General features: G+C 36.0%; 55 protein-coding genes and 1 tRNA gene (1 of these 56 running past the window's edge). 25 read left to right on the top strand and 31 right to left on the bottom strand.

Translation table 11 applies throughout. The features are described 5' to 3' along the window. The first annotated feature begins 120 nt into the window (after positions 1 to 120). Positions 121 to 3,507: a transcription-repair coupling factor gene (gene mfd, locus ACEN25_RS09550; RefSeq protein ID WP_441802709.1), complete on the top strand. Its 3,387-nt coding sequence runs from the start codon at positions 121 to 123 to the stop codon at positions 3,505 to 3,507. Between the two features lie 62 nt (positions 3,508 to 3,569). Here mfd and ACEN25_RS09545 read toward each other — a convergent pair whose 3' ends face one another. From ACEN25_RS09545 to ACEN25_RS09530, 4 genes are read right to left on the bottom strand one after another with little or no spacing between them, the layout of a single operon-like run. Beyond that, positions 3,570 to 3,893: an HNH endonuclease gene (locus ACEN25_RS09545; RefSeq protein WP_441802708.1), complete on the bottom strand. Its 324-nt coding sequence runs from the start codon at positions 3,891 to 3,893 to the stop codon at positions 3,570 to 3,572. Between the two features lie 9 nt (positions 3,894 to 3,902). After that, positions 3,903 to 4,259: a YraN family protein gene (locus ACEN25_RS09540; protein ID WP_028377268.1), complete on the bottom strand. Its 357-nt coding sequence runs from the start codon at positions 4,257 to 4,259 to the stop codon at positions 3,903 to 3,905. 16 nt (positions 4,260 to 4,275) lie between these two features. Beyond that, positions 4,276 to 5,181 carry a S66 peptidase family protein gene (locus ACEN25_RS09535; protein ID WP_441802707.1) on the bottom strand — a complete coding sequence of 302 codons (906 nt, stop codon included), beginning with the start codon at positions 5,179 to 5,181 and terminating at the stop codon, positions 4,276 to 4,278. Between the two features lie 6 nt (positions 5,182 to 5,187). After that, positions 5,188 to 5,817, bottom strand: a complete 630-nt coding sequence (locus ACEN25_RS09530; RefSeq protein WP_441802706.1) for a hypothetical protein — start codon at positions 5,815 to 5,817, stop codon at positions 5,188 to 5,190. Between the two features lie 106 nt (positions 5,818 to 5,923). On the opposite strand from ACEN25_RS09530, the gene metG reads away from it, so the two are divergent. From metG to ACEN25_RS09480, 10 genes are all read left to right on the top strand, one after another. Beyond that, positions 5,924 to 8,005 carry a methionine--tRNA ligase gene (gene metG / locus ACEN25_RS09525; RefSeq protein ID WP_441802705.1) on the top strand — a complete coding sequence of 694 codons (2,082 nt, stop codon included), beginning with the start codon at positions 5,924 to 5,926 and terminating at the stop codon, positions 8,003 to 8,005. 127 nt (positions 8,006 to 8,132) lie between these two features. Then, positions 8,133 to 10,268: a Tex family protein gene (locus ACEN25_RS09520; RefSeq protein ID WP_441802704.1), complete on the top strand. Its 2,136-nt coding sequence runs from the start codon at positions 8,133 to 8,135 to the stop codon at positions 10,266 to 10,268. Positions 10,269 to 10,339: 71 nt separating this feature from the next. Then, the gene (locus tag ACEN25_RS09515; RefSeq protein WP_441802703.1) at positions 10,340 to 11,242 is read left to right on the top strand and encodes a histone deacetylase family protein; all 903 of its coding nucleotides are present in this window, start codon (positions 10,340 to 10,342) and stop codon (positions 11,240 to 11,242) included. Positions 11,243 to 11,368: 126 nt separating this feature from the next. Further along, positions 11,369 to 11,890 carry a hypothetical protein gene (locus tag ACEN25_RS09510; RefSeq protein ID WP_441802702.1) on the top strand — a complete coding sequence of 174 codons (522 nt, stop codon included), beginning with the start codon at positions 11,369 to 11,371 and terminating at the stop codon, positions 11,888 to 11,890. A gap of 147 nt (positions 11,891 to 12,037) precedes the next feature. Then, positions 12,038 to 12,295, top strand: coding sequence for a DUF4212 domain-containing protein (locus tag ACEN25_RS09505; RefSeq protein WP_028377261.1), 258 nt, complete (start codon positions 12,038 to 12,040; stop codon positions 12,293 to 12,295). Between the two features lie 29 nt (positions 12,296 to 12,324). Then, on the top strand, positions 12,325 to 14,097 hold the full coding sequence (locus ACEN25_RS09500) for a sodium:solute symporter family protein (protein ID WP_441802701.1): 1,773 nt from the start codon (positions 12,325 to 12,327) through the stop codon (positions 14,095 to 14,097). A gap of 94 nt (positions 14,098 to 14,191) precedes the next feature. Beyond that, positions 14,192 to 14,575, top strand: a complete 384-nt coding sequence (locus ACEN25_RS09495; protein WP_441802700.1) for a VOC family protein — start codon at positions 14,192 to 14,194, stop codon at positions 14,573 to 14,575. A gap of 197 nt (positions 14,576 to 14,772) precedes the next feature. Beyond that, positions 14,773 to 16,692 (top strand): acetate--CoA ligase, encoded by a 1,920-nt coding sequence (gene acs, locus ACEN25_RS09490; protein ID WP_441802699.1) that lies wholly within the window; start codon positions 14,773 to 14,775, stop codon positions 16,690 to 16,692. Between the two features lie 92 nt (positions 16,693 to 16,784). Beyond that, positions 16,785 to 17,054 (top strand): CD225/dispanin family protein, encoded by a 270-nt coding sequence (locus tag ACEN25_RS09485; RefSeq protein WP_441802698.1) that lies wholly within the window; start codon positions 16,785 to 16,787, stop codon positions 17,052 to 17,054. Further along, positions 17,035 to 17,427, top strand: coding sequence for a DUF2752 domain-containing protein (locus ACEN25_RS09480; RefSeq protein WP_441802697.1), 393 nt, complete (start codon positions 17,035 to 17,037; stop codon positions 17,425 to 17,427). Before ACEN25_RS09485 ends, ACEN25_RS09480 begins: the two co-directional genes overlap by 20 nt. An 89-nt stretch (positions 17,428 to 17,516) precedes the next feature. Here the strand turns inward: ACEN25_RS09480 and ACEN25_RS09475 are convergent, their stop codons facing one another. Continuing rightward, positions 17,517 to 17,849, bottom strand: coding sequence for a single-stranded DNA-binding protein (locus ACEN25_RS09475; protein WP_396512219.1), 333 nt, complete (start codon positions 17,847 to 17,849; stop codon positions 17,517 to 17,519). A gap of 352 nt (positions 17,850 to 18,201) precedes the next feature. Between ACEN25_RS09475 and ACEN25_RS09470 the strand changes: the two genes are divergently transcribed. The 6 genes from ACEN25_RS09470 (at position 18,202) to ACEN25_RS09445 (ending at position 22,510) form a co-directional block, all read left to right on the top strand. Continuing rightward, positions 18,202 to 19,581 (top strand): aminotransferase class V-fold PLP-dependent enzyme, encoded by a 1,380-nt coding sequence (locus ACEN25_RS09470; RefSeq protein WP_441802696.1) that lies wholly within the window; start codon positions 18,202 to 18,204, stop codon positions 19,579 to 19,581. A 148-nt stretch (positions 19,582 to 19,729) separates the two neighbouring features. Further along, positions 19,730 to 20,233 (top strand): hypothetical protein, encoded by a 504-nt coding sequence (locus ACEN25_RS09465; RefSeq protein WP_441802695.1) that lies wholly within the window; start codon positions 19,730 to 19,732, stop codon positions 20,231 to 20,233. Positions 20,234 to 20,259: 26 nt separating this feature from the next. Then, positions 20,260 to 20,787, top strand: a complete 528-nt coding sequence (locus tag ACEN25_RS09460) for a YfiT family bacillithiol transferase (RefSeq protein WP_441802694.1) — start codon at positions 20,260 to 20,262, stop codon at positions 20,785 to 20,787. A gap of 33 nt (positions 20,788 to 20,820) precedes the next feature. Continuing rightward, on the top strand, positions 20,821 to 21,168 hold the full coding sequence (locus ACEN25_RS09455; protein WP_396512223.1) for a hypothetical protein: 348 nt from the start codon (positions 20,821 to 20,823) through the stop codon (positions 21,166 to 21,168). 99 nt (positions 21,169 to 21,267) lie between these two features. Beyond that, positions 21,268 to 21,756, top strand: coding sequence for a DMP19 family protein (locus ACEN25_RS09450; RefSeq protein WP_441802693.1), 489 nt, complete (start codon positions 21,268 to 21,270; stop codon positions 21,754 to 21,756). After that, positions 21,749 to 22,510, top strand: a complete 762-nt coding sequence (locus ACEN25_RS09445) for a CDP-alcohol phosphatidyltransferase family protein (RefSeq protein ID WP_441802692.1) — start codon at positions 21,749 to 21,751, stop codon at positions 22,508 to 22,510. The genes ACEN25_RS09450 and ACEN25_RS09445 overlap by 8 nt, the downstream gene beginning before the upstream one ends. 1 nt (position 22,511) lies before the next feature. Here the strand turns inward: ACEN25_RS09445 and ACEN25_RS09440 are convergent, their stop codons facing one another. After that, the gene (locus ACEN25_RS09440; protein ID WP_028377250.1) at positions 22,512 to 22,973 is read right to left on the bottom strand and encodes a CBS domain-containing protein; all 462 of its coding nucleotides are present in this window, start codon (positions 22,971 to 22,973) and stop codon (positions 22,512 to 22,514) included. Between the two features lie 136 nt (positions 22,974 to 23,109). On the opposite strand from ACEN25_RS09440, the gene ACEN25_RS09435 reads away from it, so the two are divergent. Both ACEN25_RS09435 and ACEN25_RS09430 read left to right on the top strand, forming a co-directional pair. Then, the gene (locus tag ACEN25_RS09435; protein ID WP_441802691.1) at positions 23,110 to 25,416 is read left to right on the top strand and encodes a M20/M25/M40 family metallo-hydrolase; all 2,307 of its coding nucleotides are present in this window, start codon (positions 23,110 to 23,112) and stop codon (positions 25,414 to 25,416) included. A gap of 24 nt (positions 25,417 to 25,440) precedes the next feature. Further along, on the top strand, positions 25,441 to 26,241 hold the full coding sequence (locus tag ACEN25_RS09430; RefSeq protein ID WP_441802690.1) for an SDR family oxidoreductase: 801 nt from the start codon (positions 25,441 to 25,443) through the stop codon (positions 26,239 to 26,241). An 82-nt stretch (positions 26,242 to 26,323) separates the two neighbouring features. On the opposite strand, the gene ACEN25_RS09425 is transcribed toward ACEN25_RS09430, so the two are convergent. Next, positions 26,324 to 27,649: an aspartate kinase gene (locus tag ACEN25_RS09425; RefSeq protein ID WP_441802689.1), complete on the bottom strand. Its 1,326-nt coding sequence runs from the start codon at positions 27,647 to 27,649 to the stop codon at positions 26,324 to 26,326. 100 nt (positions 27,650 to 27,749) lie between these two features. Between ACEN25_RS09425 and ACEN25_RS09420 the strand changes: the two genes are divergently transcribed. Next, the gene (locus ACEN25_RS09420) at positions 27,750 to 28,391 is read left to right on the top strand and encodes a hypothetical protein (protein WP_441802688.1); all 642 of its coding nucleotides are present in this window, start codon (positions 27,750 to 27,752) and stop codon (positions 28,389 to 28,391) included. Positions 28,392 to 28,444: 53 nt separating this feature from the next. Here the strand turns inward: ACEN25_RS09420 and ACEN25_RS09415 are convergent, their stop codons facing one another. The 5 genes from ACEN25_RS09415 to ACEN25_RS09395 form a co-directional block, all read right to left on the bottom strand. After that, positions 28,445 to 30,508, bottom strand: coding sequence for a M13 family metallopeptidase (locus ACEN25_RS09415; protein WP_441802687.1), 2,064 nt, complete (start codon positions 30,506 to 30,508; stop codon positions 28,445 to 28,447). 32 nt (positions 30,509 to 30,540) lie between these two features. Further along, on the bottom strand, positions 30,541 to 31,041 hold the full coding sequence (locus tag ACEN25_RS09410) for a nuclear transport factor 2 family protein (RefSeq protein ID WP_441802686.1): 501 nt from the start codon (positions 31,039 to 31,041) through the stop codon (positions 30,541 to 30,543). A gap of 10 nt (positions 31,042 to 31,051) precedes the next feature. Continuing rightward, positions 31,052 to 31,651 carry a hypothetical protein gene (locus tag ACEN25_RS09405; RefSeq protein ID WP_441802685.1) on the bottom strand — a complete coding sequence of 200 codons (600 nt, stop codon included), beginning with the start codon at positions 31,649 to 31,651 and terminating at the stop codon, positions 31,052 to 31,054. A 72-nt stretch (positions 31,652 to 31,723) separates the two neighbouring features. Continuing rightward, positions 31,724 to 32,167, bottom strand: coding sequence for a hypothetical protein (locus ACEN25_RS09400; RefSeq protein ID WP_125411789.1), 444 nt, complete (start codon positions 32,165 to 32,167; stop codon positions 31,724 to 31,726). Between the two features lie 187 nt (positions 32,168 to 32,354). Further along, on the bottom strand, positions 32,355 to 32,966 hold the full coding sequence (locus tag ACEN25_RS09395; RefSeq protein WP_441802684.1) for a hypothetical protein: 612 nt from the start codon (positions 32,964 to 32,966) through the stop codon (positions 32,355 to 32,357). A gap of 223 nt (positions 32,967 to 33,189) precedes the next feature. Between ACEN25_RS09395 and ACEN25_RS09390 the strand changes: the two genes are divergently transcribed. Next, positions 33,190 to 33,483: a TIGR03643 family protein gene (locus ACEN25_RS09390; RefSeq protein WP_441802683.1), complete on the top strand. Its 294-nt coding sequence runs from the start codon at positions 33,190 to 33,192 to the stop codon at positions 33,481 to 33,483. A 97-nt stretch (positions 33,484 to 33,580) separates the two neighbouring features. On the opposite strand, the gene ACEN25_RS09385 is transcribed toward ACEN25_RS09390, so the two are convergent. After that, positions 33,581 to 33,943 (bottom strand): toxin-antitoxin system YwqK family antitoxin, encoded by a 363-nt coding sequence (locus ACEN25_RS09385; RefSeq protein ID WP_396512237.1) that lies wholly within the window; start codon positions 33,941 to 33,943, stop codon positions 33,581 to 33,583. A 276-nt stretch (positions 33,944 to 34,219) separates the two neighbouring features. Between ACEN25_RS09385 and ACEN25_RS09380 the strand changes: the two genes are divergently transcribed. Continuing rightward, positions 34,220 to 36,466, top strand: a complete 2,247-nt coding sequence (locus tag ACEN25_RS09380) for an anion permease (protein WP_441802682.1) — start codon at positions 34,220 to 34,222, stop codon at positions 36,464 to 36,466. A 566-nt stretch (positions 36,467 to 37,032) separates the two neighbouring features. Here ACEN25_RS09380 and ACEN25_RS09375 read toward each other — a convergent pair. The 4 genes from ACEN25_RS09375 to ACEN25_RS09360 form a co-directional block, all read right to left on the bottom strand. Continuing rightward, a complete protein-coding gene (locus ACEN25_RS09375; RefSeq protein ID WP_441802681.1) occupies positions 37,033 to 39,561 on the bottom strand; it encodes a ribonucleoside-diphosphate reductase subunit alpha in 2,529 nt (842 codons plus the stop codon). Between the two features lie 147 nt (positions 39,562 to 39,708). Continuing rightward, positions 39,709 to 40,695 carry a ribonucleotide-diphosphate reductase subunit beta gene (locus ACEN25_RS09370; RefSeq protein WP_028377236.1) on the bottom strand — a complete coding sequence of 329 codons (987 nt, stop codon included), beginning with the start codon at positions 40,693 to 40,695 and terminating at the stop codon, positions 39,709 to 39,711. Between the two features lie 447 nt (positions 40,696 to 41,142). Then, positions 41,143 to 41,820: an HD domain-containing protein gene (locus tag ACEN25_RS09365; protein ID WP_441802680.1), complete on the bottom strand. Its 678-nt coding sequence runs from the start codon at positions 41,818 to 41,820 to the stop codon at positions 41,143 to 41,145. A 16-nt stretch (positions 41,821 to 41,836) separates the two neighbouring features. Then, positions 41,837 to 42,589, bottom strand: a complete 753-nt coding sequence (locus tag ACEN25_RS09360; protein WP_441802679.1) for a lysophospholipid acyltransferase family protein — start codon at positions 42,587 to 42,589, stop codon at positions 41,837 to 41,839. 172 nt (positions 42,590 to 42,761) lie between these two features. Here ACEN25_RS09360 and ACEN25_RS09355 point away from each other — a divergent pair, with 172 nt between their 5' ends. After that, positions 42,762 to 43,124 carry a hypothetical protein gene (locus ACEN25_RS09355; protein WP_441802678.1) on the top strand — a complete coding sequence of 121 codons (363 nt, stop codon included), beginning with the start codon at positions 42,762 to 42,764 and terminating at the stop codon, positions 43,122 to 43,124. On the opposite strand, the gene ACEN25_RS09350 is transcribed toward ACEN25_RS09355, so the two are convergent. From ACEN25_RS09350 to ACEN25_RS09330, 5 genes are all read right to left on the bottom strand, one after another. Continuing rightward, on the bottom strand, positions 43,104 to 43,817 hold the full coding sequence (locus ACEN25_RS09350; RefSeq protein ID WP_441802677.1) for a TVP38/TMEM64 family protein: 714 nt from the start codon (positions 43,815 to 43,817) through the stop codon (positions 43,104 to 43,106). The genes ACEN25_RS09355 and ACEN25_RS09350 overlap by 21 nt on opposite strands. A gap of 14 nt (positions 43,818 to 43,831) precedes the next feature. Next, positions 43,832 to 44,026: a helix-turn-helix transcriptional regulator gene (locus tag ACEN25_RS09345; RefSeq protein ID WP_441802676.1), complete on the bottom strand. Its 195-nt coding sequence runs from the start codon at positions 44,024 to 44,026 to the stop codon at positions 43,832 to 43,834. Beyond that, on the bottom strand, positions 44,023 to 44,412 hold the full coding sequence (locus ACEN25_RS09340) for a hypothetical protein (RefSeq protein ID WP_441802675.1): 390 nt from the start codon (positions 44,410 to 44,412) through the stop codon (positions 44,023 to 44,025). Before ACEN25_RS09340 ends, ACEN25_RS09345 begins: the two co-directional genes overlap by 4 nt. Before the next feature lie 353 nt (positions 44,413 to 44,765). Then, positions 44,766 to 45,197: a hypothetical protein gene (locus tag ACEN25_RS09335; protein WP_441802674.1), complete on the bottom strand. Its 432-nt coding sequence runs from the start codon at positions 45,195 to 45,197 to the stop codon at positions 44,766 to 44,768. Positions 45,198 to 45,379: 182 nt separating this feature from the next. Continuing rightward, entirely contained in the window at positions 45,380 to 45,874 is a 495-nt protein-coding gene (locus ACEN25_RS09330) for a hypothetical protein (RefSeq protein WP_441802673.1), read from the bottom strand. 86 nt (positions 45,875 to 45,960) lie between these two features. Between ACEN25_RS09330 and ACEN25_RS09325 the strand changes: the two genes are divergently transcribed. Next, the gene (locus tag ACEN25_RS09325; protein WP_441802672.1) at positions 45,961 to 46,218 is read left to right on the top strand and encodes a helix-turn-helix domain-containing protein; all 258 of its coding nucleotides are present in this window, start codon (positions 45,961 to 45,963) and stop codon (positions 46,216 to 46,218) included. Between the two features lie 202 nt (positions 46,219 to 46,420). Here ACEN25_RS09325 and ACEN25_RS09320 read toward each other — a convergent pair whose 3' ends face one another. Next, complete coding sequence (locus ACEN25_RS09320; protein ID WP_441802671.1) at positions 46,421 to 46,855, bottom strand: JAB domain-containing protein; 435 nt, start codon at positions 46,853 to 46,855, stop codon at positions 46,421 to 46,423. 81 nt (positions 46,856 to 46,936) lie between these two features. Then, on the bottom strand, positions 46,937 to 47,335 hold the full coding sequence (locus tag ACEN25_RS09315) for a hypothetical protein (protein ID WP_441802670.1): 399 nt from the start codon (positions 47,333 to 47,335) through the stop codon (positions 46,937 to 46,939). Between the two features lie 264 nt (positions 47,336 to 47,599). Here ACEN25_RS09315 and ACEN25_RS09310 point away from each other — a divergent pair, with 264 nt between their 5' ends. After that, positions 47,600 to 48,589: a HindIII family type II restriction endonuclease gene (locus tag ACEN25_RS09310; RefSeq protein ID WP_441802669.1), complete on the top strand. Its 990-nt coding sequence runs from the start codon at positions 47,600 to 47,602 to the stop codon at positions 48,587 to 48,589. On the opposite strand, the gene ACEN25_RS09305 is transcribed toward ACEN25_RS09310, so the two are convergent. From ACEN25_RS09305 to rseP, 7 genes are all read right to left on the bottom strand, one after another. Beyond that, entirely contained in the window at positions 48,586 to 50,895 is a 2,310-nt protein-coding gene (locus ACEN25_RS09305; protein ID WP_441802668.1) for a DNA methyltransferase, read from the bottom strand. The genes ACEN25_RS09310 and ACEN25_RS09305 overlap by 4 nt on opposite strands. 128 nt (positions 50,896 to 51,023) lie before the next feature. Continuing rightward, a complete protein-coding gene (locus ACEN25_RS09300; protein ID WP_441802667.1) occupies positions 51,024 to 52,034 on the bottom strand; it encodes a DUF3871 family protein in 1,011 nt (336 codons plus the stop codon). Further along, the gene (locus ACEN25_RS09295) at positions 52,012 to 52,875 is read right to left on the bottom strand and encodes an AAA family ATPase (RefSeq protein ID WP_441802666.1); all 864 of its coding nucleotides are present in this window, start codon (positions 52,873 to 52,875) and stop codon (positions 52,012 to 52,014) included. The genes ACEN25_RS09300 and ACEN25_RS09295 overlap by 23 nt, the downstream gene beginning before the upstream one ends. A gap of 140 nt (positions 52,876 to 53,015) precedes the next feature. After that, on the bottom strand, positions 53,016 to 55,508 hold the full coding sequence (locus ACEN25_RS09290) for a DEAD/DEAH box helicase (protein ID WP_441802665.1): 2,493 nt from the start codon (positions 55,506 to 55,508) through the stop codon (positions 53,016 to 53,018). A 90-nt stretch (positions 55,509 to 55,598) separates the two neighbouring features. Then, the gene (locus tag ACEN25_RS09285; RefSeq protein WP_441802664.1) at positions 55,599 to 56,801 is read right to left on the bottom strand and encodes a site-specific integrase; all 1,203 of its coding nucleotides are present in this window, start codon (positions 56,799 to 56,801) and stop codon (positions 55,599 to 55,601) included. 253 nt (positions 56,802 to 57,054) lie between these two features. Then, a tRNA-Asn gene (locus ACEN25_RS09280) sits at positions 57,055 to 57,128 on the bottom strand. 176 nt (positions 57,129 to 57,304) lie between these two features. After that, positions 57,305 to 57,671: the 3' end of an RIP metalloprotease RseP gene (gene rseP, locus ACEN25_RS09275; RefSeq protein ID WP_441802663.1), read on the bottom strand. 968 nt of this gene lie beyond the right edge of the window; the window shows 367 of its 1,335 coding nt (coding positions 969–1,335); the start codon falls outside the window, past its right edge; its stop codon occupies positions 57,305 to 57,307.

Raw genomic sequence — 57,671 nt, 5'->3', positions numbered from 1 at the left:
TTAGGCTTTTGCCAAAGCACTGTTTTAAATTAATAAATAGATTTAAGCTATGTTACAATAATATTAAATACGCCTACGGATTAATGATAAAAAACAAGAAGATACTATCTTTGTCGGCTTATGGGTAAAACCAAGATCACGCAGCCTTTTTTACAGTCTTTGCAAATGCAAAAACTGCAAGACGCTATTTCTAGTAGCGAAGAAAATTCATCACGAATTACATTGAACGGCCTTATAGGTTCGTCGCTTTCCATTTTAATTGCAGAAAGTTTTAAAACTGCAGATAAACCCTTTCTTATTATTCTCAATGACAAGGAAGAAGCGGCTTATGTGCTCAATGATTTAGAGCAATTAGTAAAAGAAAGCAATGTACTTTTCTATCCCGGCAGCTACCGCAGACCGTATCAAATAGAAGAGACCGATAATGCGAATGTGTTACTTAGAGCCGAAGTTTTAAACCGCATCAACAGTCGTAAAAAACCTGCAATAATTGTCACCTATCCTGATGCTCTATTTGAAAAAGTAGTAACCCGAAAAGAACTCGACAAAAGTACCTTAAAGGTAAAACTGAATGATAAGCTGTCGCTCGATTTTGTAAATGAAATGCTTTTTGAATATAAATTTAGGCGGGTAGATTTTGTTACAGAACCCGGCGAATTTTCGGTACGTGGTGGTATTATAGATGTGTTCTCCTTTTCACACGATGAGCCCTATCGTATTGAGTTTTTTGGTGATGAGGTTGACAGCATACGTACTTTTGATGTAGAGACGCAACTTTCGGTAAAAAAGATTGAAAAAATAAGTTTGATGCCTAATGTTGAAAACAAGGCATTGCAGGAATCACGCGATAGTTTTTTCAAATATATTTCAGAACAGACCGTTGTTTTTGTACAAGACTTAGAACAACTTTCGGCTCGTATTGATACTAATTTTGAAAAGGCTCAGGAAGCCTATGATAAACTTGAAAGTGAGATCAAACGTACAGCGCCTGAAGCTTTATTTTGCGATTCAAAAACCATACGAAGACAGTTACTTGATTTTACCCTGGTAAAAATAGGAACTGATTTACCTGGACAGGAATCTGCAAATCAAATAACTTTTAGCCAACACCCGCAACCGGCATTTAATAAGCAATTTGATTTACTTATTAAAAATTTAAATGAAAACAACGAAGCGGGATACACCAATTATATCTGTTGCAGTAGCGAGCAACAGGCAAAGCGTTTTAAAGATATCTTTGATGATGCCAAGTTAGACGTGAAGCAGTATGACACCATTATTTTACCGCTTTACCGGGGTTTTATTGATGAGGATTTTAAAATAGTCTGTTATACAGATCACCAGATTTTTGAGCGCTATCACAAGTTTAAGCTTAAAGACGGTTACGCAAAAAAACAGGCGATCACGCTTAAAGATTTAACCAGTCTGCAGGTAGGTGATTACATCACACACATAGATCACGGGATTGGTAAATTTGGCGGACTTCAGAAGATTGAAGTAGAAGGCAAAATGCAGGAAGCCATCAAATTAATTTATGGCGAACGCGATGTGCTCTACCTGAGTATTCATTCGCTTCATAAAGTCACTAAATATAATGGCAAAGACGGCAAACCGCCTCAAATTTACAAGCTAGGTAGTGCCGCCTGGAAAAAACTTAAACAGAAGACAAAAACACGGGTTAAGGAAATTGCTTTTAACCTGATTAAACTATACGCCAAACGTCGTCTTGAAAAAGGCTTTGCCTTTGGTCCTGACACCTATTTGCAAAACGAGTTAGAAGCGAGCTTTATCTATGAAGATACTCCAGATCAAAGTAGCGCCACCGAAGCGGTAAAAGCAGATATGGAAAGCTCCCGACCTATGGATCGTTTGGTTTGTGGTGATGTAGGTTTTGGTAAAACTGAAGTTGCCATACGTGCGGCCTTTAAAGCAGTAGATAACGGGAAACAAGTTGCGGTTTTAGTACCCACAACAATTCTCGCTTTTCAGCATCATAAAACCTTTAGCGAGCGCCTTAAAGATTTACCGGTTACTGTAGATTATTTGAATCGTTTTCGTACCGCAAAAGAAAAACGAGAAACTTTAGAGCGTCTTGCAAATGGTAGAGTTGATATCATTATAGGCACACACCAGCTTACCAGTAAAAATGTAAAATTTAAAGACCTGGGCTTACTTATTGTAGATGAGGAGCAAAAATTTGGTGTAGCAGTAAAAGATAAGCTTAAGACTATAAAAGAAAATGTAGATACGCTTACCTTGACGGCCACGCCTATACCGCGTACGCTACAGTTTAGTTTAATGGCGGCTCGTGACTTAAGTACCATCACCACAGCACCGCCTAACCGTTACCCTATCGAAACCCATATTGCGCGTTTTACCGAAGATACTATACGAGATGCTGTATCGTATGAAATACAACGCGGGGGACAGGTGTTCTTCATTCATAACCGCATTGAAAATATTAAAGAAATTGCCGGTTTAATTCAGCGGCTTGTGCCTGATGCTAAAGTAGGCATAGGTCACGGCCAGATGGATGGAAAGAAACTAGAAGAACTTATGCTCAGGTTTATGGATGGCGAGTTTGATGTACTCGTATCTACCACCATTGTAGAAAGTGGTCTTGATGTACCTAACGCAAATACGATATTCATCAATAATGCTAATAATTTTGGACTATCAGACTTGCATCAAATGCGCGGTCGTGTAGGCCGAAGCAATAAAAAAGCGTTTTGCTATTTCCTTACCCCTCCGTTTTCTACAATGACTGAAGATGCGCGTAAACGTATGACGGCATTAGAGCAATTTTCAAGTTTAGGTAGCGGTATCAATATCGCGATGAAAGACCTTGAGATACGCGGTGCCGGTGACCTTCTGGGTGGTGAGCAAAGTGGTTTTATGAACGAGATAGGTTTTGATACCTATCAGAAAATCTTAAACGAGGCTATAGAAGAACTTAAAGAAAATGAGTTTGCAGATTTATATGCTGAAGATAATGCAGACGATACTAACAAAGAGTACGTAAAAGATACCGTCATCGATTCTGACTTCTCCTTAATGTTTCCTGATGACTACATCAATAATATAACCGAGCGTTTAAATCTCTATACAGAACTTAACGGGTTAAAAACTGAAGAAGAACTGGCAGCTTTTGAAACTCGATTGATAGACCGTTTTGGTGAGTTGCCCAAACAAGCAGACGACTTATTGAATTCGGTACGTATTAAATGGGTTGCAACGCACTACGGACTTGAAAAAGTAGTGATGAAAAACAAGAAACTTATTGGGTTTTTTATTGCAGACCAGAATTCCAAATTTTATCAAAGCGCTGCATTCTCAAGAGTGCTTCAATATGTACAAACGCATTCTAATAGGGTAACTTTGAAAGAGAAGAAAACCAGTAAAGGCCTGCGTTTATTACTTACAGCGCAAGGTATTTCTACAGTAGATAAGGCTATAGATGTTTTAAAACCACTAATGCCGAAGAAGGTAGAACAAGTTTCAGAATAGGTTAAAAACTGCAGAAGACTAACCTCAAAAGAGAAAGATTAATTCGAGTTTAATTTCTCTTTTTAAGTTTTAGAAATATTCTTTCTAATGACATTTTGAACTACTTCTGCTACAGTATTCTCGTTTATACTTTTTGATAAACAATATTTGCCAGTAAGCCATTCTTCTAATTTATGAGCTGATTTGCTCGCATTACAAGAAATACAACATAGCGCAATATTTTCTACTGAGGAAAGATGAATATCATTAATTATATGCTCCCAAGATGGTTTAGTCTTTCTTGAGACATGGTTTATTGAAAAATCAACCCCGGAATACACACACTTTTTATCACGGCTTAAAACTAATTTCTCAACATCTGCCGGAATACCCCACTGATTAGCCATAGTTATGTTTTAAAAATGATAAAATGCATTCTCAAAATGTTCTAGCTTTTCTTGAGTCTTATTTTTAAGAACAGCAATGATATCAAAACGGGTTTCGATATCCAGATCATTTGATATCACATATTCATTAGCTGCTTTGACGAGCAATTTAATTTTTGAAGAACTGACAAAGTCCTGAGGGTCTCCAAAAAAATCTGAGTTGCGGGTTTTGACCTCTATGATAATAAGTTCGTTGTTTTTTGTAGCTATGATATCTATTTCCGCTTTAGCGAAAAACCAATTGCGCTCTAGAATTTCAAAACCGTTTTTTTCTAGATATTCTGCTGCAAACTGCTCGCCCCATTTACCTAGTTCGTTATGATTCATAGCAGAGATTTAATACTTATTCTACGTGGTCAAAAGCAAGTCTAGAACCTTTTTCTGTAACTTCAAGCGACACGTTTCTACCTAATATTAGCGCGCAATTATCTTTTAGATGACCCGCAGGAAAATTAAAACATACAGGAAAATCATAATCCTTAACGGCATCTAACACAATCTCTTTTGCCGTTTTTCCAAATGGAATTGAATTGTCGTGCATTTTAGTTAAACTACCTACCACAAGACCTTTTAAATCGCATAGCATATTATTACGTTTTAAATTAACCATCATACGATCTACGTGATACAGGTATTCATCAAGATCTTCTATAAACAGGATTTTATTTTTTGTATGAATCGAAGAATTGCTTCCACATAAAGAATACAAAATAGAAATATTACCTCCTACCAACTCTCCAGTTCCTGTTCCCAAGCGGTTTAGAGGAGCAGGTTTTACACTATAATTTAAGGCTTTCCCAAACCACGCTTTCTCTAAAGTTTGTTTAGCTGCTACTGTGTTACGTGCAATACCCACCGGCATAACCCCATGAATGGTTTCAAAACCCATCATATGCAATTGCGAATGCAACACCGTGATATCACTATAGCCCACCACCCATTTAGGATATTTTACAAACTTGTAAAAATTGATTTGATCTATAATGCGCACTGTACCATAACCTCCCCGGGCACACCACACGGCCTTGATTTCTTCATCATCAAGCATTGTCTGCAAATCTGCAGTTCGGGCTGCATCTGTACCACCAAACTGATCATCTTCGGCTCCTATAGTTTTACCTAACACAGGGATTAAACCATAAGATTCGAGCAGTAAAATACCTTTGTGTAAGTCTTCTTCATCAACCTTACGAGCAGTACAAACAATACCTACTTTATCACCTTTTTTTAAATATGGGGGAGTTAACATAACCTGTTATTTGTTAGGACGATATAGTAGTCCCGTTACTTTAAATTCAATATTGTGCTTTTTTGTCTGCTCCGCAGTAATTTTGACATCACTGCCTACAAATTCTTTGGGCATCGCCACATCTCCGTCTGTACCTAAATAAACAAAGAGCGTTTTGCTAGAAAGGGCTCCCTGTTGAAAATCTACAGCACCAGCAAAATCCCATTCATAGCCAGAAAAACGAATTGCTTTCTTATTTAACGTCTCGAGTTCTGCCAGTGGCATCCCCATATAAATACCGGTTTCTGATTTCCAGGGGCTGTCATAGGCATAAGCTTCAATACTGTGAACGGCAGTCTTGTTGATATCTGTATAATGTACCAGTAATTCTTTCGGCGTGTTCGGGTATATTTTTAGCGTAACCACTTCGATAGAACCCTCTTCTATCCAGTTTATTGTTTCCAGAAGATCGTCTTCAGCATATTTATTTTCTAATGTGCCTGCCTGGGCAAAACCGTAGATTTCTTCAATTGTAAATACCGTTTCCTCTGTAACATCTTCTTCAATAACAGTATTAGAAACAGGTGCAGAATCTGGTTTTTCATTACAACACACAAAGATTGTAAAAACTGCTAAAACTAAATAACGTGGAATCATAGTGTATCTAAAAGACTAATATACATACTTAATAAATGTACTCCTACCACGGGTTTTGATTAATCCCATAAATGGTATCTTTGCGGCTGAAAATTTTACTTTTACTATGACTCCCAAAAGATATACAATTACCGCAGCATTGCCCTATACTAACGGCCCTATACATATAGGTCACTTAGCCGGAGTTTATGTACCTGCAGATATTTACGCGCGCTACCTAAGAGGCATCGATAAAGATGTTGCTTTTATATGTGGTAGTGATGAGCACGGTGTTGCAATAAGTATTAAAGCTAAAAAAGAGGGAATTACGCCTCAGGAAGTGGTTGATAAATACAATACAATAATCAAAGACTCTTTTGCAGATTTTGGGATTTCATTTGATAATTACTCCCGCACTTCTGCACAAGTACATCACGATACCGCTTCAGAATTTTTTACAAAACTCTACGAGAAAGGCGACTTTATTGAAGAAGTAACCGAACAATTGTACGACCCTGAAGCAAACCAATATTTAGCAGATCGCTTTGTTATAGGAACCTGCCCTAAATGTGGAAATGAAGAAGCCTACGGAGATCAGTGTGAAAATTGCGGTTCTTCTCTAAACGCAACAGATTTGATCAACCCAAAATCTACCATCTCTGGTGCAAAACCGGTGATGAAAGAAACCAAACACTGGTTTTTACCCTTAGAACGTTACGAAGACTTCTTAAAACAATGGATTCTTGAAGACCATAAAAAAGACTGGAAATCTAATGTATATGGGCAATGTAAATCATGGATTGATGATGGTTTACGCCCTCGTGCGGTAACCCGCGATCTGGACTGGGGGATTCCTGTACCGGTTGAAGGTGCAGAAGGCAAAGTGCTGTATGTATGGTTTGATGCACCTATAGGGTATATCTCATCTACAAAAGAATGGGCAGCTCGCGAAGGAAAAAATTGGGAAGATTACTGGAAAAAAGAGGATACCAAATTAGTACACTTCATTGGGAAAGATAACATCGTATTCCATTGTATTATTTTCCCTGCTATGCTTAAAGCAGAAGGCAGCTATATTTTACCAGATAATGTACCGGCAAACGAGTTTTTAAATCTGGAAGGAAACAAACTTTCTACTTCAAAAAACTGGGCGGTGTGGTTACACGAGTATCTTGAAGATTTTCCGGGCCAGCAAGATGTGTTGCGCTATACCTTAACTGCAAATGCTCCCGAAACAAAAGACAATGATTTTACGTGGATTGATTTTCAGGCACGTAACAACAATGAACTTGTTGCTATTTTTGGAAATTTCATCAACCGTGTGGTGGTATTAACGAGTAAATATTATGAAGGTGTAATACCGCAGCCCGCAGCTTTTAATGAAGAAGACGAGCGTGTTTTAGCCGAAATGAAAGCTTATCCTGCTGTAATTGCCAGTTCTATTGAACGCTACCGTTTCCGCGAAGCGCAAAATGAATTGATGAATGTAGCGCGTTTGGGTAATAAATATCTTGCAGATGCAGAGCCCTGGAAAACGGTGAAAACAGATGCAGAACGTACACAAACTGTGATGTATGTGGCGTTACAAATCGCAGCAAGTCTGGCTGTCTTAAGCGAACCCTTTTTACCCCATACCGCAAAAACTTTAAAAGATATGCTTAATATGGAGAGTAACGATCCGCTAATGACGTTACCTCAACCTTTAAGTTGGTCAAGTTTAGGTGAAAAAATAGATTTACTACCTGTAGGTCATACCATTAATGCTGCTGCATTGCTCTTTAGTAAGATTGAAGACGAGCAGATTCAAAAACAATTAGATAAACTAGAAGCCACAAAAATGAGCAATCAAGCCGAAAACGCAACGGTAACTCCGCAAAAAGACACCATCGAATTTGATGATTTTACCAAATTAGACATGCGTGTGGGAACCATTATTGAAGCGGAAAAAATGCCAAAAACCAAGAAACTTTTGGTTCTTAAAGTGGATACCGGTATTGATGTGCGTACAATTGTTTCAGGTATTGCAGAGAGTTTCATTCCCGAGGAAATTATCGGGAAACAAGTGACTGTTCTCGTAAATCTTGCTCCTCGCGCATTGCGTGGTGTAGAAAGCCAGGGAATGATTTTAATGACCGAAGATGCACAAGGCAAACTTGTGTTTATGAACCCAGATACTGCCGGTGTAAAGAATGGTGTGGTGATTAGTTAACTATTATAAGCTCTCCTCTTTCATAAGATGGGAGTTTTTCAGCTTTGCTAAAATAAGGGTGGTGTTTTTCGCATTTCTTGCGATAAAGTCTGCCCTTTTTCATTCAGATTAAATTATTTTATCAATTATGTCCGCAATCCTCTCCTATCTTCTATCTCAAACAAACCTACCGGAAAGTAGCATCAAAAACACCTTGCAGTTACTTGATGAAGATGCGACTATTCCGTTTATTTCTCGTTATCGTAAAGAACGTACCGGGAATCTCGACGAGGTACAAATAGGTGAAATTGTAACCTTTAAAGAGCAGTTTGAGGCTTTAGAAAAGCGAAAAGCAGCCATACTAAAAGCGCTTAAAGAGCAGGAGGTTTTAACCCCAGAACTCAAAAAGAAAATTAGTAACACCAGTGATTTAATTGCACTTGAGGATCTTTATTTACCTTATAAAAAAACTCGAAAAACAAAAGCAGACACCGCCCGTGAAAATGGTCTGGAGCCACTTGCCAAAATCATAATGGCGCAAAATACCCGTGATCTGGAAGCTGCTGCTGTGACGTTTCAAAACGATACAATTAGCTCAACAGATGATGCGCTGGAAGGTGCCCGTCACATTATTGCAGAATGGGTAAATGAGCGTGCAGACATTCGTAATTATTTACGTAATCAATTAGAGCGTCACGCACAGATTACCACTAAAGTTGTCAAGTCTAAAAAAGATGAAGAAAAAGCGCAGAAATACAAAGATTATTTTGAGTGGGATGAGTCATTAGCGCGTATTCCTTCCCATCGGTTTTTAGCATTAATGCGTGCTGCTGAAGAAGGTTTTATTCGGTTAAAAGTTGAGATTGATGACGATAAAGCCTTGCAAAACATAGAGAATCGCATTATAAAATCTAACAACGCCAGTGCAGAGCAGATTCAAATGGCAATTGCAGATTCTTACAAGCGTTTGCTATTTCCGGCATTAAGTAATGAGTCATTAAGCGCTGCAAAAGAAAAGGCAGACAACGAAGCGATTTCAGTTTTTGCTAAAAATTTACGCCAGCTGCTTTTAGGTTCGCCACTGGGCGAAAAGCGTATTCTCGCACTCGATCCCGGTTTTAGAACAGGTTGTAAAGTGGTGTGTCTCGATGAAAATGGCGGATTGCAACACAACGAAACCATCTACCCGCATCCTCCTAAAAACGACACAAAAGGCGCAATGCGTAAAATAAGTTTTCTGGTCGACGCACATAAAATAGAAGCTATTGCAATTGGTAACGGAACCGCTAGTCGGGAAACCGAACAGTTTATCAAACGCATGCAATTCAATAGAAATATAGATGTTTTTGTAGTGAGTGAGGCCGGTGCGAGTATTTATTCGGCTTCTAAGATTGCCCGTGACGAATTTCCCAATTACGATGTGACAGTGCGCGGCGCGGTTTCTATAGGTCGGCGTCTTGCAGACCCACTCGCTGAACTGGTGAAAATTGATGCAAAATCTATAGGCGTGGGTCAGTATCAACACGATGTAGATCAAACCAAATTGAAAAACGAACTCGACCGTGTGGTAGAAAGTTGCGTAAATACCGTGGGAGTAAACATCAATACCGCCAGCGTACCGCTCTTGAGTTATGTTTCGGGAATTGGGCCAAAACTGGCAGAAAATATTGTTGCCTATCGTGACGAAAAAGGTGCTTTCGCTTCGCGGAAAGAAATTTTGAATGTTCCGCGATTGGGTGCAAAAGCCTATGAACAAGCCGGTGGGTTTTTACGCATAAAAGATGGTGAAAATCCGCTAGACGACTCTGCAGTGCATCCCGAGCGTTACGATTTGGTCGAAAAAATGGCTAAAAAACTGAAAGTTTCCGTAGCAAATCTGGTAGGAAATAAAAGCATTTTAAAAGAAATAAGCCTCGAAGATTATGTGACCGATGAAGTAGGCCTACCAACGTTAAAAGACATTTTAGACGAATTAGAAAAACCGGGACTGGACCCGCGGGAGCCGGCAAAAGCTTTTACCTTTAATCAAAACATACGTAAAATTGAAGATCTCGAAGTAGGCCAACTGCTTCCGGGGATTGTGAATAACGTGACTAATTTTGGTGCTTTTGTAGATATTGGGATTAAAGAAAGTGGTTTGATTCACATCTCAAATCTCGCCGATGGCTTTGTAAGTGATGTAAATGCACACGTAACCTTACAGGAACATGTGGTTGTAAAAGTCCTCGAGGTAGATATTCCGCGAAAGCGTATTCAACTTAAATTGCACAAGCTGAATGCTTAGCTTCTCGATACAAATCAACAAACACTAACGTGTTGTTGATTCACTCGAAGTGACATCAAATTTTAAAAACTGTGCTCAAAATCGCCTATCATCCCATTTATAAGCATCCTTTACCCGAAGGACACCGCTTCCCGATGGAAAAATATGATTTGCTGCCCAGGCAATTGTTGCATGAAGGCACGTGTACCGAAGCTAATTTTTATGAGCCGGGTTTCCCTGAAGAACACTACATACGTGCCGTACATACCGATAGCTATGTTACAAACCTTAAAGCTTTAAACCTAGACCGAAAAGCTGCACGTAAAATAGGTTTTCCGCTTTCTCAGGAGTTAGTAGATCGAGAGCAAATAATCGCTCAGGGTACTATTTTAGGTTGTCGTTATGCGTTGGAAAATGGCATCAGTTTTAACATCGCCGGTGGTACCCACCACGCTTATAGTGATCACGGGGAAGCCTTTTGTTTGTTTAATGATCAGGCTATTGGGGCGCGCTATCTTCAGACAAATGGGTTGGCTCAAAAGATTCTTATTGTAGATCTGGATGTGCATCAGGGCAATGGTACAGCAGAAATTTTTCAGGAAGATGACTCGGTGTTTACCTTTAGTATGCACGGCGCAGGCAATTACCCATTTAGAAAAGAAATTTCAGATCTTGACATTGCTGTACCTGACAAAAGTGGTGATGACTATTATTTAGCAAAGCTGAAAGAAACCCTACCCAAACTCATTAAGCAGGTAAACCCAGATTTTATTTTTTACCTCAGCGGTGTTGACATCCTGGAAACCGATAAATTGGGCAGACTTTCCTGCACCGTAGAAGGCTGCAAAGAGCGTGATCGCTTTGCATTGTCTTGTTTCCGCGAAAGCGAAATTCCTGTACAGGTAAGTATGGGCGGTGGGTATTCTCCTCAAATAAAAACCATCATTGAGGCACACGCAAATACGTACAGACTGGCACAACAGATTTATTTTTAAAATATTCTAAATAGCTGGTTTTAATCTAAATAGCTCTTGATTAGGTGTTTTCCCCCTATTTAAAAGTAAAGACTTGATTTCTATTTAATTAGTGCTATTTTTGTTAATATAATTAACAAATGAATTATGAAAACAATTAAAACCTTTTTTGCCCTTTTTATTTTTGCTGCTACATTTACATCGTGTGATGCTGTAAATGATTTACTTCCAGATTTTGAACTCGAAGATGATTTTACCGCCGATATAGATGCTGTAATCACCGAAGGATCTTCTTCTTTAGATACCAATTTTAATATAGATGCTTCTACAAACGCAGATTTTCAGAAATATAAAGAGAATATTAAATCTGTAAGTATTGAGGGGTTTACATACTCACTAAGTAATGTAAATGCACCAGAGGGAACTATTTTAAATGGAACACTATCTGCAAGTGGAAAAAGTGTAACTGTTACAGATCTTGCTATAGCTAATGGCACAACACGTACCGTTACAGCTGCAGAATCTGAATTTTTTAATGCCCTTGCTGCAGATCTTAAAGCCGACGGCAAAGCTTCTATAAATCTTGAAGGAACTGTAAATAACGAAGCAGGATCTACGTTCACAGTTACTGTAACACCTACAATTAGATTTATATTTGAAGCACTATAATTTAGTTAAGTAAATAAAGTGAGAAGAACCCGATGCATTAGCATTGGGTTTTTTTTATGCCTATATTTTACTCATAAACAGGTAAGTGCAGGTAGCACACTTCTAATTAAAGAATTATATTAGTAAACTATTAACACAATTACAAAAATGGCTATTCCCGAAAAGGCACGTAAATACTGGCGTGAGAACATAAAATATCTCACCCTATTACTCATAATCTGGTTTGCAGTTTCGTTTGGCTGTGGTATTCTTTTCAAAGATTTTCTCAATCGATATAGTTTAGGCGGTTTTAAACTGGGTTTCTGGTTTGCGCAACAAGGAAGCATTTATGTCTTTGTCATCCTCATCTTCGTATATGTGTGGCTAATGAATAAGCTTGATAAAAAATACGGCTACAACGAATAGCGCGTTCTTCTCAATTTTAAATATCAACTATGAGCGTTCAATTATGGACTTGGATTTTAGTGGGGGTGACCTTTGCTATTTATTTTGGAATTGCAATCTGGGCACGTGCAGGATCAACTAAAGAATTCTATGTTGCCGGTGGCGGGGTTTCTCCTCTTGCAAATGGTATGGCAACAGCAGCCGACTGGATGAGTGCTGCTTCGTTTATCTCAATGGCAGGAATCATCTCTTTTGCGGGCTATGACGGCTCTGTTTATTTGATGGGTTGGACAGGTGGTTATGTGCTACTCGCGTTACTGCTTGCTCCATACCTGCGTAAGTTTGGTAAATTCACTGTACCTGATTTTATTGGAGACCGCTATTACTCCAACACTGCCAGAACCGTAGCCGTAATTTGTGCACTCATTATTTCATTTACCTACGTAGCCGGGCAAATGCGTGGTGTAGGTATCGTTTTTTCGCAGTTTCTTCAGGTAGAGATTACCACCGGGGTGCTTATAGGTATGGCGGTAGTGCTCGTTTTTGCTTTTTTAGGCGGAATGAAAGGTATCACATACACACAAGTAGCTCAATATTGTGTGTTGATTTTTGCATTTATGGTTCCGGCAATTTTTATTTCGATACAAATGACGGGGAATATTATCCCGCAAATTGGGATGGGTGGTCGTGTAGAAGATGGTACCTATTTACTAGAAAAATTAGATACGTTACATACCCAGTTGGGCTTTAAAGAATATACCGAAGGGACAAAATCAACCTGGGATGTTTTTGCAATTACATTGGCTTTAATGGCAGGTACTGCAGGTCTTCCGCACGTAATTGTTCGTTTTTTTACGGTTCCTAAAGTAAAGGATGCCCGTAAGTCTGCGGGCTATGCGCTGTTGCTAATTGCCATTTTGTACACTACAGCTCCCGCGGTATCGGTTTTTGCGCGTACCAACCTCATCGAGACCGTTAGTGAAAAAGCGTATGCAAACCTTCCGCAGTGGTTTAAAAACTGGGAAAATACAGGTCTTATCGCGTGGAGTGATAAAAATGGAGATGGAAAAATACAATACGTAAATGGGGAAGCTGTTTCCGGTAAACCCGAATTTACCGAAAAACGAGGTAAATCTGGTGAACGCTTAGTAAGTAATGCAACTACCGAAACAAACGAATTGTATGTAGATCGCGACATTATGGTTCTTGCCAATCCCGAAATTGCACAACTACCCGCCTGGGTAATCGCTTTAGTGGCTGCAGGAAGCCTTGCTGCTGCACTATCTACCGCTGCGGGCTTACTGCTGGTAATCTCTACTTCAGTTTCTCACGATTTGATAAAGAAACAATTAAGACCTAACATTTCTGATAAAGGTGAATTATTAGCAGCACGCATAAGCATATTTTTTGCGATTCTGGTTGCGGGGATTTTTGGTATTTACCCGCCTGGATTTGTTGCGGCAGTTGTCGCATTGGCTTTTGGGCTTGCAGCTGCTTCATTTTTCCCTGCAATTATTTTAGGGATTTTTGATAAACGTATGAATAAAGAAGGGGCTGTTTCCGGAATGGTAGTAGGTATTATCTTGATGTTGTTTTATATGATACGCTACAAAACCGGACTTATAGGCGTTTTAGAACCCTTACCAGAAGCAGACTGGTGGTTTGGCACATCGCCTGAAGGTTTCGGCACGATAGCGATGTTTGTAAATGTGGTGATCGCCGTGGTGGTCTCACGAATAACTCCTGCCCCGCCTGAAGATGTACAGGAAATCGTTGAGAACATTAGAATCCCCAGCGGTGCCGGGGAAGCACAGGAGCATTAAATATGAGATATTAGAAGTTTATGATTTAATTAAAGTTTTGAGAATTATAGGATTTTAAATATTATGAAGACCTTTAAGCCTTAAACCCTACCACATGCCCACTTTTATATTTAATCATATTGCGCTATCAGTTAAAGATGTTGATGCATCTATAGCCTTCTATCAAAAGGTATTTCAGCTTGAAGAAATAGAAAATACCGCTTCAACTTCTGCTACCCGTTGGCTATCGCTGGGCGAAGGCAAACAACTGCATCTAATCCCGAGACCAGATGCTGAAATAAAAACCAATAAAGCTGTTCATTTTGCACTATCAACCGCAGATGTAGGTTTATTTATAGAACACTTAGATAACTTAGCCATTACCTATTCAGACTGGCGGGATACGCCTACTAAAGATTATATACGCAATGACGGAATACGGCAGGTATATTTTCAGGATATTGATGGATATTGGATAGAAGTAAATGAGGCTGTATAAGGCTAAACTTAAATTCTGAAATACAATATCTTTATTTGCTGTGTACTTGAAGCATATTGGCCTTCGCAAGAAATAGATTTTTCAATAGTTAAATTGAAAAAATACAGTTATAAAATACACAACAGTATAGTATTGTTCTCCTCAAATCGACAACGATTTAGTAATTTTAAGCGTTATAACTACACTAAAAAGACCAGATGAGTAATTATCATATAAAACATTTAGAAGAATATTTTCAAGTATATCGTAAATCTGTGCGCAACCCAGAGAGTTATTGGGAAGAAATAGCTGAAGAACATTTTATGTGGCACAAACGCTGGGATGAAGTGCTTAGTTATGATTTTGAAAAACCCGAATTTAAATGGTTTGAAGGTGCAAAATTAAACATCACCGAAAACTGTATAGACAGACACTTAAGAACGCACGGTAACAAAACAGCAATTCTTTTTGAACCTAACGATACTTCTGAAGAAGCGCAACACATTACCTATAACGAGCTACATGAGCGGGTTTGTAAAATGGCAAATGTGCTTAAGTCAAAAGGAGTTCAAAAAGGTGACCGGGTATGTATTTACCTACCTATGATACCAGAACTGGCCGTTTCAGTTCTTGCGTGTGCACGCATAGGAGCCATTCATTCTGTTGTTTTTGCTGGTTTTTCTTCTACAGCTCTTGCTACACGTATTAATGATTCTTCGTGTAAAATGCTTATCACCAGTGACGGGTCTTTCCGCGGAAATAAAAAAATAGATTTAAAAGGGATCGTAGATGCGGCCCTTGAGCAATGTGATTGTATAAAAGATGTTTTGGTCGTTAAGCGCATTCAGACCGATATCCCAATGGTAAGCAACAGAGATGCGTGGCTTCAGCCCTTATTAGATACAGCAGAATCTACTTGCGAACCTGAAATTATGGATGCCGAAGATCCGCTGTTTATCTTATATACTTCCGGTTCTACCGGTACGCCTAAAGGGATGGTGCATACCACAGCGGGTTATATGGTGTACACGGCATTTACCTTTAAAAATGTGTTTCAGTACCGAGATGATGATGTGTATTGGTGTACTGCAGATATAGGATGGATCACGGGTCACAGTTATATTGTGTATGGTCCGCTGGCAAATGGAGCAACTACAGTTATGTTTGAAGGTGTGCCCAGCTATCCTGATTATGGGCGATTTTGGGAAATTGTAGAAAAACATAAAGTTACGCAGTTTTATACGGCACCCACAGCAATACGTGCCTTAGCCAAAGAAAAAATTGAATATGTTGAGCAATATGATTTATCATCACTTAAAATTTTAGGAACCGTAGGTGAGCCTATTAATGAAGAGGCCTGGCACTGGTATGACGAGAATGTAGGAAAGAAAAAATGCCCTATTGTAGATACTTGGTGGCAAACCGAAACAGGAGGTATTATGATCTCGCCCATCCCCTATTCTACTCCTGCGATACCTACTTTTGCAACGCTTCCATTACCGGGAATACAGCCTGCGCTGATGGATGAAGCAGGAAAAGAAATTAAAGGAAATCAAGTTGATGGTCGCTTGTGTATTAAATTTCCGTGGCCTTCTATGGCGCGTACCATCTGGAATAATCACGATCGCTATAAAGAAACCTATTTTTCTGCTTATAAGAATATGTATTTTACCGGAGATGGTGCATTGCGCGATAGTGTAGGCTATTATAGAATAACCGGTAGAGTTGATGATGTCGTGATTGTAAGTGGTCACAATCTGGGTACAGCTCCTATAGAAGATGCGATTAACGAGCACCCGGCTGTGGCAGAAAGTGCAATTGTAGGATACCCGCACGATATTAAAGGTAGCGCACTTTACGGTTTTGTTATTCTGAAAGAAACCGGTGAAACCCGTAATCAGGATAATTTGAGAAGAGAAATAAATCAGCTAATTTCAGACCGAATAGGACCTATTGCAAAACTTGATAAAATTCAATTTACAAGCGGTTTGCCTAAAACCCGAAGCGGAAAAATTATGCGCCGTATTTTACGTAAAATAGCATCTAACGATACTGCTAATCTTGGAGACACCAGTACCTTATTAAATCCTGAAGTGGTTGAAGAGTTAATGGAAAATGTGTTGAAATATTTAATATAAACTATTGCTGTTAATCTTTATGAACAAAATAAACCATACTATTTTAATATAATTCTTATTTTAGTTCACTACTAATCAATCAAAATAAACAAATGAACACATTAAATGACCAGCAACCTCCAAAAACATGGCTTGTAGAATCTATACTTGTCACCATATTATGCTGCTTGCCTTTTGGAATTGCAGGGATTGTAAATGCTGCAAAAGTTGAATCACAATTTAATGCAGGCAATTATGAAGGTGCCAGAAAGGCTTCTGCTAATGCTAAAAAATGGACCATCGTTAGCTTTGCAGTTGGTTTAGGTGGAGCGATTATTTATGGAATTATAATGGTATTGGGTTTTGCCGGAAGTCAATTCTAAGAAATCCTACTATCTAGGCTTTGCACTTTTGGGTATAGGATTGCTTATTTTTTATAAAACCTACAACCCGGAAGTGCTTTCTTTTTTTCCAAAGTGTCCTTTTTTATCTATTACAGGTTTACAATGTCCCGGTTGTGGTTCACAGCGAGCCATTCACCATATTTTAAACGGGCATTTAGTTAGCGCATTAAAACAAAATGCTATGCTGGTCATAGCAATACCCTACGTAAGTCTTGGTATGTTTTTAGACTATAAAAAATCTCTTAGCCCAAATTTGTTACGATTAAGAAATAAGCTTTATGGCATTACAGCCATATGGTTTATTCTGGGATTAGTTGTATCATTTTGGATTTTTAGAAATATTTCGATTTAATTACTCATTAAAAAAAGCCCCCAATTGTATCTAAATTAGATACACTTGAAGGCTTTTAAATCAATAATCTATTTGTTTAAAAGGGTCTTTTATTTACTTAAAAGTAACAATTCATCACATACAATCTCTGTGATGTAGCGTTTTTCACCTTGTTTAGTCTCGTACGATCTGGAAGTAAGCTTCCCTTCAATAGCGATTTCTTTTCCTTTAGTAACATAATTTTCAACCAGCTCGGCTGTTTTTCCCCAGGCCACTACATTATGCCATTGCGTATCTGTAATACGCTCACCCTTGTTATTCTTGTAGTTTTCATTAGTTGCGATACTGAATTTTGCCAGTTTCTTACCCGATTCTAAATTTACAATCTCAGGATCATTACCTAAATTTCCGATCAACTGTACTTTGTTTCTTAATGTGCTCATGATTTTTGTTTTTGCGTTAAACAGTTAATTATATTTCCACAAAGGCGGAAGTTTTTTTGTCTTTCATTACAATTGCTGCAACTAATTGACAGGGCAAAGATGAATCAGCACTCAAAAAATATTCGGTTATTAACCAGTTACTTACGTTTATAGTCGATTGTAAACGTTTACAAGTGTTTGTTTTCAGTTCTTTCTGTAGGATGGCATTCTAATAAATTCAAGTTATATCCCTGCACGGAAAGGAGAAAATACCCCTTGCGATTGAGTCACAATCTTCTAATCTTGGCATTATCGCTTGATATTAAATAATATATGAGCAAACGCAACAGAGAACCGACTTAAAGACTAAAATATGATTGCAACATTATTCAAACCGAAAAGACCTAAAACACCTGCACTCTATAACGACTCATTTTTTAACACGTTAAGACAAAAAGAATACAGCAGACTAGATAAAGACAATCACGTATATTTAGATTATACAGGGGGTAATCTCTACAGCGAATCTCAAATTTTAAAGCATCTTAACTATTTAAAAGCGCATACTTTTGGTAACCCACACTCGTCAAATCCCACATCAAAACATGCTACCTACTTAGTGGAGGAAACCCGAAACTCTATTTTAGACTATTTTAATGCCCACGACTATCATTGCATATTTACACAAAATGCTTCAGGCGCTTTAAAAATTGTGGGAGAGTGTTACCCATTTACTGCAACCAGTGAGTATTTGCTGTTTTCAGACAATCACAATTCAGTTAATGGCATTCGAGAATACTGCCGTAATAAAGGCGGAAGTTTTAATTATGTTCCTTTAAAATTTGAAAATCTACGTGTAGATGAAGATCGTTTAAAGGAAGCACTGCATAAAAATAAGTCTGCATCAAATAAACTCTTTGCTTACCCGGCACAATCTAATGTGTCTGGAGTACAACACGATTTAAACTGGGTTGCGTACGCACAACAGCTAGGATGGGATGTATTGCTTGATGCCGCAGCATATGTTCCCACTTCGCAGTTAGATTTAAGTAAAATAAAGCCTGATTTTGTTACTATGTCATTTTATAAAATTTTTGGATACCCTACAGGTCTTGGATGTCTTTTAGTGAAAAAATCAAAATTTAATAAGTTAAAAAAGCCCTGGTTTGCAGGGGGTACAGTTACTTTGGCTTCGGTGATGGCTCCTCATCATTTTCTTATAAATAATCACGAACGCTTTGAAAACGGAACGCTTAATTACTTAGACATTCCTGCTTTAAAAACAGGACTTGAGTATATTAATGAGATAGGTATAGACCGTATAAATGCGCGGGTCAAATCATTAACTCACTACCTATGCGAAAAATTAAGTGCCTTAAAACACACTAATGAGATGCGCAAAGTAAAACTTTTTGGACCCTGTGACCGTTCAGATACTGGCGGAACATTAATTATGTCCTTTTTTGATTCTCGCAATAATATTATTCCCTTTGAACACATTGAAAAGCAAGCTAATGCAAAGAATATTTCATTACGCACCGGCTGCTTCTGCAATCCCGGGATTGATGAGATTAATAATAATCTTTCCGCAGAAGAATTAGACAGTTATTTTAGCACCAGACACACCGGCAATTACAATGAGATGATAAATACCCTACAAAAATTAAGAGGTGCAACCCGAATTTCGGTGGGGATCGCTACAAATAAAGCAGATTTAGACTATTTTATAGATTTTGTAAAACATCTCGAATAGTATTTACTAAATAATAAAGACAAATCTCAATTTCAGTTTGCTACTTTATTAGGTTTAATATTTTAAAACTGGTTCTTTCAAGGTCAATAAATTTTATATTTAAATTTTAAAACAATCAATCAAATCACAATTTTAAAATTTAATCACCTTGACAAAATCTAACTATTATCTGTTCTCAACGCTTCTGCTCATAGTCCTATCGTTTACCTCGTGTTCAAATGATGATAACACTAGTAATTATAGAAATTCATATACTACAGCAGACCTACAGATCATTCATAATAACGATTCAAAAAATTGGATTCTTGAGCGGTATTATGATCACTACAATTCAAAAACATTGAATAAAGACAATGCGTGTTATACCGATGAGCAATTTAGTTTTACAGCAAATGAAGGACAAATAACTGTTATTTCTGGTGAAGAAAATTGTTTTGCAAATGCTTCACAAACCGAACTTACAAATGCCTCTTATACGTTTTATGAAGAAACAGGCTCTGTATTTATTACCATTGCAAAAAATGCCGAACTGGGAGAAGTAACCAAATCAGTTTTCTTTAGTTTACAGCTCGTAAAGCTTGAAGAAAACTTAATGATTTTTGCTTCAGGAGAACAAAACAATTACGGTAAAGCTTTAGTTTTTAAACGCTAATTTAATTCCTGTTTAATTGTGATACCATGAATGATTTAGAAACACTTCAATATCCTATAGGTAAATTTCAAAGACCGCAGTTTATTAGTGATACACAACTGCAAACAAGCATAAAACAGATCGCTAATTTTCCTTCAGAAGTGGAACAGTTAATTAGTAGTTGTTCACCGTTTGATTTAACTAAAACCTATCGCCCTGGAGGTTGGAGTATTAATCAACTCGTACATCACTGTGCAGACAGTCACATGAACACTTTTATAAGATTTAAACTGGCGCTTACTGAAGATTGCCCTACAATTAAACCGTATTTTGAAAATCTCTGGGCAGAACTACCAGACACCCATAAAGTTGACCCGTCTATCTCTTTACAAATTATAAAAGGTGTGCATTACCGCTGGGAAGTACTGCTCAACTCATTAACACTTAATGATTTTGCAAAAGAATATATACACCCCGAACTTGGCGAACGCTTTACGCTAGCTGCCGTACTTAGTATGTACGAATGGCATTGCAAACATCATCTAGCTCATATTAAACTGGCAATCAACTCCTAAAAAAGTCTTATTTTAGTAAAAGACTTAAAAAATATGCAAAAGACCTGTCCGGAGTGTGGTGATAAAATTATAGGAAGAGCAGATAAAAAATACTGTAGTGATGCCTGTAGAAATACCGCAAATAATAAACTGAATACAGACAGTAAAAATCTATTGCGCAACACAAATAATAAGTTGCGTAAAAATTACCGCATCTTAGAAGCGTTGAATCCAGACGATAAAACTAAAACCACAAAGGCTAAACTACTTCAAGCAGGTTTTGATTTTGATCTGTTCACGAGTATTTATACGACTAAAGCGGGCACTATATATTATTTTGTCTATGACCAGGGTTATCTTCCGCTTGACGGAGATTTTTATGCGCTCGTAAAACGAAATTAAATAGTATTCTCTTTTGATTTATCTTTGTAGCTTGAAGAGCACAGGTGTCGTCCCGGGCTCAACGAACTTTTTACTGAAAAGTTCTAGTTATTATTCAGAATGCAAAATTTAAATCAAGTTCTTTCCCTAGAGGACAATCAGGCACTAATTCTTGCCGTAGGTGAAATTATTACACCTAAAATTAAAGAGCGCGATCAGTTTGATCACCTCAACACAGCAGAAAAAACCTTTATCTATCTTGATGTGTTTGAAGCTGCTCTACACACCGGTAACTTTGAATCTTTTTTTATAAACTCAGGCCAGTTAGCTCATGAAATCCTTGAAGCGTATCGCGCTATTGGTGCTACTAAAACCGTTGTACTCTTAGAACAGGCTATAAGTAGATTTCCAGATCATAAGGTTCCTAAAAACCCCTCAGCACGTGCTCAGGTTATAGACCAAATGCACGAGTCAACGTTTGAGTTTTGGGATTCACTATTTCAAAAACTATTTGCGAGCGGTGAGCCTGTAGCAGATTTGCTTGCAGCATACATACGCAACCACAAAGACCAGTTTAGTGTAGAACCTAATACAGGTTCTCATGTCTAAACTACCTAAAAAGTACGCGTTTACAGATCTATCTGATTATGGTCGTGCAGGCGGACGATTTATTGCAAGTAATCTAAAAGAAACTTCATTTACACCTATTCATATCACAAATGCTTTTATATGTGCAGGTATAGCAGCTGTATTTTGCATTCATTATGGGCTTTATGGTGCTGCAGCACTCTTATTAATACTAAAATCTATTCTTGACGCTGCAGACGGCGAACTCGCGCGCATAAAAAACACCCCATCTTATACCGGGCGTTATTACGATTCTATTGCAGATATTATTTTAAATTTTTTGATTTTAATTGCAATTGCACAGGCAACACAAACACCACTTTGGTTTGCGCTTTTAGCTTTTTTAGGTCTTCAACTGCAGGGTACACTTTACAATTATTATTATGTAATTCTACGCAACAGGCATAATGGAGACACCACAAGCCGCGTTTTTGAGAATGTTACACCCTTAGCATTATCAGGCGAAAATCAAGCTACAGTAAACTCGATGTTTTTAATGTACACCATTTTATACAGCGCTTTTGACAAAGCCATTTACTGGCTCGACCCTAAAGCAATACAAGGCACAAAATTACCGGGCTGGTTTATGACTGCCGTATCTGTGTTTGGCCTGGGCTTTCAACTGTTGGTAATAAGTTTACTCTTGTTTTTGAGATTAGAAATTTACATCATCCCTACACTCTTAGCAATGACGCTGCTAATCCCTGTATTTATTGGAGTACGTAAATTATTATAACCTATTTCCAGGTTGCGCCTTTAAGTTGCAGGGCTGCTTTAATGACATCCATTTGGCTTATTTGTCCTACTAACTTTCCGTCTTCAACTATGGGAAACCGTCTGTGTTTACGTTCAATAAAAAAACGAGCAGCATCAAAAACATTCATATTTCCGTCTATGGTTTCCACATCAATCGCCATATTTTGACCTACTGTAGCATTAAGCATAGGCAGGTTATGATACCGGCTATCTGAAATATGTTTAATACAATCTCCTTCAGAAATAACACCCAGCAACTCATTGTTTTCATTGACAACAGGAGCTCCTGAAATGCGATTTTTAATGAGTTTTTGCATAACCTCCATAATCGATTGATCTGGAGTAAATGTGATTAATTTACGGGTCATATAATCTGCCACCGTGATGTTTACTTCTTCTTCCACAACCTTTGAGCGCTTGCCCATAAAACTCTTGATTCCCATATGATTAGATTTTAGATTCCTTAAGTTAGTTAATTTTTTTAGAAATCAGAAAATGAATTTTGGAGCCTAAGCCCTTGTATTTTTAGAGTTGCGGGTAATAGGTATTCCTACTACCTTTAACGCACAATACCCGTTTATGAAAACAAACTACGCCGCTATACTTTCCTTTTTACTGATATTAGGACTTCTCTATTTCAGTTTTTACACACATAAACCGCAAAATATATCGGGTGCAGACACGCCGATAACTCAATTTTCTACAGTACGCGCACAAGCATACGTAGATTCTTTAGCGCAAATGCCTCATGCAGTAGGAATGCCGGCACATCAAAACGTACAGGATTACGTTGTAAAAACCTTAGAAAACTTAGGACTTGAAGTTGAAATACAGAGTGATTTTGCTTACAAGCCGGGCTGGGGAGCACTAAGCAGAGCCGAGAATATAATTACAAAAATACCCGGTGACGGTACCGGTCAGACGCTTTTATTAATGTCTCATTATGACAGCGCACCACATACAGATTCTCGAGGCGCCAGTGACGCAGGTAGTGGGGTGGCTGCCATTTTAGAAATAGTAAGAGCACATATAGCTAAAGGAGAAACCTCTAAAAATGATATTATTATTCTCTTTACAGATGCGGAAGAATTAGGCTTAAATGGCGCATCTGTATTTGTAAATAAACATCCCTGGGCAAAAGATGTAGATCTTGCTTTAAATTTTGAAGCACGCGGAAGCGGAGGCCCTTCTAATATGATTGTAGAAACTAATGGAGGTAACGGAGCGCTTATAAAAGCGTTTGCAAAAGCGAATCCGTCGCACCCGTATGCAAACTCCCTAATGTATAGTGTGTATAAACTTTTACCTAATGATACAGATTCTACAGTTTTACGTGAGAATGGTGATATAGATGGATTCTTTTTTGCCTTTATAGGTGACCATTTTGATTACCACACCGCTAATGACATCCCTTCCCGTTTAGACCCGGAATCTCTAGAGCATCAGGGTCGATATCTTACAGCGCTTTTAGACTATTTTAAAGATGCCAATCTTAATTTGAAAGCAGATGAAGACTACGTTTATTTTAACCTTCCGCTGCTTAAAATGGTGTATTATCCTTTTAGTTTTATACTCCCTATGCTTGTAGTTGCGTGGATTTTGTTTTTTGTGGTTTTATTATATGGAATACGAAAGAAAGAAGTAAATCTTGCTTCTGTAGGACGTGGTTTTTTACCTCTTTTAATTGCCCTCATTTTTGCATATATCTTGAATCTGGGCTGGAAATTAATTCTTGCACTAGATCCTGCTCAGGCAGATATTCTACAGGGATTCCCGTATAATGGCTACGAGCTTTTAGCTGGTTTTGTGGCTTTAATGCTTGCGATAACATTTTTAATCTACTATTTTTTCTACAGGCCTAATGATGCTGCCGCACTTAGTTTTGCTCCGTTGTTTTTCTGGTTATTAATTGCAACCGGAGTAGGTATATATCTCGAAGGAGCTTCGTTTTTTGTGATTCCGGTTTATTTTGGGTTGCTTTCAATCTTTTTAATTTTACGCAGCGGTAAACCTTATTTATTACTATTAACGCTTCTTTGTGCTCCTGCCCTTTTCATAATAGCCCATTATATTAAAGAGTTTCCGGTAGGACTAGGACTCAAAATGCTTGTTGCAGCAATGATACTCACCGTTTTATTATTTGGTCTTTTGCTTCCGATAATGGGGTATTATAAGATGAAAGCTAAACTTGCGATCCTGTTTACTCTGGTGAGTATAGGCGCATTCATTTCGGCGTATGCCAAATCTGATTTTACCCAAGAGCGTCGTTTTCCTAACAGCCTTAACTATGTATATGATGCAGATAGCGGGGCTACATTTTACGCTACCTATAACACACATCTTGACGACTGGCTAAAACAAACCCTGGGCGAAAACCCAAAAATAGCTTCAGAAGTTTATGAGGCACCAGGCTCTGGGAAATACGGTTCACGATATACATTTGCTAAAGAAGCTCCTAAAAAATTTATAGCGCCTTCTCAAGCCTACACGTCAAAAGACACAATAATAGACGGAAAGCGGCATTTAAATTTCAGTATTTTTCCGCAGCGTAATGTAAATGATATGGTTTTACTAGTTTCTCAAGAAACTGTATTTAATAAATTAAGCTTTAATGGTCAGGAAGTAGAGGCGAGACCGGGAGAAGCATACCCACTAGCCGATAGAAATTCTAATTATTTATTGAGTTACAGACTCACAAACAGAGAGCCGCTAGAAGTACATTTAATTACAGAAAGCACAACAGATCTCAATTTTACGCTACTCGATTACAGTTATGATCTTTTAGAAAACCCAGACTTTGACTTACCTTCGCGACCCAAAAATACAATGCCAATGCCTTTTGTAAATACAGATGCGCGCATTACCATACAGCGTATTGCTTTTTAAGAGAAACGCTATAAGAAAAATTATATGAGTACGATTGCTATTGCTGGTTTAGGTTGGTTAGGGTTGCCTCTGGCTTCTCAATTACGGGATTTAGGCCACACGGTAAAAGGTTCTGTAACATCAAAATCTAAACAAGAGGAACTAAAAACCTATGGTCTTGATGTCTATCAGGTTGAGATTGCTGAAGACGAAATACGTGGCGAAATAAATTCGTTTTTAAAAGATACTGAAATTCTTATCGTTCTAATACCTCCCGGATTACGCCGAAATACAGGGCACAATCACGCTTTACGAATGGCGCAATTTCTAGACGCAATAGAAAAATCGCAAATTAAAAAAGTGATTTTAGTAAGTAGTACAGGCGTTTATGATGATTCACAAGGTAAAGTGACTGAAGCAGACATCCCAAAACCCGAAGATTCTAAAGGAAAACAGCTTGTAGAAGTAGAACAGCTATTCTTTAAATCTGCTGCAGTACAAAGTACGATTATTCGTTTTGGCGGACTTTACGGTGGTAGTAGAAATCCTGTGAAATATCTTGCCGGCAGAACAGGTTTAACAAACGGTCAAGCCCCTGTAAATATGATACATCGTCAAGACTGTATAGGAATAATTCTAGGTATTATTTATAAAAATGCCTTTGGTCATATACTTAACGCTGTAAACCCAGAGCATCCTACAAAAGAGGTTTATTATACGCAACAGGCACAAAAACTGGGTCTTGAGCCGCCTCAATATGAGGTAGAAGACGCGACGCTATTTAAGCAAGTAGATTCGGCAAACCTACAACCACTTATAGGGTACACATTTCAAAAAAGCCTATAAAAAAACCCGGCAAGCACATCCCGGGTTTTTCATGTTAGTCTTCTGGTTGGTCAGAAGACAGGCTAACACTAACTAACAAAGTTTAGGCTACTGTTTCTTGAAGTTGAAACAGTTGTGCATTTAAATACTGTAGCGCATTAATTTTTTCACGTGTAGGCACGAGTAGAGAGATATTATTATTACTACCCCCATAGGCAATCATACGTACTGGAATAGAATTTAAAATCCCGAAAGCTTTATACGACTCCTGGTCTGCTATAAGATTCTCTCCTACAATACAGATGATACTGTGATCTTCTTCTACCGTTACTTCTGCAATAACAGAAAGTTCTGTTATGATACCTTTTAAGTGACTGGTATCATCTATTGTTAATGAGATAGCCACCTCAGAAGTAGTAACCATATCAATAGAAGTCTCGTGACGGTCAAATACCTCAAAAATGGTACGTAAAAAACCGTGAGCACCCAGCATACGATTTGATTTAATTTTTATTGCCGTGATACCATCTTTAGCTGAAATCGCTTTTAAACCACGGTTGTGATATTCATTAGAAATTTTTGTTCCGGGAGCAGAAGGTTCGAATGTATTTTTTAACCATACCGGGATATCTCTGTCTATTACAGGAGCTACCGTTTGTGGATGTAAAATTTTCGCACCAAAGTAAGCCAACTCCGCAGCCTCATTATAGGTCAAATGCTCTATTGGGTTTGTACCTTCTACATAACGCGGGTCGTTATTGTGTAACCCATCAATATCTGTCCAGATTTGTACCCCGTCTGCCGCAACCGCAGCAGCAATAATTGTTGCGCTAAAGTCGCTACCTCCTCGTTTAAGTGTTGCCAGTGAACCGCGTTCATCACGACATACAAAACCTTGAGTGATGTATACCTGTGAAGGGTTTTGAGTGAGTTGCGGTAACAATGCGTCAGAAACGTTTTCTATATTCGGATTTTCAACAGAGCCTACATTCATAAAGGAACTGGCATCCAGCAATACGTTATGTACATTTTCCTGAGTTAAAAATCTTGAAAACAGTGATGTTAACATCGTTTCCCCAAATGTCACCAACTCAGCATATGTGGTAAGTGTACGGCCACCTATTGCAATAGATTCTATCTCACTTATAAAACCTTCGATTTGAGCTCTCGCATCGGGTTGATTAGCAACGGTAAATAAACTATCTATAGCCTCGTTATGTTTTGCACGTAACTGCTCAAGTACAGCGGTAATTTCATCTGCCTTTTTATCTATACTCGCCTGATTGAGGCTTACTAATAAATTAGTCACACCAGACATTGCAGATAACACTACAATTTTAGGACTTTCAGTAACCGCTAGTATTTCTACTACTTTTCTAATATTTTGAGCACTTCCTACAGAAGTTCCTCCAAATTTTAAAACATTCATCTTCATTAATTTAGTAATGCATAGTTAAGTCGAAAAAAAGAAGACTGAAAAAAATTCAACAATTTTATATAAATTTGTACAAATTGTTAAATATATAACATTGAAAACAATCACATCTGTTGTAGAGCAACTTATCAAACATCAGCCATATACGGAAGATGCGCTGATGCGAAAGATTATTAATTATAGTGCCCTTGCTGAAGATTTTCAGCCTAGAATAGAAAAAGAGTTGGGCAAATCTGTAAACGTAGGTTCTATTGTAATGGCCTTACGCAGATATTATCCCCAAAAACGATTAGATGAGCGTGTGATGCGCGATCTGGGCGATATCGTGGTGCGTAGTGGCATTACAGACTTTACATTTCTAAATTCAAATACCATTTTAGAAAGTCAGTCAAACTTGATGGAGCAAACTAAAACCATACCTAAAGCCTATCTAACCTACTCAAGCACCTTTCACGAGAGTAATATTCTAGTGTCTAACGACCTTACACAACTTGTAGAACGATGTTTTGAAAAAGAAACCTGTGTTATGGTTAAACACGATCTTTCTTCGTTATCTATTGCTTTACCCGCAAACAACTCTAAGACCGTAGGTCTATACTTCTATATCTTTAAGCTTCTGGCCTATGAGGGGATTCCTATTTTTGAAGCCATTTCTACTTCAAATTATTTTACACTGTTTCTAGAAAAGGAATATGTGAACCAGGCCTTTGCTTTAGTTAATGAAATAAAGGGATAAAAAAACCCGGAAGCTTTGCTTCCGGGTTTATGTTTTTTTTAAAAAGATTTTAATTACCAGATACGTACCCGCTTTTCAACAGGTAAAAACATCGCATCTCCTTCTTTAATGTTAAATGCCTCGTAGAACGCATCAATATTTTGAAGTGGTACGTAAGCTCGGTACATTCCCGGAGAGTGAGGATCTGTTTTAATACGTGTTCTTAAAGCATCATCACGCATCTTTGTACGCCAGATAGTTGCCCAGCTGATAAAGAAACGCTGTTCTGCTGTGTAACCATCTATAGGTTGAGGTTTCTCATTCTTCTCATAGAATTTCTGTAAACCGGTATAGGCCGCTAGTACGCCTCCTAAATCCCCTATGTTTTCGCCCAAGGTAAATTTTCCGTTTATAAATAAGCTGTCTGCAACTTCTATAGCGCTATACTGCTCTGCAAGAGCACCACTACGTTCTGAAAATGCACTTAAATCTTCATCGGTCCACCAGTTTTTTAAGTTACCATCACCGTCAAAACGCGAACCACTGTCGTCAAAAGCGTGAGAAATCTCGTGACCTATAACCGCTCCTATACCACCATAATTCACCGCTTCATCTGCCTGATAATTATAGAAGGGGGGTTGTAATATGGCTGCAGGAAATACAATCTCGTTAAATGAAGGATTAAAATATGCATTTACCGTTTGTGGAGACATACCCCATCTTGTTTTATCTACAGGCTCTTTATAGTCTGCATTGTTTTTATCTTCTGCCCAGGATCCTGCTGCAAGTAAGTTTTCAAAGAACGTTTTATCTGCACTTATTTCGAGTTTAGAATAATCTTCCCACTTATCAGGGTAACCTATTTTTACAGTAAATTTATTCAGTTTGTCTATCGCCTGAAGTTTTGTAGAATCGGTCATCCACTCCAGGTTGTTGATACGATCTCTAAAGGCTTCTTTAATATTGTCTATCATCGCTTCTGCTTTAGCTTTCGCCTCTGGCGGAAACACTTTATCAACATACAATTTACCTAAAGCTTCTCCCAGTGTATTGTCTACGGTCTCTAGAGCGCGCTCGTCTGCCGGTTTTTGCTTAGGTGTACCGTTTAAAGTTTTGCTGTAAAACTCCCAGTTTGCATATTCTAACTCTGTAGTTAATGCATCTGACCACGAGTTAAGTGTTGCCCATCGCATTAATAATTTAAGATCGTCTAATGGTGTTTTTGTCAATACATTTTGAAGCGATTTCATGTATTGCGGCTGTAAAACAATAACCGTATCAACTTCTTTAGACAAACCCTGATTTTCAAAATATGTTTTCCAGTTTATTGCTGAAGTCATCTTTTGAAGTTCTGCGACACTACGTGGGTTATTCATATTACGTGCATCTCTGCGTGCAACCTTATCTAAACGCGGTTCTGCAAGTTGAGTTTCTAATGCTAAGATACGGTCTGCTTCGGTTTTTGAAGTAGCCTCATCATCTCCCGCATATTGCAATACCCAGCTAATATATGCTTTGTATTGCTCACGTATTTCTTTAGATTTTGCATCCTGCTCTACGTAATAGTCACGGTCTGGCAAACCTAATCTTCCCGGAGCGATATAGCCCGCGTTCATCTTACTGTTTGAAAAGTCTGAAAACACGCTGAAGTTTACAAATGGTGAAACCGTACCGTTACGTTCCTGACTCACTTTCTGTATGTCTAAAACAGAAGTGATAGCAGCAATACTTTCTAATGCAGGTTGAAGCGGCTTTAAACCGGCTTCGTTACGAGCAACCGTATCTAACTGCCCTTCATATAAAGCAAGTGCTTTTGCCTGATCTGTTTCTGGCCCATACTTGCCTTCTTTTTGCGCATCTGCAATAATTGTAAGTACATCTTCACGGGTTTTTTTACGTAATACACTAAAACCTCCCCAGGTAGATTCTTCTTCAGGAATCTCGGTGTTACGCATCCAATTACCATTTACAAAATCGTAAAAATTATCTTGAGGTTTTACGAGTGTATCCATATTTGCAAGGTTGAGCGCTGGTATTTTAACCTCGGCTATCTCCTGCTTTTTAACTTCCTCTTTACAGGCCGTTAAACTTAAAATCCCAACCGAAACCGGGATTATCATTCGAACGATTTTATTCATAAATCATTTTTGAAATTAGGGTTTATTATAAATTAATTAGCACGCAGCTTTGTAATAAGCAAGCTGTCGTGTTCTTTTTTAAGTGCTGTAACTTCTGAAACATTTTCATTAGGCACAGCAATAGAGAGTACATAGTGTTGCACTTTCCAATTATTATCTTCAAAACGCATGACTCCAGATCCTCTACAGATTCCCATTTGGGTATCTAACAGCTCGTCAAACCAGGCTATTTTTGATTTTTTGGGATGGTAAATTGTACGTTCTAATGTTGTAAAATTCCAGGCTTTGCCAGCCTCAAAATAGGGTTTAGCAAATGTTTTGAATTGATCTAGCTGCCAATTTTCTTCTGCATCGGTACCTATAAAAACAGCATCGCGAGTCATAAGCGCAAAATAGGCATCAAAGTTTGCGTCTGCGGCTGCCTTATGCCAGTTTTCTAACTGCGAATTAATAGCCATTTCTGAAGTATCTCGTTGCTGAGCAACTAAAGACCCTGCTAATAAGGTGAAAATAAAAAGAAACTTTAGTCGCATAATTCGTGTTTTATTTTAGCCCCTGCGCTGGTGTTAATTTAGAAAGTGTTGCTGCTTTTCTTATGGAATCTCGAGAAACAGATAAGGAATCTGCTTTGATCTCATATTTTTCTAATAACTCTTCAATAGACTCCTGATACTTTAAATTTATTTGAAGCTTTAGATTTTGAAAAGCATTAAAGAATTCTGTGGCTTCTTTATTTACAAGTGCTGTGTCTATTTTAACTTTAGATGCTTCCTGAACGAGTGTATTGGTTTTAGAAAAAAGAACATTAAGTCGGGATTGAATTGCCGGGTTAACAATACTATCACTTACCTCCTTCTGCGCATTTGCGGCGTTTTTAATCCACTCACTTCCCTGTTTACGTAAATAATACAGTGTTATTGTATCTAGAGCGTTAACGTGTTCTGTAAGAAATTTAAATTCTTTCCACGATTCTATCTCTTCTTGAGCCGTAGTGGTTAAAAAGATCTCCTGTTTTAGCTGAGGCTGCATCTTGATTGATAAAGTATCTGTGGCTAAACGGGGGTCTACTGCAACTTCTTGTTTTTTGTTGCAGGAAGCAAAAAGCACAGTGAGTAGAAGAAAGGCTAAAATTGTAAATCTCATAGCCCAAAAATACGCAAAGCTTTCCATAAAAAAAGCCCCTTAAAAAGGAGCTTATTAACTGGTATTGTATGATCACATAATGTGATTGATTTCTTTATTAAGCGTATCAAAAGCTTGATAAATTGTTTTTAAATGATCTTCTACTACACGCTCTCGAATCTCATCGCGATTTACTTCGGCATAAAATTCATTCACTTCTTTTTTAACTTTCTCAACTTGATTCTTAATTTCAGGTAGCTCTAAATCGTCAGGAATATTTTTTATCATTGAGTCGCAATTTTCGGCGAGCTTATTGCGCATATCTACGGCATTCAATGCATTTGTATTAGAAATTAATATTATAGTTTTTTCTAATGCTAAGTATCCATCCCACTTTTTAACCGCTTCTTTAGCATTGGGTTCTAATTGTTCAACATTAGCTTTTAAAACCAAATTTTGAGACCTTTCTGTACCCGAGTTTTTACACGATACTATCGAGGCAAAAATTAGTAATACTATGAACAATTTGTTTTTCATTAAAAAATCATGTTATTTCAAGGTGTAAAATTAAGATAATGCACTATTCTTAAGAATTTTATACTAATAAAGTATTCCTAATAATTAGCTGTAAAATTCTAAAAACAAGTACCTTTTATTAAAACACTGTTAAAAAAAAAGCCTGCTGTAGCGCAGGCGTTTTTTTCATTAAGATAAATCAATAACGTTATTGATTATCGTCAAGAATAGTTTTACCGTTTTTAGAAACTGTTTCTTTGAGCTCCTCATTTAGATCTGCATAAGCTTCCATCAACTCCTCTACCTGATTATCAATTTTATTTTTGTCTGTACCTGATTTAGCAATTACAGCTTTTAAATCTGCTACTTCTTCCTTGATATCTTTTAAATCTTCCTGTACTTCTTCAGTAAGTAATGATTTAGGTATTGTAGTCTCAAGATTAGATGCTTCTACTTCTAATTGTGAGATGTAATCTTTAATTTCCGCTTGCGGAACTTCTTTCAGATCGAGTGCCTTAACGCTGTTAGAAAAAGTTTTTAGATTTTTCCACCCATCAACGTCTGCTTTCAATTTAGGATCTACATCTACCTGATCCCAGTTAATTGAGTAATCGTCTGGCATAGCAGGCTTTTCTATTGACCCCAGATCATCTACTCCTGCATCTGCATAGCGCTCTTTTTCTGTAACGGCGCTGTCTTTTACATTTTGCACTTCTTCTGTTGCTTCATTTACCTGCGCTTCTTTATCTGCGTCATTTTTACAACCTATAAATGCTAAAGTCACTAATAAACCGGTAGCGGTTAAACTTATATATTTCATAATGTTTTTTTTAAATGTATATAAAAGTAAAATTAAAAGAGATACTCAGAACTAAACGATTTGATACTATAAAAATTACTTAAACTTTAGCTAAATCTTTAAGAGACTTTTTGATTTCAAATAAACTTAACCTCCTAAAAATTAAGGTTAACGCAATTTTAAAATTTAAATAGAACCTATTGAATATCTTTGTTTAAAAACTAATTGTCAAAAAGAATTATTAATGAGTACTACTAACTATTCAGAAAAGTTTAGCGATCGTGAGATAGACCGAATTATTGAAATGGCCTGGGAGGATCGTACAACTTTTGATGCAATCGAATTTCAATTTGGTTTAAAAGAGCAGGAGGTAATCGAATTGATGCGTCGCCAGATGAAACCATCTAGTTTTAAAATGTGGCGCGAACGGGTACAGGGGAGAGCTACGAAACATGCAGCTAAACGTAGTTTTGAGAAAGGCACCTTTAAAAGTACCAGACAGAAACAAATTACCCATAACAAAATAAGTAAGCGATAATATATTGCTACTGTGTAAAAGAAAAGCCGTTAATCTCGTGATTAACGGCTTTTTAATTTTTTTAAAGAACGATTTGTTCTAACTAAAGAGTTTAGTTTTATTCGTTACTTACTACACGATCACCTGAAAGTTTCCATGTATTTACTGCTGTAATTTTTGACCCGCTGTAATCAACTTCACGTAATGTGTTTTCATTCCAGAAAAACCATTTACCCGTTTTCTCTCCATTGTCATAATTTGCAACAGCTGTTTTAGAGCCATTTTCATCATAGCTCACCCACTCACCAGTTAACTTACCATCTTCTGTGTAATAACCCTTCTGACTAACTTCTCCGTTGTTATGAAACAAAGTTGCTTTAATCAAATTACCGTCTTTCTCGTAAACATTCTTTTGCTTCTCTTGTGCAGATGCAAAACTTACAACACCCATTAAGGCAATAACAACTAGTAACTTTTTCATAATAAACAGTATTTGGGTTAAACTTTACTTTACAAATCTATGAATAATTTAAACATATAGCAATGTTTAGGTAACATTAAATTAACATTGAATGATTAATTGACTATATATCAATATTTTAAACTTGTTTTTTTATTATAAACTTAGGTAACACGGGAGTTTAATTGTGTTTTTTAACTAAATTATAGACCTCAACATACACTACTTATAACTTTATCGTAACATACAGCCTAAAAATAAGTATCAAATTTGCAGGCTGAACTGATTCATCTTAATATGGATAATATTTACCTGATTATGCTTATTGCTCTAGCTATTTTAGCTATTGCAGATCTTGTTGTGGGAGTGAGTAATGACGCTGTCAACTTTTTAAATTCTGCCATAGGATCTAAAGCAGTCTCCTTTAAAACTATAATCATTGTTGCCAGTGTGGGTATCGCTTTTGGTGCGCTATCTTCAAGCGGAATGATGGAAGTTGCCCGTAAAGGAATTTTTGTACCCGAAAAGTTTTACTTTGACGAAATCATGATCATTTTTATGGCCGTGATGCTTACCGATATTCTTCTTCTTGACTTTTTTAATACTTTGGGATTACCTACCTCTACAACGGTTTCTATTGTATTTGAATTACTGGGAGCTGCATTCTGTATGACTTTTATAAAACTGGCCGGAAGCTCAGACACGCTCTTGCATCTGGGAGAATACATAAACTCAGACAAGGCTATAGAAATTATAACCGGAATTCTCCTCTCGGTCGTCATCGCATTTACAGTAGGTGCCCTCGTCCAGTTTTTCACGCGACTCCTACTTACATTTGATTTCAAAAAACGTCCTATATGGAATGCTGCGGCATTTAGTGGAATAGCGATAGCCTCTATAAGTTACTTTATCATTATTAAAGGTCTAAAAAGTGCAGATTTTGTTCAGGGAGCTTTTCTAGATTGGGCAAATGCTAATGTATGGCCGTTTATAGGAATAAGTTTTGTCGTTTACTTCATACTAAGTTACATTCTCATTAAACTCGTTAAACTTAATGTTTACGTTCTGGTGATTATAGTAGGTACTTTTGCTCTGGCAATGGCATTTGCCGGTAATGACCTGGTAAACTTTATAGGCGTACCTATGGCTGCTTATAATTCATACGAAATATGGATGGCGAGTGGCGAACCTGCAAGCTCTTTTACAATGGAGTCACTTGCCGAAAAAGTACCTACTCAACCGTTACTTTTATTATTTGCCGGTCTGGTTATGATACTTACACTCTGGTTTTCTAAGAAAGCACGAAGAGTGGTAAAAACCTCTGTAGATTTATCGCGTCAGGATGAAGGTCAGGAGCGTTTTAAATCAAATATGGTTTCTCGTGCTTTAGTACGTGGAGCAATGAAATTAAATGTAGGATTCAATGCAATTCTACCTCAAAATATAAAAGATTACATAGAAGTTCGGTTTTCTAAGCCTAAGTCATCTATACGTGTTGCAGCGATAGACATGCCTGCTTTTGATCTTGTACGTGCCGCAGTAAACCTGATGATTGCCAGTGTTCTTATCTCTGTTGCAACATCATTAAAATTACCCTTATCTACCACTTATGTAACCTTTATGGTGGCTATGGGTAGCTCATTAGCAGATCGTGCCTGGGGTAGTGATAGCGCAGTGTATCGTGTTGCCGGTGTTCTTAATGTTATAGGAGGCTGGTTTATGACTGCAATCAGTGCATTTACCGCAGCTGCAATCATGGCCTTTATTCTTTATGAGGGCGGAAGTGTTGCACTCTTTTTACTTTTTGCAATTGCAATCGCAATATTAGTGCGTAACTACATGAATCATAAAAAACGTTCTGAAGCTGAAGCTGAAGAAGGACGTCTAATGCGTGCCGTTAGCAGCTCTATACAGGGTATTATTAATGAAAGTACTACAAATGTAGCTTCAGCATTTAAAAGAGGAAGTAAAGTGTATGTAGGTGCGATTGAAGGGCTTGCTAAAGTAGATCTCGGTAAGCTGCGAAAAAGTAAAAAGGGTATTACAAAGCTTAATGCTGAAGTTGAAGAACTGCGTAACAGCCTTTATTACTTTATTAAAAACCTAGATGAATCTCACGTACAGGCCAGTCGTTTTTACATAGATGTATTAGGCTATTTACAAGATGTCACGCAATCTATTGACTTTGTAGTTACCTCTAGCTACAATCACCTTAATAATAATCATAAAGGCCTAAAGTTTACACAGCTTAAAGATTTAAAGGAAATTGAAGAAAAACTTGATACACTTTTCAGTAAAATTGAAGATACCTTTAAAGCTAAAAACTTTGATGCCATTGTACCTATTTTAGAAGAAAAACAAGATCTTTTAGATAGTGTTTCAAGCAAGATTGAAAAGCAGGTAGAACGCACTAGAAACAGCGATTCTAGCCCTAAAAATACAATGCTTTATTTTAGCTTACTTCAGGAAACTCAAGATCTTATTGTAGCTACCATGAATATCTTAGAGCACTATTATATAGAACACAAGAAACTCATGAAGTAATTTATTTACTTCATAAAAAAGCCGAAAACGCATTGTGTTTTCGGCTTTTTTATTTTGTACCAAAACCAACTAAATATTGTTGATAGCGTTCCTACTCATATAGTATTTATATATAAAAGCTATTGCGATAATTTGAATACACACAGCCAGAATTGATCCTTCAAACCCAAATGCACCGCCATTTAAAAGATTAGCATCCTGAATATCAAATTTAACAATGGAGTAAAAATCCTGCCCACTTAGATTAAACCCAAAATAGGACTGAAAGAGATTCCAGCTAAAATTTAAGCCTCTAGGAAACCATAGATTTCTCGTTTATAAATTCGAAATGCTTAAAAGCACCCCCGCTAGAAACAGGTTTATATATGCTATATCATTAAGATTGGGATTTAGCCAATGCATTAATACAGGAGAACACGAGCCCATCCCCTTTTTTCCCTTTCCATGCTAAATTTGAGTTTAATTTGAGTTTTACAATGTTAGTAGAGCACTAGTTATTCCGCATAAAAAAAGCCCTCTCTAAACGAATAGAAAGGGCGATTTTCAATTAACTACTTAAATTGTTATTAAGAACCACACATTAGGCAATCATCATCACCTTCGGCTGCTTTTGCCTGCGCTATGATTGCTTTCATTTCTGCAGCACTCATAGGTTCTGTATTTATTTCTTTTTCTACAGCTACCTCTACAGATGCCGCTTCTTTTACTTCATAGGGCTTAGCACGCTCTTCAACAGAATCTGGTCTATGAATGGGTCCTGCCGTAGCTTTTAGCGTTTCTGCAGCGCGCTGAGCTACATGTATTTCCTGAACGGGCTCTTGCTTTGCTTCTTTATTAAGTGTGAACTTAATCGCATCTACCGCAGACTTCGTTCTTAAATAATACATTCCTGTTTTAAGACCACTTTTCCAGGCATAGAAGTGCATTGAAGTAAGCTTAGAGAAGTTTGCGTTCTCCATAAACAGGTTGAGTGATTGAGACTGGTCAATAAAATACCCTCGATGACGAGACATATCAATAATGTCTTTCATACTTAATTCCCAAACGGTTTTATAAAGCTCTTTTAAATCTTCCGGAATACCGTCTATGTGCTGTATAGAACCATTTGCACGCATAATCGCTTGCTTTAATTCTTCATTCCATAAACCTAATTCAACTAAATCTTCAAGAAGATGTTTGTTTACAACAATAAACTCACCAGAGAGTACCCGTCTTGTATAAATATTAGAAGTATACGGCTCAAATGCTTCATTGTTTCCTAAAATCTGTGAGGTAGAAGCAGTAGGCATAGGTGCAACCAATAACGAGTTACGCACACCGTGCTCCATAACTTCTGCACGCAGTTTACCCCAATCCCAGCGACCGCTTAATTCTTCATCTTTAATTCCCCATAAGTTGTGCTGAAATTCTCCTTTAGAAATGGGCGAACCTTCAAATGTAGAGTATGCTCCTTCTTCTTGTGCCATTTCTTTTGATGCGGTTACCGCGGCAAAATAAAGGGTTTCAAAGATTTCCTGATTCAGTTTCTTCGCTTCGTCAGAGGTAAATGGTAAACGTAATTTTATAAAAGTATCTGCAAGACCCTGAACACCTAAACCAATGGGGCGGTGACGCAGGTTACTGTTTTCTGCTTCTTTAACCGGGTAGTAATTACGGTCGATAACTCTATTTAAATTACGGGTTACTCGTTTTGTAATTCTATATAATTCTTTATGGTCAAACTGCCCGTCTTTAATAAACATAGGCAAACCTATAGAAGCAAGGTTACAAACCGCAACTTCGTCAGGGCTTGTATATTCCATAATTTCAGTACATAAGTTAGAAGAACGTATGGTACCTAAATTTTGCTGGTTTGACTTACGGTTTGCAGCATCCTTATACAACATATAAGGGGTTCCTGTTTCAATCTGAGATTCTAAAATCTTCTCCCAAAGTTCGCGTGCTTTTATGGTCTTGCGCCCTTTACCTTCAGATTCATATTTTAAGTATAACTGCTCAAACTCTTCACTGTGAACGTTAAATAAGTTAGGACACTCATTAGGACACATTAGCGTCCAGGTATCATTATTTTGAACACGTTCCATAAATAAATCTGGAATCCACATTGCATAGAATAAATCACGCGCACGCATCTCTTCTTTACCGTGGTTCTTCTTTAAATCTAAGAAGTCAAAAATATCTGCGTGCCACGGCTCAATATACATTGCAAACGAACCTTTACGCTTTCCGCCGCCCTGATCTACATATCTCGCGGTGTCGTTATAAACGCGCAACATAGGTACAATACCATTTGAAGTTCCGTTTGTACCCCCTATATAAGACCCTGTAGCTCTAACATTATGAATAGACAAGCCTATACCTCCTGCACTCTGCGAAATTTTCGCCGTTTGCTTTAAGGTATCGTAAATACCATCTATACTATCATCTTGCATTGTAAGTAAGAAACAAGAAGACATTTGAGGTTTAGGTGTACCCGAATTGAATAAGGTAGGTGTAGCGTGCGTAAAGAACTTTTTAGACATCAACTCATACGTTTCCTTTACTGAAGCAAGGTCGTCTAAGTGAATCCCTACAGCAACGCGCATAAGCATATGCTGCGGGCGCTCTGCTATCTTACCATTTATCTTTAGTAAATAAGAACGTTCTAATGTTTTAAAGCCAAAATAATCGTAACCAAAGTCTCTGCTGTAAATTATTGAAGAATCAAGTTCTTCTTTGTGCTTGCTAATTACTGCATAAACATCATCTGCAATAAGCGGCGCTTTTTTACCGGTACGTGGGTTCACGTACTCATACAAATCTGTCACCACCTCACTAAAGGTTTTCTTAGTGTTTTTATGCAGGTTAGATACAGAAACACGGGCAGCTAACTTGGCATAATCTGGGTGAGATGTCGTCATTGTAGCCGCAACTTCTGCAGCTAAATTATCAAGCTCACTAGTGGTTACACCATCATATAAACCTTCAATAACACGAAGCGAAATTTTAACCGGATCAACCAGCGGGTTTAGACCATAACACAGTTTTTTAATACGTGCAGTGATCTTGTCAAACATTACCGGCTCTTTGCGGCCATCCCTTTTTACTACATACATAAGGCTTCAGTTTTAAAGATTTTTCAAAATTATTTTGGCGAAATTTTGAAAAAAGTGGTTTATGGGTCAAAATGAAATACATTTTAACCTGAATTAAAATAAATATAGTATTGTGTATTTGGCCTAAGCCAAAATGAAAATTATAATCTAAAAATCAGCATCAAAGCTAATTTTCTGACCTTCGGTACCGCCGCTTCCGCTTGCAACACCCGCCTTCTGGTACTCACCTACACGCTTCTCAAAGAAGTTAGTTTTACCCTGAAGGGAAATCATATCCATAAAATCAAAGGGATTTGTGGTATTGTACTCCTTCTCGCACTCTAACTCTACAAGCAATCTATCTGTAACAAACTCAAGATATTGTGTCATTAATTTAGAATTCATTCCTATTAAACTAGCAGGAAGTGACTCTGTAATAAACTCACGCTCAATATTTAAAGCATCAACAATAATCTCGCGAATGCGTTCTTTAGGAACTTTATTAATTAAGTGATTGTTGTGCAAGTGCACCGCAAAATCACAATGTACACCCTCATCTCTTGAAATCAACTCATTTGAGAACGTAAGACCTGGCATAAGTCCTCTTTTCTTTAACCAGAAGATAGAGCAAAATGCACCTGAAAAGAAAATACCTTCTACGGCTGCAAAAGCGATTAAACGCTCCGCAAAAGAAGGACTATCAATCCATTTTAACGCCCAGTCTGCTTTTTTCTTGATTGCAGGAAAGGTTTCGATCGCATTGAATAGCTGATCTTTTTCTTTTTCATCTTTAACGTAGGTGTCAATAAGCAACGAGTACGTTTCAGAATGAATATTTTCCATCATAATCTGAAAGCCGTAGAAAAATTTAGCCTCAGAATATTGTACTTCATTTACGAAGTTTTCTGCAAGATTTTCATTTACGATACCGTCTGAAGCGGCAAAGAATGCTAAAATATGTTTTATAAAGTAACGCTCATCTGCATTTAGCTTAGTGGTCCAGTCTGAAAGATCCTGGTGTAGATCAATCTCTTCTGCAGTCCAAAAGCTCGCTTCAGATTTTTTGTACCACTCCCAGATATCAGGGTGTTGTATTGGAAAAATCACAAATCGATTTTTGTTTTCCTGTAAAATTGGCTCTACTGCATTACTCATGTCCGTCTATTTTTTTAGTGATTAAGTACCGATAATTAGGGACTAACAAATATCAAAAAAAAAGAAGGGTTAAAGCCGAAAAGCGGCCTGACGTTTTCAACAAAGTTTTCAACATTGAGCATAAACAAGAATTTACCTACAACATGCAGAAAATCATTGCAAAAACTTGAAAACGAGGTAATTATACTAATATATAATACTTAGAAATATACTGTTTTTTAACCTCTAAAAAGCTCCTTAGCAAGTGCAATTACAGGCGTTTGAAAGTGTTTCTCCTGAGCTTTTTTTGGGCTGAAAAAGTTATTAAAAATGTTATTTTCTTATCAAGAAGAGTGCTAAACTTTAACAGTTACAAGCTTCCTTATAGATTAAGTAATTCACTTTAGCCTCTTGTCGTTTTTTAGTGTTAAAAAGCAATCTAAACCGAAAATCTAAATAAGGCAACAATTACAAGCTTCCCTCCCATTCTGCATAAAATTGAGTTAGAAAATCTTCCATAAACTCGTGCCGCTTTGCCGCTATTTTTTTTGCCGTCTCTGTATGCAGCCGGTCTTTAAGAAGTAAAAGCTTCTCGTAGAAGTGGTTAATGGTGGGTGCATCAGACTTCTTATATTCTTCAGCAGTCATATCTAGTTTTGGCGGTATAGCAGGATCGTATAATTTTCGGTTTTTAAAGCCGCCATAATTAAACGCGCGTGCAATTCCTATGGCTCCTATCGCATCAAGACGGTCTGCATCCTGCACGATCTTTAGTTCAATACTGTTATGTTCTGTCTTTCGGTTTCCGCCTTTAAACGAGATATTTTCAATAATAAGAATCACAGCCTCAATAAGACTTTCTGCAGCATTTTCATTTTTTAAAAACTCCCGTGCAACTCGTGGACCTACGTGCTCATCACCATCGTGAAATTTTGAATCTGCAATATCATGCAATAAGGCTCCTAAGGCAACAACCATAATATTTGACGTTTCGCCCTGTGCGATATGCAACGCATTTTTATAAACACGTAAGGTATGAAACCAGTCGTGGCCCCCTTCAGCATTTAAAAGCGTTGTTTTTACAAAAACACTGGTTTTCTCAATGAGTTCGATGTCTGATTTATGTAAGTGTAAAAGCGCGTTCAATTGAAGATATTTTAAATTAAGATCTGTGCTGTCGTATTTCTTTAAAGTCTGCCAAAACCACGGCCTGTACAATTTTCACTAATTCTTCAGGATCGTGATTTGCTACCGGAATAGGGGTGTGTACGTGATGCTTTACGTGAACCCCTATGTCTTGCGGAAAACCTCCCCAGCGCATCAACTTCCACGAATTATTAATGGTAACAGGTACTACCAGAGCTGTGGGCATAAATTTAAACAAGGTAACTAAACCTCCTTTAGCAAACTCCTTTGGGACACCGGTTTTACTGCGTGTTCCTTCCGGAAAAATTACAACAGATCTGTTTGTCGCATTCAATGTTTTAGTGAGATCCCGTATTGCAAGTATAGATTGTCTTTTGTCTTTTCGGTCTATTAATGCTGAACCTCCTTTGCGCAGGTTATACGAGATACTGGGAATACCTCTGCCCAGCTCTACTTTGCTTACAAACTTAGGATGAAGACGTCTTAAATGCCAGATTATAGGTGGAATATCCCACTGCCCCTGATGGTTTGCCACAATAATTATAGGCTGGTCGCGCTTTATCGTATGCTTATTTTCAAAACTGAATCGCGTACCTAATAGATTGAGCGTACGCATAATCATAAAATTGAGGTAATCTACACTCTTTTTATGCGCCTGATATCCTAAAAGGTTATAACACAACCATTGTATGGGATGAAAAATTACTATTACCAGGCCAAAAGCGAGATAGAAGATAATACTTAGGGGGTATGCTATTAGTTTTCTCATCGTGCTAACATTGAAGGCAAAGAAAAGACTTCGCGCTAAACCTACAAATTTAAAGATAATGATTGTTTAAAATAAACCCGATTGGCCTCAATTGAAAGCATACCCATTTCTGGGGAGAAACCCCCTAACACACCTAAGCATGCTCCTGTATCTTCGCTATTAAGAAATAGAAATGAAAAGATCTCTTAAAATAAGAATTACTGTTTTTCTGGTGCTCATGAACTGTGTTGCCTTAAGCGTTAATTATTTTGGTATCTCCCCAAAAATAAAGGCTACTGCAGAACATAAGACAGTTGAGATTTTTTTGTTTACAGATTCAGAGATCGGCTTAAAGTCCCAGTTGCAACAAGTTGGGTATTTAGAGCATACGTCTGACGGTTTCTGGCCTTTTGAAGCTTTTTATGTAAATACTTCAGTAAGCGCTACAGATTACACCGCAAGATTTAGGGGCTTTTTTGCCGGTTTTGATTTTTCTGAATTTGTATTTTACAACAGTATGCTTTTAGGTACCTTATTATTTCTTAGACTCTGGTGATTTATTGAGTTTCTTTTTACGACGTTTACTCCAATACACATACAGGCCAAAAATCACAAGACTTACTACAGAACCCCATAAAAGTCCGGTTTTCATACCTTCAGAGCGCTCTCCCATTATTGCAATAAAAAGTGTTAATGGCGCCACACCAAGAAGTGTGGCGCTTATAAATCGCAGATAATTCATTTTTAATATTCCGCCTACAAAACTAATGGCATCATTAGATAAAAACGGATTTAAGCGTGTTATTGCAATAGCCCAAAAGCCATAATCCTCAATAAAATCTTCGAGCTTAGCTTCGGTAGAAGAGCCTATCAATTTATTAATTAATCCAGATCCTAATTTTTTACCTAAAAGATACCCCACGCTAGAAGCGCAGCCTATAGCCACAAACACGAGTAAACTTCCCCAAACGGGCCCGTAAGCAAGAATACAAACAGCCATAAGTACTACAGAGGGAATTATAATTAAAAACATCTGGGCGATCATCGCTACAATTAACACAACAGGTCCTACCCAGCCAAAGGAAGAGACCCACTTCTCAATACGCTGCTCATCCCCACTGGTTAAAATTTCCCAGGCCTTATTAAAAAAGGTTTGCACATCTGGGATAAAAAAGTAGGCCAGTACCAGACTTACAAACAGCAAGACCGAAACCAGTTTAGGTAGATTATTTGAGATAAATTTCTGCATGGTAATATTTTAGACTAGGGCTCATAGACAAACAGCTCTTCTATGGTACATTTAAACACAGCTGCCAGCCTAAAAGCGGTAGGTAAACTTGGGTCAAATTTACCTTTTTCTATGGCATTAATCGTCTGCCGCGAGACTTCTATGCGGTTTGCTAAATCTTCCTGAGTGAGATTAAATGTGCCTCTTAGCGTTTTGATGTTGTTTTTCATGAGTACTTTCGGCTATTAATGGCAGTACAAACTATATACGTCACCCCCATAAACAACACCAGAGTGCTAATCTCAGCATCAGAATTGAGTAAGCCGGTAGTATCTAATTGAGAATAGGCTAGACCTACCACAACGGTGAGCCCAAGGGTAAGCCCCATAGATTCTAATTGAATTTTACGTTGCAACTCATCAGCCGCGTTTACAAATTTTCTATTGGCAAGCACCATACCTACTCCCACAGCCAGACTTAGTAAAATGGCAATGCCCGTAAGCAGTGATGACTCCCATAAATACATAGAGCCAAAAGTTACCAGGGCTGTGGTACACACCCAGGCCAATGCCCACATTAAAAGATACTTTTTTGAAAATTTTTGTTTTGATTTCATAATTGATTGTTTTTTGATTTATGTAAAGTACACTTTACAAATATAAACCTATTTTCAAATGTAAAGCAAGCTTTACATCAAGATATTTATGAAAATCGAATTTTTGAGGAAGTTATGGATAGGGGAAGTTGAGGGTGGTAAGAAGTTGTAAATGAATTTTATAAAAAGAATGAAGCCTTAAGTATTAATGGATAAGGCTTAGTTTTGCTCCCCCTCTTGGGCTCGAACCAAGGACCCTTTGATTAACTCAGCCCCTATAAATAAAAGGTTTACTCTGGTGTGCATTTCTACTAACATAATAGTATAACCTAATTGTATGCCTTATGGTTAATATTATTTAATTAATATAGGTGTTATAACCTATTAGTTTTACTTGATTTAATTCTTGGTAAACTTGCATTTTTAGATATTTTCAGCATAAAATAATTATTATTTAACTGAACTAAGCTTATAGCTACACCATTAGAATAACTTTCTAAAGCAAATCTTTCACTATAGGGATCTTTAGATAAGGGTTTGTCTATTGGTAATTCCTCATTAAGTGAATTCCTAAACAGATCAAAGTTTTCCTTGTGAATTTTATATTGAATTGTATTCAACACTCCTTTCCAGAAATGTAGATAACATACTGCTTGAAAAGCTCTGCCAAATAAATATAATTCAGAATATCTATAACTCGCATAGTATTTTGAGTCTTCATTAAATTCCTTCAAAAATTCTAAACTGACATTGTTTTCTTCAAAGTTTGATCCTACTTCATACGGAATACTATTTAATAGATTCATTTTGTCAAGAATTTTATTATGGACCAAAACACTATCCATAAGACAACAGTACTCAAAAACCACCTAATGTACCCTGCAAATGTATCAGGATTTACTAAGTACCAACTATAAATTGCTGCTAGCATAGAACAAAGGACAAATCTTAATTCTTCACCATCTTCATTTTTACTCATACCCAAGGCTTAAAACATATTTAAATCTATAACCTCTATACCTTTCAATTTGAATAGGTGCATCATTGCTCTTTTTCCTTTTTCAGCTAGAGCTTTATCCTCGGATAAGGATATAAAAATGTCATTAATATACTCTGTCACAAAACCATCTTTATAACCTATCAAATGAGATCTAAAGTCTTCATCCTTACCAAGATTTATTTGAAGTGCATATTTCTCAGCTTCTTCACTTTTAATCTTTTCTAATGAAATGCTTTTTATATCAGAGAAGAAAACCAAATAGGTTAAAGTATTCATTACTTTACCATCTTCCAGCCTTTGAATGATATACAAAAACCTGTCATTTTCTCCTGAATTAGTCAATTTAAACTCTGCATTTGTCTTCTCAAATGGTGGATTTTCTTCAATAATATATTTTAAATAATCAGAGGTTTCCTCAAGTGTTTGAGCACTGATTGAATTGCACACAAGTAGTGCAACTACAACATAAATTAACTGTTTCATTTTAATAAAATTTGGTTAGGTTGCCATATATGACAATATAGTTCTTCAATATAATCAGTTGCTTTGACTTGTCAAATATGACAAGTGTGAAAGAGTCTGATTTAGATAATATAAGAGCTGAACTCCTCAAAAATGTTGGAAAGAATATCCAGCATATTAGAGAGGAGAAAGGTCTGTCTCAATTTGACTTAATTACTAGAATGCTAGGTGAATTTGATGTAACAAATGTATCTAGAATAGAATCTGGCAGGAACAACCCTACCCTATTTACATTATACAGAATAGCCAAAGCACTTGATGTAAGTTTACCCAAATTACTTGATTATTCAACTAGTGCAGAATAAATTTTGGCTATTAGGCAGTTAGTGCGCTGTATCCCTTCATACTGCTATACATTAAGATATATATTAAGAAACCTACTCTTATTGGACTAATTCATTCCAATAAAAAGCAAGTTTCGGCTATAATATATATATCTACACTATTAATATGATTCATTAAAAATCTATTTTTTGAGCTTTATAAACATATCCACACACATCAAAATTATAATAGTCCATCATCCTTAAAGCTTGTATAAGACTCTCTAGAAATAACTAAATGATCTAGCAGTTCAATATCTACAATTGAACAAGCTTCTTTAATCCTGTTTGTAAGTGTCTTATCTATTTCACTAGGTTGTACCTGCCCTGATGGATGGTTATGAACTAAGATTATTGAACTTGAGTGTGCTTTAATTGCTACATTAAGAATAATCTTAATATCTACAATACAGGAGGTACTACCCCCTTTAGATAATTCATAAACTCCAAGTACTGTATTAGCCCTGTTGAGTAATATTACCTTCACTTCTTCCATAAAATCTATTATGTTGAGATCCCAGTGGTTTAGTATTAACTCATAAGCAGAACTACTACTTGATATCTTTATCTTTTGTTCATTCTTATTTATATAAGACACTTTAATTTCTGCAGCTTTCATAAGTAAAAAAATAAAAATCCGTCCACTTTTGAAGTCATACCTATTAGGTACAAAGTCATTTCTGGACGGATTAATTAATAATTAAATAGCTTGGTGAGCTAAATCTGAAACTCCATTTCTAGAAAAGATATAGTTGTCTGCCATAAGCTGATCAACTAATTTTTCTTGTCTAGCTGTATTATCAGATTCTGGCACAAATACCCATCTGTGTTGAAGTACAAGTTCTTCCCCTGTTTCTTGTATTACATAGTTATAAGGCTCTACTTCTTTCTTCTGAATAGATCCTGGCATTTCAGAACCTACTAGAGCTTTACAAGTTTGCTCATCAAATGTGCTTGTTACATAAGCTTTCTTAGCAGTAGCATAAAACTGCCCTGTTTCTTTACTTAGAGTCATCTCAATGCCTCCCTGTAATTCTAAAATAAAGAATGAAGTACCATCCTCTTTTTCTCTTTGTTTAAATCCAACAATTCTAACCATTGTATATTATATTTGAGTTGATAAAAACCTGATCAATGCAACTAGAGCTTAAGAGACTAGTGAAATGACTAGACTGAAAAAGACAATCAATTGAATTAAGTTTTATTCAGGTACAGAAAAGTTTATCCCTGCACTAATGGGTGGGGGTAGTTGGTGCGGTTTGAAACAGGGGGGGGTATTTTGAGGGAGAGTCACGAAGCTGCAAATATTATGTTTATTAATTTTTTTAGTTAAAAAGAATATATATTGCAGGAAATTAAGATTATGGAGCAAATTATACTTGAAGTATTTGGTTTAAATATAAATGAAGAAGAAAGGTTCGAAAGCTATGACTATATAGAAAAATTCATATCTGAAAATGTTCTTAGTTGGGATATTGCTCCAGATACTGAAGTTTTAGAACAAACCTTTGCAATACAAATAAAAGAATTAAGTAATAATGAATTAAGTTTTTTGTTACTTCATTCTGGATATATTCCAGAATTCTACAAACACGATTCATCACAAGAAACATTATATTCTAAACTAATTGAATCTCTCGTTTGTGAATGGGCAATCAGAATAGGGTTTGAAGACTCTTATCTACAAAAACAAAAATCAAATAGGGAAGACATTACAATTAAAAGAGGTAATTCAATAATTGTTGGAGATTCTAAAAGTTTTAGACTTGGTAGAAGTCAGGCAGCCCCAAATGTCAAAGACACAATTAAGCAGAAAAATTTTTCTGATTGGCTTAAACCATATAGAGATAATGATATAAAAGCTGGATTAATAACTTTTCCATCACTAATGGATTGGAAAAATAAAAGCAAGGCTTATGAATATTTTACAGATAACACCTTACCTATCCTATTTCTTTTCTATGAACACCTCTCTTTTATATTATTAAAAGAGACTTTGGGTTTTCAAAGTCTCTTTGATCTAATTTCAGATTATAAAAATATATTTCAAGAATCAACATCTAGTAGTGCCACCTACAGAAAAGGTATAGAAACGAAGTTATTTCAAGATGAACTTTCAACTTCATTCGAAGAGTTTAAAACTTTGGCAAAAAAAATATTAAATGAAAAAGTTCATCATTCTATCAAAAGAATTGAAGAGGAGGCTGTTTTAACAAAACAAAGAATAACGGCTGATATTGAATTACTAACACCAGAAAAATTAAAGAAAATAGCTATTTCTTCAACTTATCAAAATCAGTATGGCCAAACACTTAAACAACTTACTAATATTAAAAAATTTAGAACAGATTAGATTTTTGAAAGTATCAACCTCGAGACTTTCACAATTTCACTACTACTCCTTTTAGCTACAGTATTTAAATTCAAGCCACTAAAAATTGAAAATATTTGAATTAAAACATCCTTGTCACTTTCATTAGATGATATTTTTGTCTTGCTATTATACCTAAATTTATCAAACATAATTTTAGCTTCCTTCAATTGGCAGTTCACTTTAATACTGTCTACATTAATTAAATTAAAAGGAATTAATTTCCACTCATTATCAATTAGGCTATTTTCGCGCAACACCTCTAAATTAAAATCCTGATCTAAAAGTTTGGAAATATAATTGAAGGTTATGTTATCAAATTTCTCGAAATTCGAATTAACCGAAATAATTGAATATTCTCTTATGATATTCTTATATGAAATTTCAAAGGAAGTACCTGTAAGAAGTGAATTTTTACAAGCCAAAGCAGCTAAATATATTACTTTTTGACTGTCTAATATTTCTCCGTTATTAACTTTAATATCTATTTCTAAAACATTTTCTGAAACAGGTTGAATGAGACTTCTGTCTTTTTTAATTGAAAAAACAATCACTCCATTCAATGCTTCATATGACATTGCCCTTGGCCTTGCAATTCTTTCCATTTCAATTGGAACACAATCCTCAATGAACAAATCTGCTGCTTTTAGGGATTCTGCTATCACCTGCCACCCCTCAAATGTTTTGTGTGAATACAATAGCAGGAGTTTTCCATTAGGTTTCAGAACACGATTAACCTCTTTAAATACACCTGACATTAAATTTTTATAGTGATTTTCATTTTTTCCATTCTTCTTACCATTTGCTAGATCTACAATAGCTTCAAACTTTAAATCATTTGACAAGTCAGATTTAGGGTTAAAAGTGGTTTTAATTAAAACTTCAAACCAAGGTCTAAAGAATTCACTTAATCCTGTATAATCTATTGAATCATAATAAGGTGGATCAGTTAAAACTATATCTATCTCCTTGTCACCAATGGGAAGATCTGTTGATGAACCACTTATAATATTTACTCCTTTTTTGAAATCCAATTTTTGAAAAGTATCGCAAACTCTTCTTAATTTTGATCTTAGATTAGATCCTCTTTTATAAAAAGGATTAATTTCGATATAATCCCACTTCATTCCTACACCTGGTCCAGCCAAACTTCTCCCTGTTTGCTCATTTTGTGGTATCCACATTGTCCCAGTACTATTCCAATCAACTAGAAGCTCTATCAAACTAGTTAATGCTAATACTATTTGTTTTGCAGTGTTTGCTCCATAAAGTTTAAATAGGTTTTGGTATTCAATCTTAATTTCATCAATCAACCCAAGAAGTATCAATAGCTGTCTATCATTAAAAAAATCTTTTGCTTTTTTTAAATCATATAAGGTTGGATTTATTACCCCTCCTCTCTTGCTAACTTTAGCCTCAGGTATTAGATGTTTAAGATTCTCAATTTCTTTTTTAATCTCAGAATGATATACTTTTAATATTTTATCTAGCTTATTATTGATAGGAAGATAATCCTTTTTATTCACATCATTATAATAACACAATGCAAATGGTTTACTGCCTAAAGTATTTGAGACACAAAACTTCTTAATATCATTATAAGTGTTTTCATAACCACAATTAGAACAAATGAATGTTTTAATATTAGCTTTTAAATTATCTACATCATCTGAAATTTGATTTTTATCATCAATAATAATTGTCTTTTTAGCTTTTTTACTCAAATATTGAAATTTCCTTAATTCTAATTCTGAATTACACTCTTTACACTTTGCGGTTTTCGAATAAAAAATAACGTATGGCTCTATAGAGCCTAATTTATAATACTTTGAATATTTAGTTTCTAACCTATCTATAACGTCATTCCCTGCACTTCTCAAAATTTCAGAAAAATTATCTACAGTTGAAGAATTGAAAATGGTTTCTTGTAATAAAGTTGCAACTGGATTTAATTCTGCACTAAAAGTTTCAAAACCAAGTCTTGAACTTTCAAACGGTATTGATCCTCCTCCTGCAAAAACGTCTAAAACCTTGATGTTTTTCGTATCAAATTTTTTAGAAAATGATTCAAGTATTTTCTTTGATGGATTAATTTCTGAAATTAAGCCTTCATCAACTAAAGGTTCAATATTATTAATTTTGTAGACTTCTTGAATAAGCAGATTACGCATTGCAGTTGTTGGGCGCCTCGCCCACCAGACTTTTAAAGAATTATAATGTTGTTTTCTAATATACTTTTCTTTTACCCCTATTTCACTAATTAATTTTGGAGTTAACTTAATTTTCATTGTAGTTTATTATAAAATCTTATTGTGAGCAAACTTAATTCTATTAATTAAAATATCCTTGGAGTGCCAAATATGAAAGGTTAATATATTTTAAAAATACCCAGCCTCAAAAGAGAACTGGGTATCACTCAACTCAAAAACCAATGGTAGTTAGAATTACCATTGAGAGTTTTTGCCAAACCATTTGTAAATTCAAATGCATTGACATTCCTATCTGAGAAGGTGTCTATATAGCTACTCTTATTAGCTGAAGTAAAAAGGTTATACACATTCCAAAGGTTAATACTACCCTCTTCATTTATACAAAACCTTTCATCCTGATAATAATCTTTTGCTATAGTTGTAATCTGCCCATCATTAAGTAATAATGGTGGTATTTCAGATTTCTGTTCTTTAGGCAGGTAATTGTATAGTCTTGCCTTCCCTATTAATTGTGCAAACTGAGATTCAGTAAGACTATATTGAGTGAGAGTTTCCAGCTCCCTTAGGTGTCTTTCTGCATCATAGCTTGATATTAACTCTTGCACTTTACCTGCAAGTTCATTTACACTACTTACGCGCATTTCAGAAGAAAAACCATCTGTACTAATACATAGATTGCAACACACCATATTTTGGAACCCTATAAACACTTGGAACTTCTCTACTGACTTCTTACTGTAAAGGTTCTCCCTATTGTAAGATCTTACTCCACCTATAGTTAAAGCCAGCCTATTACCATTTATAATTTGAGTTATACTAGGCACACGTATAATGAAAGCCATTCTCTCATAATAAGTAGTCTTCTCGTGCTCTAGGAGGTCTTTTGCAGCCTTATATATTGCACTAGGTGTTCTGCCTTTAATCTGATGACTAATGCGCACCTCTGGGGCTTCTATTCTATGATGTGAAAAAACCTTACTTACAGATTCCTGAGCCACTTCTATGAACTCTTGATGTGCAATAGTCTTTTCATTGTCCTTGCTAAATACAGGAATTATACAATCCTTCTGTAAATGAGAAAGGCTAACACTTTTAGTATTAGCCTCTATAAATGGATTCTTATTTACAATATCTTCCTCTGTATCATATACTATTATGTTAGTAGTTTTTACTGGGGTTAATTCCATATTTGGTTTAAGAGTGAGCACTGTGTCCATTTTGACTAAATTTTTGAGGGTTTAATAAGTGTGTTTTAGCTTCTATAGTTTCCTTCTGAAGTTTAAAGTCTGGAGCTAGTTCCTGAGTACTGTAGTATTGCTGGTATAAGGCTCTTAATTGTTCCAGATCTTTACAGCTCTGTATTTTAAGTCTTGTATCCTCTAAGGTTTCACCATCATTACACCATTCCAGAATCTTCTTCCCTGTGGCAGAATTAATAGTAAACTCAGGCTTGCCAGAAAATAAGTTGGTTCTGTCTTTACTTGCAACAGCAAAATGTTTAGAGTCTATATCAAATACTAAAGTAAATTCATAATCCACTCCATCCCTTTGTACAGCCTTTAAGCCTACTTTTTCAGGAATATACTTTCCATCTTTCTGGTTCAGTACATAGTCCTGCTTGGTTCTCATTGTGGCTATAATGTGAGCATCAGCCTGTAAAATTTTGTCTACAAATGCACGCTGGCGAGGTGTAACCTTATTCCAATTCGAAAATGAGTTGCCTGGAAGCTTGGAATGAAAATCTAATAGTTCATCCCAGACCTGAGATATTGAATCTAGGATAATCACTTTCATCCCAGCTTTGAGACATACATCTATAGCTTGAATATACTTTTCTGGTGTAAATGGTGGTGTTAATGAGAGTACATTATATTGTCCCAAATGAGCATATAAATCTGCACTTCCATTTTCACTATCTACAATAGCTACTTTAGAAAAATCTCCATTGATTAATCCTTTTGCTAATAGTAAACTAGAGTAGGTTTTCCCACTTCCAGCTGATCCTTGTAGAGCCATTTTAATCTTGGCTCTTTTTCTTTCTGACTTTCTTAAGTTCATAATTATGTGGTATTTATGATTAATATTTAAATGAAAAATCCTTCATATTACTATGAAGGATTTTAAAGCTTATTTGATATGTATTTAACGGATCTAATCCGTCCATTTTTGATTTCTAATATATAGAGGTCCAATTCAATTTAGGACATATTGATTTTAACTAATTTACCATCAATTACCTCATACGAATTGTTTTCCCAAAATTCATCTGAAAAGTTAGTATCAGCTGAACTTAGAAAGTCAATTGCTAAATTGATTTCGAAGAGAGGTTTGGTCTCAACAACTATCCCAATATGGCGTCTTGAACCTGTGCTAAGTCTACTATCCTCTACTACTAGAAAATCTTCTATCAGTTTTGTGTAAAATGAGTTGATTTTTTGGGCCTGAGAATAAGCAGGTTTAAATCTTTGCTTGAACTCAAAAATATCTCTAGAAATAAAATAATCACTATTAACTAAATGGTCAATCATTTGATTAAATCTTGGAAGATCAATTGACTGAATAAAAGTACTACTTGGCTTTTTCAGTATATAATGAAAATTTCCTCTATTTGTATTATTTGCTTCTCTAAATGAAGCAATCAACCTATCCCTAAAATATTTCAAGTTCCTAAAACAGTTCACTCTTGAAATCACTTCACTTGTCAAATTGGGTTGTTCAAGATCAAAATTCATTGCAACAACTATACAAGACATAAAATAATCACTTCTAGAATAAATATTATCTCGTAAATCACCATCAACAAGAAATCTTTCATTAAATCCTGGGTGCAATTGCCTGTGCATAAAACCTAATAGTTCTACTTCAAAAGCTCTGTCTTTATTTTCAATTATCAAGACCTGTGACCCTGTCTGCGTAAGGTGATAAAGCTTGTAATAATTAAATAAATGATTTTTAAATTCTAAGTATCTATAAAAGTCAGTAGTTTCAGAATACACTATAAAATTTCCTTCGTTGATGTAGTTTTCTTCAAACAAATATTCCAAGGTATTTTGAATTGACCCTTCAGGGAATATTAAAGATGCCTTTGCTGTATAAGCTGTTAAATTGCAGTTTACAAATTGGTTTGTAGCAGCACAATATGTTACAAAAGAAGATAAATCTTTACCTAAAAATTTAATATTATTAGCTAAATAATTTTCTCCATTTTCAAGCATAAATGATTTAAATGCCGGAAATTCTAATCTTGGTCTATTAGATCTGTCCTGTTGATTAACAAGTGTTATTTGGTTTCTAACATTTTCTCTTAACTTATTCTCATAAAAATCATTGACTAGGAAACTGTGACGAGAATATGGAATATAATTAACAGGTTTTCTTACTTCAATGAAATCTTTTACTTCATCATAAAACTCAATGAACTTCTCTTTTTTATCTCCATCAAATGGTAAAGTAGAATAGTTGAATTTCTCAGGGGGAGGAAGAATTATATGAATTTCTCCTCCACGCTTTCTTTGTCGAGCTAAAGCTTGAATAATAGAATTTATACCATTTGAAAATATTCCATTAGCAGTTTGAAAACCATTTTTAGATCCTTTCGGAGGTAGGATTATTAAAAAAGCGTGATCTCTCTTCTTTATGCTGACACCAGTTTTAAAATTTGTACCAACATTACATTTAGTATTGTCAAATCTGTTAGTTAAAAGATCATCATCACTATTTCTCAAATACGTATTTGATGTACATCTATTTATAACATTATATTTAGTATAGAGAACTTCTCCAATACCATCATCTCTATTATCAATAATATCATCTGCAAGCTTTTTAGAAAAGCACAAAATATCAACATCCTTTGATCTATCTATAAGCTCTCTAACAACATCAGTTATTTCGAGATTATTATATTTATAGTAAAGTGCAGGATTGTAATGAAGATGTAGATCACTAAGGTTATTAGGGATTCGAGTTCTTTTAGATTCAATTATTTGAATTCTATCATCCGTGAGTTCAGCTAAATATTCTATTACAACTTTTGAGGCCTCATTATATGTTGCACTTAAAATAATATTTTTATGTAATACAGGCTGCCACTTCCATAAATTAAAAATATACTCTTCCTTAAAATTATGAATTGCATCGTGTATTTCATCCATAATAATAACAACCTTTCTCCCCACTCTTTGGCATTCTCTAGAAAGCTTGTTTAAGTATTTTCTTTTACTAGCAGAATTAATTAAAGAATCTGAACCAGGATTTCCTAATAGACCATTAACAGTTATTATATGCACTTTTTTATCCAAGAAAGGTAAACCCGAACCTATATTTTCATATCTAAAAATATCAGTTTCAGCTATTCCTCTATCAGTAATCTCATTAAAATATTGTTCTACTAAACTAACAAAAGGAGATGCTACAAAAATTAAAAAGTCTTGTTCATCCTCGTATAGTCTTTTTAGAACATTTATTATGGCAGTAGTCTTACCTTGTCCTACAGCCGCATTTACAATAACTGTGTTTTTTTGATTTATATTAATATTAGATTCTAATCCCGTTGTAATATACCCATTCACATCTGGCTCAATTATTATCTTTTCACCATTATTTTCTATTATTTGATTCGGAAAATCATCAGGGTTGATCTCTTTAAATTCAGCTGGGAAATCTCGAAAGTAATAATTGACTAAACTCATTTTATTTGGATGAAATTATTTGAATAATTAAAAAACAAAAATCAATAATTTATCATTCAAATAATATTTTCAAATTCAATTTAAAAGTATTTATGACAATTTATCTTTTAAAACAGACATATGATCACTCACTTTTTTCTGCACAATCTTTCCATAGTGCGTTTGAGTAATAGTGATACTAGAATGCCCTAAAAGCTCACTAACTATTTCCATTGGTACATCATTATATAATAACACTGTAGTTGCAAAGGTCTTTCTTGCTGTATGATGAGTCAACCTTTTATCTATACCTACTATATCTGCAATTTCCTTCAGATAGGAATTAAATTTCTGGTTGCTCAATCTTGGAAATATAAATTCAGAATCAATTTTAAATGCCTGGAGAATTTCTAAAGCTTTAGGAAGTAGAGGAATTGATAAAGGTTTACCTGTTTTTTCTCTTTCCATTTTAATCCACAGGTTATTGTCAAATCCTTTTTCTAAATGTTTTGGCTTTAGACCAATCATTTCAGCATATGCTAGACCACTATAGCAACAAAATACAAAGCAGTCTTTTGTGTTTTTGAGTCTCTTTTGAGAAAATTCATAACTTTCAAGCTTTTCTAATTCTAGTTCATTCAAATAAACAATAGTATTTTTAATACTCTTTGATTTGTATAGTAGGAATGGGTCTGCTGTTATCAGCTTCTCAGAAAGTGCAATACGTACTACTTTCCTAAACCTTTGAATTATTTTATTAATAGTTACTTGCTTAAGATCCTTTTCAGTTTTCAGGTAAAAATCCAATTCTGTTAGAAAATTGAGATCTAATCTAGAAAGAGGTATATCCTTAACTTTATATTTCCAGATAATAAAGGCAGTTATATGCTGCCCTATGTAATAAAACTTATCCCAAGTAACTTTCTTTATCTCCAGCCCAATTAGCTTCTTAAACTTCTTTAAATAGCCTTGATAATATTCAGAAACACCAGTTTCATTTTGTTCTGCCTTAACATCTACACCTAAATAACTATTTAAAATATTTTCTATTGTTATAGGTGCATCTTGAACTCTCAATTTTAAATAACAATCATTAAGATTATTAACTATTAATGCCAATTCATTATTTATGGAAGTATCAGAAGAATAATATTGTTTGGATGAATTCCAAAATTTAGGTTTAATGAAAAGTCCAGTAGAGAACTCCTTCCTTTCTCCTTGGAGAGTTAGTCTGCATCTCAATACACAAAAACCCTTTTTATTTACTCTTGCTTTATTTGGATAGAATAAAACAGATAACTTATTAATACTCATAATAAATGTATTAATAAGACATAATATATTATACTATTATGCTAGTAGAAAAATGTATAACCTGATAAAAATACGTACACCGAATTGTACACCTATTTTTTAAATGTATAACCTTATTAGGCGTACATATACGTAAAATACATTTTTTAAGAAATGAATACATTAAGATAGCAAATAAGCTCTAAACCCGCGTAGATACAGGGTTAGTAAAAACAAAAAAGCCTCAACTACAAGTAGTTAAGGCTTAATTTTGCTCCCCCTCTTGGGCTCGAACCAAGGACCCTTTGATTAACAGTCAAATGCTCTAACCAACTGAGCTAAGGAGGAATTTATCTTTAAATTTTAAGATCATCTATCAACATCGCAATGTTGAAGTTTGTTAGGTCTTAAGGAACGTTTCGCTTATTTGCTTTAAGCGGATGCAAATATACACAACTATTTAAACCCACAAAACAATTTTTAAAAAACTTTTTTAAAGCATTTTAAAAATTGTTTTTCTAAGCTTATCCACCCGTGATCCAGCGATACACATCGTTTCCGTTAGCATATAATACTAAGGCAATTAGCAAGAAGAAGCCTATCATCTGCGCATATTCTAAAAATTTGTCGCTAGGTTTTCTTCCGGTAATAATTTCATATAATAAAAACATGACGTGCCCACCATCTAATGCTGGTATAGGCAAAATATTCATAAACGCCAGTATGATCGATATAAATGCGGTAGTTTCCCAAAACGACAACCAGTTCCATGTGTCAGGAAAAAGGCCTGCAATCGCTCCAAAACCACCTACCTGAGAGGCTCCTTTAGAAGTAAACACATATTTAAACTGAGTTACATAATCCCTCAATTTATCATACCCATAACCTACA

It is taken from the genome of Leeuwenhoekiella sp. W20_SRS_FM14 (assembly GCF_052119605.1).
Classification (GTDB): domain Bacteria; phylum Bacteroidota; class Bacteroidia; order Flavobacteriales; family Flavobacteriaceae; genus Leeuwenhoekiella.
The sequence above is the reverse complement of the archived record's forward strand: the minus strand, read 5'-3'. Positions and strand labels throughout refer to the sequence as shown.

Bases quoted from the DNA above. Each gene is read 5' to 3' on its own strand.
- mfd (WP_441802709.1), top strand. From the start codon at position 121: ATGGGTAAAACCAAGATCACGCAGCCTTTTTTACAGTCTTTGCAAATG.
- ACEN25_RS09545 (WP_441802708.1), bottom strand. From the start codon at position 3,893: ATGGCTAATCAGTGGGGTATTCCGGCAGATGTTGAGAAATTAGTTTTA.
- ACEN25_RS09540 (WP_028377268.1), bottom strand. From the start codon at position 4,259: ATGAATCATAACGAACTAGGTAAATGGGGCGAGCAGTTTGCAGCAGAA.
- ACEN25_RS09535 (WP_441802707.1), bottom strand. From the start codon at position 5,181: ATGTTAACTCCCCCATATTTAAAAAAAGGTGATAAAGTAGGTATTGTT.
- ACEN25_RS09530 (WP_441802706.1), bottom strand. From the start codon at position 5,817: ATGATTCCACGTTATTTAGTTTTAGCAGTTTTTACAATCTTTGTGTGT.
- metG (WP_441802705.1), top strand. From the start codon at position 5,924: ATGACTCCCAAAAGATATACAATTACCGCAGCATTGCCCTATACTAAC.
- ACEN25_RS09520 (WP_441802704.1), top strand. From the start codon at position 8,133: ATGTCCGCAATCCTCTCCTATCTTCTATCTCAAACAAACCTACCGGAA.
- ACEN25_RS09510 (WP_441802702.1), top strand. From the start codon at position 11,369: ATGAAAACAATTAAAACCTTTTTTGCCCTTTTTATTTTTGCTGCTACA.
- ACEN25_RS09505 (WP_028377261.1), top strand. From the start codon at position 12,038: ATGGCTATTCCCGAAAAGGCACGTAAATACTGGCGTGAGAACATAAAA.
- ACEN25_RS09500 (WP_441802701.1), top strand. From the start codon at position 12,325: ATGAGCGTTCAATTATGGACTTGGATTTTAGTGGGGGTGACCTTTGCT.
- ACEN25_RS09495 (WP_441802700.1), top strand. From the start codon at position 14,192: ATGCCCACTTTTATATTTAATCATATTGCGCTATCAGTTAAAGATGTT.
- acs (WP_441802699.1), top strand. From the start codon at position 14,773: ATGAGTAATTATCATATAAAACATTTAGAAGAATATTTTCAAGTATAT.
- ACEN25_RS09485 (WP_441802698.1), top strand. From the start codon at position 16,785: ATGAACACATTAAATGACCAGCAACCTCCAAAAACATGGCTTGTAGAA.
- ACEN25_RS09475 (WP_396512219.1), bottom strand. From the start codon at position 17,849: ATGAGCACATTAAGAAACAAAGTACAGTTGATCGGAAATTTAGGTAAT.
- ACEN25_RS09470 (WP_441802696.1), top strand. From the start codon at position 18,202: ATGATTGCAACATTATTCAAACCGAAAAGACCTAAAACACCTGCACTC.
- ACEN25_RS09460 (WP_441802694.1), top strand. From the start codon at position 20,260: ATGAATGATTTAGAAACACTTCAATATCCTATAGGTAAATTTCAAAGA.
- ACEN25_RS09455 (WP_396512223.1), top strand. From the start codon at position 20,821: ATGCAAAAGACCTGTCCGGAGTGTGGTGATAAAATTATAGGAAGAGCA.
- ACEN25_RS09450 (WP_441802693.1), top strand. From the start codon at position 21,268: ATGCAAAATTTAAATCAAGTTCTTTCCCTAGAGGACAATCAGGCACTA.
- ACEN25_RS09445 (WP_441802692.1), top strand. From the start codon at position 21,749: ATGTCTAAACTACCTAAAAAGTACGCGTTTACAGATCTATCTGATTAT.
- ACEN25_RS09440 (WP_028377250.1), bottom strand. From the start codon at position 22,973: ATGGGAATCAAGAGTTTTATGGGCAAGCGCTCAAAGGTTGTGGAAGAA.
- ACEN25_RS09435 (WP_441802691.1), top strand. From the start codon at position 23,110: ATGAAAACAAACTACGCCGCTATACTTTCCTTTTTACTGATATTAGGA.
- ACEN25_RS09430 (WP_441802690.1), top strand. From the start codon at position 25,441: ATGAGTACGATTGCTATTGCTGGTTTAGGTTGGTTAGGGTTGCCTCTG.
- ACEN25_RS09425 (WP_441802689.1), bottom strand. From the start codon at position 27,649: ATGAATGTTTTAAAATTTGGAGGAACTTCTGTAGGAAGTGCTCAAAAT.
- ACEN25_RS09415 (WP_441802687.1), bottom strand. From the start codon at position 30,508: ATGAATAAAATCGTTCGAATGATAATCCCGGTTTCGGTTGGGATTTTA.
- ACEN25_RS09410 (WP_441802686.1), bottom strand. From the start codon at position 31,041: ATGCGACTAAAGTTTCTTTTTATTTTCACCTTATTAGCAGGGTCTTTA.
- ACEN25_RS09405 (WP_441802685.1), bottom strand. From the start codon at position 31,651: ATGAGATTTACAATTTTAGCCTTTCTTCTACTCACTGTGCTTTTTGCT.
- ACEN25_RS09400 (WP_125411789.1), bottom strand. From the start codon at position 32,167: ATGAAAAACAAATTGTTCATAGTATTACTAATTTTTGCCTCGATAGTA.
- ACEN25_RS09395 (WP_441802684.1), bottom strand. From the start codon at position 32,966: ATGAAATATATAAGTTTAACCGCTACCGGTTTATTAGTGACTTTAGCA.
- ACEN25_RS09390 (WP_441802683.1), top strand. From the start codon at position 33,190: ATGAGTACTACTAACTATTCAGAAAAGTTTAGCGATCGTGAGATAGAC.
- ACEN25_RS09385 (WP_396512237.1), bottom strand. From the start codon at position 33,943: ATGAAAAAGTTACTAGTTGTTATTGCCTTAATGGGTGTTGTAAGTTTT.
- ACEN25_RS09380 (WP_441802682.1), top strand. From the start codon at position 34,220: ATGGATAATATTTACCTGATTATGCTTATTGCTCTAGCTATTTTAGCT.
- ACEN25_RS09375 (WP_441802681.1), bottom strand. From the start codon at position 39,561: ATGTATGTAGTAAAAAGGGATGGCCGCAAAGAGCCGGTAATGTTTGAC.
- ACEN25_RS09370 (WP_028377236.1), bottom strand. From the start codon at position 40,695: ATGAGTAATGCAGTAGAGCCAATTTTACAGGAAAACAAAAATCGATTT.
- ACEN25_RS09360 (WP_441802679.1), bottom strand. From the start codon at position 42,589: ATGAGAAAACTAATAGCATACCCCCTAAGTATTATCTTCTATCTCGCT.
- ACEN25_RS09355 (WP_441802678.1), top strand. From the start codon at position 42,762: ATGAAAAGATCTCTTAAAATAAGAATTACTGTTTTTCTGGTGCTCATG.
- ACEN25_RS09350 (WP_441802677.1), bottom strand. From the start codon at position 43,817: ATGCAGAAATTTATCTCAAATAATCTACCTAAACTGGTTTCGGTCTTG.
- ACEN25_RS09345 (WP_441802676.1), bottom strand. From the start codon at position 44,026: ATGAAAAACAACATCAAAACGCTAAGAGGCACATTTAATCTCACTCAG.
- ACEN25_RS09340 (WP_441802675.1), bottom strand. From the start codon at position 44,412: ATGAAATCAAAACAAAAATTTTCAAAAAAGTATCTTTTAATGTGGGCA.
- ACEN25_RS09335 (WP_441802674.1), bottom strand. From the start codon at position 45,197: ATGAATCTATTAAATAGTATTCCGTATGAAGTAGGATCAAACTTTGAA.
- ACEN25_RS09330 (WP_441802673.1), bottom strand. From the start codon at position 45,874: ATGAAACAGTTAATTTATGTTGTAGTTGCACTACTTGTGTGCAATTCA.
- ACEN25_RS09320 (WP_441802671.1), bottom strand. From the start codon at position 46,855: ATGAAAGCTGCAGAAATTAAAGTGTCTTATATAAATAAGAATGAACAA.
- ACEN25_RS09315 (WP_441802670.1), bottom strand. From the start codon at position 47,335: ATGGTTAGAATTGTTGGATTTAAACAAAGAGAAAAAGAGGATGGTACT.
- ACEN25_RS09310 (WP_441802669.1), top strand. From the start codon at position 47,600: ATGGAGCAAATTATACTTGAAGTATTTGGTTTAAATATAAATGAAGAA.
- ACEN25_RS09305 (WP_441802668.1), bottom strand. From the start codon at position 50,895: ATGAAAATTAAGTTAACTCCAAAATTAATTAGTGAAATAGGGGTAAAA.
- ACEN25_RS09300 (WP_441802667.1), bottom strand. From the start codon at position 52,034: ATGGACACAGTGCTCACTCTTAAACCAAATATGGAATTAACCCCAGTA.
- ACEN25_RS09295 (WP_441802666.1), bottom strand. From the start codon at position 52,875: ATGAACTTAAGAAAGTCAGAAAGAAAAAGAGCCAAGATTAAAATGGCT.
- ACEN25_RS09290 (WP_441802665.1), bottom strand. From the start codon at position 55,508: ATGAGTTTAGTCAATTATTACTTTCGAGATTTCCCAGCTGAATTTAAA.
- ACEN25_RS09285 (WP_441802664.1), bottom strand. From the start codon at position 56,801: ATGAGTATTAATAAGTTATCTGTTTTATTCTATCCAAATAAAGCAAGA.